The sequence below is a fragment of the Vibrio sp. 10N.286.48.C11 genome, assembly GCF_041469805.1.
Classification (GTDB): Bacteria; Pseudomonadota; Gammaproteobacteria; order Enterobacterales; family Vibrionaceae; genus Vibrio; species Vibrio crassostreae_C.
Window position 1 is genome coordinate 1 of the sequence record NZ_JBFRLK010000034.1, and the last position, 57,041, is coordinate 57,041.

Sequence of the window (57,041 nt, forward strand, 5' to 3'; positions counted from 1 at the left end):
TTAATTTTCCGGATTGGTATGAGTCTTATTATTCGTCTCAGAGTTTGTAGAGGCGCTTTACGTTGATCACGAGCTCTGATATTCCGACACTTATTATTAAGCTCTGCTCTCTCTAGCAGCGCTTGATTACGTAAGTTTATACTTGTGGCTATTGGTTCGTTGATTAACTTTTCCTGAGCGTCTTGAGAGCTCTATCTCCTACTAATTTGAACTGGCTGATAAAGATGCCTCGTTTCTAATAACAAGGTTTTGTTGGTCGGTAACTCTTGCTATCTCCCTCTACTTAATAGATTAATCTACAGGCAGTTACGTGAACTCCCCGGTTATAACGGTTTATAGTTGGAACGTTGATGGCTATTTAATTGTTAATTCAGCGTGACTTTAAGTGGGCATCTGTCTGCGGGTAAATATCTTTAAACGCCTTCTCTCAAGGTGATCTCCATTTACTCTTGAGCTTCTAGGTGTCACTTTTCTCTATGACTTCTCTCGAACCTCTTATAAGGACTTGTTTATAAGAATGGTAAAACTACGTACAGACACAACTAAAGTCGTTCTCCGTGTGTTTGAGAAGCCCAGTTGAGCAATTTCATGGTTAGTTGGTTTGTTAGCATTGGGAAGGTAAGGGTTCGATGAGTTTGGTTTATGGCTATTGTAGAAGTTATCTATGGATAAGTAACAGATACAAAAAAGCCGATGCTAGGCATCGGCTTAGTTTGAGACACTTTAAATTAAGCTGGTTGAACTAGAGCGAGCGCTTTACGAGAAACCTCGTGAGCTGCTTTCGTTAAGTTTTGCTTTTCTAGTGCGTCAGATAGGTATCCGTAATCTGAAACATTTGAACGAAGTGCTAGGGCTTTCTCAAAGTGGCTTTGTGCTTCCGCCCACTTCTGTTCTCTTAGGTAGAACTGAGCCAGCGCGCTGTGTGCTTCGGCATTACCACTGTCTTTACTGATTGCACGTTCTAGCATGACCACTACTGGGTGGTGATCGGCTAGGTTCAGCTCTGGAAGCAACATGTAGAGCTCATTTGAACCACTCTTCGCAATGTTCTCTTTGATCACTGTGAACGCTTCTGAGTCAGCTTTACGAGCGATCAGTTGCTTCACAAAGCAAGATACAAGGTGCGAACTTTGTTTCTGCTTTCTTGAAAGCTTGTTCCAATGACTGATTAAACCTTCGCTACCTTGCTGTTGTGCCACATCATGAAGTAATCCACATTGTGCTTTCTGTTCTAATTCACGTTGCTCATCAGCTGTTAGAAGCTTGTTCTTAACTAATTTAGGCGTTAATTCTAGCAATGGCTGCCATAACTTCAGTTGCAAGTAAGTGGCTTTTAACAGGCCAAGTACAGCAGTGTTATTAGGGTATGTGCCTTTTAGGGTAGAAAGTGTATCGAATGCAGCTTCGTAGTTTGACTCGCTGATTTGCTGTTTAGCTTTAGTTAGTTCAACCGCCAGTAGAGAGTCGTCCTGTTGACTAGCAAGCTCGATGTACTTATCACGCTCACTCGTATTACCTTGTTCGTGTGCCGCTTGAGAAGCGACTAAATAACAAAGTAGAGGCATGTCGTGATGATTAGCCCAGCGAGTTACTTTCTTCTCAGCGCCTTTCCAGTCACCTTCAAGTAGCTTGATAATGCCTTCATTGGTATAACGACGAGAGCGCTTCAGCTTACGAACACTGAACCAGTTCCAAGTAGTTGAGCTTGCGTACATAAGCTTTTTAAATAGGTACTCTAAGCCGAATAGAGCCGCTAGAAGAGCAATGACGAAGATAACCAGTGTTGTTACGCTCATCTCAATGGTCTTATTCGCAATTGAGATCAGAACGTAGCCTTGTTGACCAGAGAACTGAGTACCAACAATTAACCCAGCACCTAGAACGAGAAAAAGAAAAATCCAACGAATCATTATTTTTCCTCCGTGGTCATAACGGTGACTTCACGACGTAGGCGCTCACGTATCACATCTGACAACTCATTTTGAGACTCAAGCTTTACAGGGTATTTCACAGAAATGTTCTGTTCACTTAGCTGTTTAATCGCTTTCTCAAATTCAATCACTGAGTTGTTATCTTGATTTAGATAAGCTTTCGACCACTCGCTAGCGGTATTAAGAGCTGCGCTATAGAGTTCACCTTGTTCTTTGTAGACGGCGCGAATCGCGGTTTCTAATTTACCTTTGATGTTTTCACGCAGGTAGAAGTGCTGTTCTGGTGATAGTAGAGGGATAACTTCGCCATCACGACTACGGAAGGTAATGAAGTTTTCTGAGAAGTCTTTCATCGACGTCATCAGGTTGTTCTGCCAATCATTAATATCTTGCGATACCGCTTTTTTCTCAACAGCCGCAGCTTCTGGAAGAATCGCATTGGCAAGCGGCAGTGTATCGACTTGCTGTTGTAGACTTGTGATGCGTAGAACTAAGCCGTCACGATCGATCAGAGGAATGGTACGAAGTTTGGTAATGTCATTGGTCATTGATTGACGCAGTGACACTAAGCTCGGGTCATTCAGTGCTGCGATACGTTGATCGGCACTTTCCATTAATTTGGTTGCGCTAACGGCATCATGCTCTAGGAACAGTTTACGCCCTGCTAGTTTCACAAGGTAATCGGCTTCGGCAAGTAACCAGTCATTCGGGCGGCGACCTTTCACGTCAGCGACTGCTAACTGCAGGCTTTGAATGCTCTTCTGCTGTTGAGACTGTACGACCTGAGTTTTCTCCACCGCGTGTGAGGCTTCTTGGATAGTCTCTTGCTTGATGGTTTGTAGGTCTTTATTTACTGCAGATTGGGTATTTTGAAGTTGCGCTTGAAGAGCAGCGATTTGAGCCGAGTACTCCGCGCTCTTTTGCTGCATTTGAAATGCGATACCGCCACTGAAGATAATTGAAATAGCGATCGCAATAGCGCCTAGTTTGACACCGCGCTTACCTTGCTTTTCTGCTTTCTCTATTTGCTCTTTATGCTCAGCTTGAGGCTGCTCATTTTTAGCGGTATTTGAAGCAGAGGCATCAAGCTTCTGTTCAGGTTGTTTTGTCTCTGTAGAGTCAGCTTTTTCGTTTTCAACAACTACTGGCTGAGTATCTTGTTTCTTTTCAGGTTCAATATGCTCATTATTTTTTTTGCTTGTCATGCTTATTTCCTGTTTCTAGCTAGGGCCGGAGAGCAGCCAGTAATATTTGGTTCGTAGCACTGTGAGTATTGGTCACATTCGAGAAGCCGAGTTGTTGTGCTCGTTCTACAATGCGCTGGCTTGGGACAAATAGATGTCTTGTTGAAAGCCAAGCCAAATACTCATCAGGGGTAATTGAGCAGAGATACTCCAATTGTTCCTGACTAGTGATGACAACTTTGGACGTTTTTTTGTTTATCCATGTTTGATAGGTATTGTGGTCGCTAATAGGAATATATTCTCTACGGTAGGTCTCACAATAAGAGACTTGTGCACCTCGATTGAGTAGAGAATCCCTAATGAGCTCACGCCCACCATTGCCACGTAGTATCAAAATGGACTTATTTTCTACGCCATTAAGTTCAGTAAGTTTAAGAAGATGTTCACTATCACTAACTTGAGGATAGTTTACTTTTTGTTTACAGACTTTGCTTAAAACGTGCGCAGTTTTTTGACCAACGCCAAGATAAAGCGGCGAAGTAGGCCAAATGGATGAGGTTTTTGAAAGGATGCTTTGGGCAGCCGCCACGGCGTGGTGACTGACTGCAATAATGATATCGCTGTTATTAAGCTGGGTGCTTAAATCCGCAGAGTTGGGATTATCCACGATACGAATCAGCGGATGATGGATTGCTTGAACCCCTTCATCCGCTAGTTGTTGGCAAAGCGATTGTCCCTCTGAACCGGGACGAGTCACCAACACTGTCATGATTATTCTTGGTCAACGTAGAGCTTGGTTAAGATTTCTCTCGCGCCATCATCCAGCAATTGATTTGCCAGAGTCACGCCAAGTGCTTCTGCATCTTTGCGAGGGCCAGAGATCTCACCACGAACCATCTTAGAACCGTCCGGTTCACCAACTAATGCACGTAGCCAGATGTTTTCGCCATCTAATAATGAGTAGCTGCCGATAGGAACCTGACAGCCACCTTCTAGGGTAAGGTTCATTGCACGTTCGCACAGTACACGATCAGCCGTGTCTTTATGATTCAGTGGTTCAAGGAGTTTAATCAGATGCTCGTCATCAAGGCGACACTCAATACCAACAGCGCCTTGGCCAACAGCAGGGAGAGACTGCTCTGGTTCGATGAAGCTACGAATACGCTCTTCTAGCTCTAGACGTTTAAGACCTGCAGCAGCCAGTACGATCGCATCGTATTGACCATCATCGAGTTTACCTAGACGAGTACCAACGTTGCCGCGCAGCTCTTTGATGATGAGGTCAGGGCGGTATTCTAACAGTTGGCATTGGCGACGCAGACTGCACGTACCCACGACAGCACCTTGTGGGAGTTCGTCGATGTTGTTGTAAGTGTTTGATACGAAAGCGTCACGCGGATCTTCGCGCTCACAAATTGTTACCAGACCTAGACCTTCAGGGAAGTCGACAGGTACATCTTTCATTGAGTGAACCGCTAGGTCAGCACGACCTTCTAGCATGGCTACTTCAAGTTCTTTAACGAACAGTCCTTTACCACCCACTTTAGCAAGCGGAGTGTCTAGGATGATGTCACCTTTGGTCACCATAGTTACCAACTCAACCTCTAAACCAGGGTGAGCAGCTTGCAGTGCATCCCTTACAAAGTATGCCTGCCAAAGGGCAAGAGGGCTTTTTCTGGTCGCGATACGGATTGGTGCTGAATTTGTCATGGTGTTTCCGATATAGGTTCTGTAATAGCCTAATCCTACCATTATGAGGCGAGAATTCTTACTGTTTGATCATTCCATACTTTGATAGCTGAGAGATTTTCATGAGTTCACCAAAATAGTGTGATTAGTATCTCATTTGAAACATGGGCTATTATTAGAAATAGTCAATAAAGAGGACACTACGGCGCCGTGAGTTTAACTTTCTGTCATCAAGGAATTGACCAGTATGACGGGTTCCTTTGCTTTACCATTAAGGGTAAAAGTGTTAAATTGATCACGTTTTGTTGCTCCTTTCGTTCAGTAACTAAACAGAACTGCACTTAACCTCAAACCAAGGACTTACCTTGCAGGCTTACACTCAAACTTTGATTCAACGATTAGACAATCTAAATCAGCAGCGCATTGATCGTGCGTTGGCGTTGATGAATGTGCAAGGCCAGCGAGTATTCAACCTTATTCCCGCACTGCTTCACTTCAATCACCCGATGATGCCTGGTTATTATGACCAACAAGTTCCTTTTGGAATTCGTAGCTTCACGCTTAATGAATTCCAAAAGCAATTTGTCTCTGATACCGAATTAACGCTGGGTGGAAAACTCACCGAGACGGATGAACCTGCAATCCTTGGTTTGTACACCATGGGTAGTACTTCTTCTATTGGTCAAAGCACTTCAAGTGATCTTGATATTTGGGTGTGTGTTTCCCCTGATATGGATGGCGCCTCTCGCGATAGCCTAACCAACAAGTGTCTCTTGATTACTGATTGGGCTGAAACCTTAGGGGTTGAAGCGAACTTCTTCTTGATGGATGAAGAGCGTTTTCGTTCGAATCATTCAGAAGAGATGACAGGCGATAACTGTGGTTCTTCACAGCACTTATTACTGCTTGATGAGTTCTATCGCTCTGCGGTTCGTTTGGCTGGTCAACGTTTGTTGTGGCAAATCATTCCGCCAGAAATGGAAGAGTGTTACGACGAGTATGTTCAAGGCTTGTGTCAGGATGGTTACCTTGATTGCTCGCAGTGGATCGATTTCGGCAAGCTGAATCGTATTCCTGCTGAAGAGTACTTTGGTTCAAACCTGTGGCAGCTCTATAAGAGTATCGACTCACCGTATAAATCGGTTTTGAAGGCGATCCTGTTAGAAGCCTATTCATGGGAATACCCAAATACCCAACTGCTGAGTATTGATACCAAGCGTCGCTTCTTCGCGGATGAACCTGATCTGTATGGCATGGATAGCTACTATCTGATGCTTGAGAAGGTAACGCGCTATCTAGAACGCATTAACGACCACACTCGATTGGACTTGGTGAGACGCTGTTTCTACCTTAAGACCCACGAGAAGTTGTCACGAGATGCGGGCATTGGTTCTGTTGCGTGGCGTCGTGAAGCCTTAACTGAGATGACTAAATCTTGGAATTGGGGACATGAAACCATTGCTGAGCTTGATAACCGCCGTAACTGGAAGGTTGAGCAGGTTAAAGTGGTGCACCATGCACTGCTTGATGCCTTGATGCTGAGCTATCGTAATCTGATTCAATTTGCGCGTCGTAACGACATCACTTCGGCAATCAGTCCACAAGATATCAGCATCTTGGCACGTAAGCTTTACGCTGCGTTTGAGGTCTTGCCGGGCAAAGTGACGCTACTGAACCCGCAAATCTCTCCAGACCTGCACGAACCAGATTTGAGCTTCATCGAAGTTCGTCAGGGTCAGTCGAATAAAGCCGGTTGGTACTTGTATAAGCAGCCACTGGTTGCACACCGCATTCTTGGTCAGCCTTCTCTAGAGCACCATGAGTACTTGAGTAAGTTGGTAGCATGGTCGTTTTTTAATGGCTTGATTACCGAGTCGACACGTTTGCACTCTGTGGTACGTGACGCTCACATCGATATCGATAAGTTCTATCAAATGGTGAGCGACCTGCGTAATACGTTTTCTTTGCGTAAGCGTCGCCCAAGTATGCAAGCACTGGCGAGCCCGTGTGAGATAAGCCAGCTAGCGATGTTCATCAACTTTGAAAATGACCCGACGTCTGAATTAAGTGGTCGTGCATTAAAAGTGGACCTCAAGAACGCCGATATCTTCAGCTTTGGTGAGGAAGGTAAGAGCTTAGTCGGCAGTGTCGACTTAGTTTATCGTAACTCTTGGCATGAAGTACGTACGCTGCATTTCCAAGGTGATACGGCAATGCTGGATGCGCTGAAGACGGTACTTGGCAAAATGCACCAAGATGCTTTACCGCCAGAATCGGTTGATGTGTTCTGTTACAGCAAAAACCTGCGTGGTGTGATGCGTAACATGGTGTATCAACTGCTTGCTGAGTGTATCGATTTACGATTGAAACCGATTGAACCCGAGAAGCGCCGCCGCTTTAAGGCTATTCGTTTAGCTAATAAGATGTTTGGTCTGTTCTTCGAACGTCGTGGTGTGTCGGTACAGATGTTGGAAAACTCGGTCGATTTCTACCGTAGCATCTCAACCAATAAGCTCAAAGGCTCACCTTTACTGATGCTCGATAAAGAGCAAGAGTATCAACTGCCAGAAGTGGTGGATGGTTTTGCGAGCGAGGGTTTGATTCAGTTCTTCTTCGAAGATACCGACAAGGGCTTCAATATTTATGTATTGGACGAATCGAATCAAGTTGAGGTGTATCACCAATACAGCGGTGAAAAAGATGAGATGATCGCGAGCGTGAATTCTTTCTACACATCGGTAAAAGATGAGTCGAAGATGTCGTCTAAGTTGATTAACTTTAACCTACCTCAGTACTACCAAATCGTTCATCCTGAAGAAGGCAATTCTTACGTTGTGCCTTATCGTAACGATGCAACTCTAGCTTCTCGGAGCTCAAAGATAGTTAACATCTAGTCTTACTAAGACTGATTGATATTAAAAAAGGAGTGATTGATTCACTCCTTTTTAGTTTTGCTTACAAATGATTAGACCCAATCGATCGCTTCACCTGCGTGCTTCACGCATTCTTCTTTAACCATCTCAAACAGCTCCATGCCCGTCTTTGAACATGTCCACTTGTCGTCAACTAGCTTGAAGTGAAAGCCACCAGACTTAGACGCTAACCAGATTTCTTTCATTGGTTCTTGGCGGTTAATGATGATTTGGCTGCGGTTCTCAAACTCCAGCGTCATCACGTTACCAGTCACTTCGTAATCAATATCTGCCTCTGATTCATCGATAGCTTCTTCGATGTTTTGCATCTGTATATCGACCAGCTGATGAAATTCAGTCTCGTTCATCCTTTCTATCCTATTGCTTTTCCTGAGTGTGGTGCGATTATAGGGGGCATTGAGTTAATAATCACGATATGCAAAATGAAAAAATTAATTACTGCTCTATTTATGATGTCCGTTATTGGACTTTCTGGTTGTGGTCAAACGGGTCCTTTGTACGATCCTGATGAAGTTCAGCAAACCGAACAATCACAATAAGTGAAAACACGCAGAAATCGTTATTTATAAGGGATAAGAACTTTGGATTACTTCAACTATCAGGAAGATGGCCAGCTTTGGGCTGAGGACGTCGCACTTTCACAACTAGCAGAGCAATATGGTACACCGCTGTATGTATATTCTCGTGCAACATTAGAACGCCACTGGAATGCGTTTGATTCATCGGTTGGTGAGCATCCGCACTTGGTGTGTTATGCCGTTAAAGCTAACTCAAACCTTGGCGTGTTGAATACTTTGGCTCGTTTGGGCTCAGGTTTCGATATCGTTTCTGGCGGTGAGCTAGAGCGTGTAGTTGCTGCCGGTGGCGATCCAGCAAAAGTTGTATTCTCTGGTGTCGGCAAAACAGCCGCTGAAATGAAGCGTGCGCTTGAGTTGAACATTAAGTGTTTCAACGTAGAGTCTGAACCAGAACTAGAGCGATTGAATAAAGTAGCTGGTGAGCTTGGTGTTAAAGCGCCGATTTCACTGCGTATCAACCCAGACGTTGATGCCAACACTCACCCTTATATCTCTACGGGTCTGCGTGATAACAAGTTTGGTATCGCTTTCGACCGTGCTCCTGCTGTCTATGAGTTTGCAAAAACACTCGATAACTTGTCTATCCATGGTATTGATTGCCACATTGGTTCTCAGTTAACGGATATCGAACCTTTCATCGATGCAACCGATCGCCTGCTTGCGCTGATCGACCAGCTACGTGCTAACGGTATCAACATCAAACACCTTGATGTCGGTGGCGGCTTGGGTGTGGTTTATCGTGATGAATTACCACCACAGCCTTCTGACTACGCGAAAGCCTTATTGGCTCGCTTAGACAATCATTCTGATCTAGAGCTGATTTTCGAGCCTGGAAGAGCGATTGCTGCTAACGCTGGTGTATTATTAACGAAAGTCGAGTTCCTCAAGCCAACAGAGCACAAGAACTTTGCCATCATCGATGCAGCAATGAACGACCTAATGCGCCCAGCACTTTACCAAGCTTGGCAGGATATTGTTCCTGTGAGCCCTCGTCAGGGTGAAGCCGTGACTTACGATTTGGTTGGCCCAATTTGTGAGACAGGCGATTTCCTAGGTAAAGATCGTGACCTTGTGCTTGAAGAAGGTGATCTGCTAGCAGTTCGTTCAGCGGGCGCTTATGGCTTCGCGATGTCATCTAACTACAACACTCGTTCGCGTGCGGCTGAAGTGATGGTGGATGGCGATAAAACTCACTTGGTTCGTCAGCGTGAAGAGCTTACGAGTCTGTGGGAACTTGAAAACATTCTTCCGGAGTAATTTTAAGCGTTATGCACTTCCACTTTTCTAAAATGCATGGTTTGGGCAATGATTTCATGGTCGTGGACTGCATTACTCAAAATATTTTCTTTTCTCCAGATTTGATCCGTCGTTTGGCGGATCGTCACACTGGCGTGGGCTTTGATCAGCTACTTGTGGTTGAGGCTCCCTATGATCCAGAAACTGATTTCCATTACCGCATATTCAATGCAGATGGCAGTGAAGTGGAGCAGTGTGGCAATGGTGCGCGTTGTTTTGCACGATTCGTTCGCATGAAAGGCTTAACGAATAAGTACAGCATCAACGTCAGCACCAAGAAAGGTAAAATGGTTCTCAAGATTGAAGAGAATGACCTGATCACCGTGAACATGGGCATTCCTGAGTTCGAACCCGGCAAGATTCCATTCAAGGCCAAGCAGCCAGAGAAGACGTATATCCTAAGAACGGATGTACACACCTTATTCTGTGGTGCGGTAAGCATGGGTAACCCACATGTGGTTACCGTGGTTGATGACGTCGACACGGCTGATGTGGACACCTTAGGCCCACTACTTGAATCACATGAACGTTTCCCTGAGCGTGTTAATGCTGGCTTTATGCAGGTCGTTAACCGTGAAGAAGTTCGTCTACGTGTTTACGAACGCGGCGCGGGTGAAACTCAGGCATGTGGCAGCGGAGCGTGTGGCGCAGTTGCAGTGGGTATCACTCAAGGCTTACTGGCTGAGAATGTGAAGGTTCGTCTACCAGGCGGTGACTTACACATTAGCTGGCAAGGCCCGGGTAAACCTCTGTTTATGACCGGCCCTGCAACGCATGTGTTTGATGGTCAACTTTCTTGCTAATAACGACCCAAAACAAATATATTCATAAAAATAAAGGATAGGTTTTGTCTTACGTTGAAGCCGACGCACTCACCGCAGAAGTGGTCGCGGAATATTTACGTGATAACCCAGATTTTTTCCAAGACCGAAAAGATTTGGTTGATCGCCTTGCTATCAATAACGTTGAGCAGGGCGCTGTTTCTCTGGTTGAGGTTCAGCTTAAACGCCAACGTCATCGAATCGAAGAGCTTGAAGAAGAGATCACTGGCTTGATGTCGTTGGCAGCAAATAACGATAAAACCTTCTATGAGTTTATGGATCTGCAAGCGCAAGTGCTGAAATGCAGTGACCTCATGCAGGTGATAAAAGCCGTTGAACAAAAAGCGTTAGATCTTGGGCTTAAGGCTCATGTTCGTATTCTTTCGCAATCTGGCTTTTATCAGTTGAGTGCTGAGGGTTACTCTAAGTTTTCGCTTAACCATTTCAATGGCAAAGATGCTTATCTTGGACGCTTGAGAAAAGCCGACAGACACGATTTGTTTGGTGATTATCCAGTTCCAGAGCTAGGCTCTTATGTAGTACTACCGCTTGCTAAGCAGTCTCCATTGGGTTTGCTCGCCTTTTCTAGTGAAGATGGCGGACATTTCCAACCCCATATGGATACGCTCTTTTTACGCCATTTAGCACTTGTTGTCGCTCATTTGGCGGACACCTTACCTTGGCAGATAAATAATGAGCCTAGAGCCCAAAATACCTCTTCCTAACAGACTTCAAAAGCCACTTTCTCGCTTCTATGAATATCTCCGAAGCGAGAAGGGACTCAGCCTACACACCCAACGTAATTACAAACAACAACTTGAAACCATGGCCGGTCATTTAGTCACTCTAGGGTTAAAGGATTGGGGTCAAGTCGATGCGGCGTGGGTCAGACAACTGGCCAGTAAAGGCATGCGTGAGGGAATGAAAGCGAGCAGCATTGCAACGCGCTTATCGTCACTGCGCAGCTTCTTTGATTTCCTTGTGTTGCGTGGCGAAATGACCGCCAATCCAGCCAAAGGTGTCTCTGCACCTCGCAAACAACGCCCTTTGCCTAAAAACCTCGATGTTGATGAAGTGGGTCAACTGCTTGATGTGAATGAGGACGATCCATTGTCGATTCGTGATCGAGCGATGATGGAGGTGATGTATGGTGCTGGATTACGACTGGCAGAACTGGTCGGCATCAATCTGAAAGATGTGTTGGGTCGACAAGGCGAAATCCGAGTGATTGGTAAAGGCGACAAAGAACGCAAAGCGCCTTTTTCTGGTTTAGCTAAAGAGTGGGTCGATAAATGGCTCAAAGTTCGTGGTGAATTGGCTTCACCGGGTGAAACCGCGCTGTTTGTCTCTAAGCTCGGGACTCGTATCTCTCACCGCAGCGTGCAAAAGCGCATGGAAGAGTGGGGCAAGAAGCAATCTGTCGCGAGCCACATCAGCCCGCATAAACTGCGTCACTCCTTTGCAACGCATGTGCTGGAATCGAGCCAAAATCTTCGTGCTGTGCAAGAGTTGCTTGGCCATGAAAACATCTCGACGACCCAAGTGTATACCCACTTAGATTTCCAACACTTAGCACAAGCTTATGATCAGGCTCACCCGAGAGCTCGTAAGAAGAATAAAGATTAGATTAAAGGGTTTACTATGCGAATTTATCGAGGGTTAAAGCCCATCAAAGCCATGACCTTTGACTTGGATGACACCCTGTATGACAACTGGCCTGTGATCATGAAGGTTGAGAAAGAGATGGCACAGTGGCTTTATCAAAAGCACTCAGTGTCGGCTTCTTTATCGCTTGAAGAGTGGCAGGGCATTAAGCAGCAAGTCGCATCTGAAAACCCAGCTTTGAAACATGATGTCACCGTGTGGCGTGAAACTCAGATTAAGAGTGGTTTGCTGCAATTGGGTTACTCTCTGCAGCAAGCAGAGCAAGCGGCTCGAGAGGGCATTGAGCATGCCTTGTGGTTGCGTAATCAAGTCGATGTCCCTCAAGAAACGCATCGAGTGATGACTGAACTTAGCCAACGTATTCCTCTGGTTGCGATTACCAATGGCAATGTCGATCCACACAAAATTGGCTTAGGGCTGTACTTTCAATTAATCCTTAAAGCCGGCCCTGATGGCAGAGCAAAACCCTATCCAGATATGTTTGAAAAAGCTCAGCAACACCTAGGTTGTGACGCTGAGAATATTCTTCATGTTGGCGATCACCTCAAAACGGATGTCTATGGAGCCAAGCAAAATGGCTTCCAAGCGTGCTGGTTTAATGACACTGGTTCCAATTTATACCGCTCCCCGAAGGCGAGTGTGCTCCCTGATGTTGAAATAGACCAACTTAGCGATCTTATGCGACTAATTTAATGGCTCGGTAAGCTTATTGTGTCGCATTTATGCTATTGAATTGTTACATTAGTCGCCTATAAAAGCCTGATTAGGCTAGGATAATTGGCGACTACTTTTTATCGATTCATTTCAGTCATAGCAGTGGTTGCGGGTTGTTACTTCACTCGATTTTGAACAAGGGTTGGCATGCAAACATTTACATTTCTCGCAAATACTGAGGCGTTATTTAGAGCTCAATTTGATCAGCGAGAATGGTGTGACAGCAAACAGTACCTTATTCAAATTTTCTCAGCTCAATCTTCAGATCTAGCTCGTCAAATCGCGGGTGTTGCCCTCAATCGTTTAAATAATGCGACGCTAATTGGCCAGAGTGCTCGTCATGTTATCTGTGATAATTGCCTTGAAAGTGCATGCACCTTAGTCATCATCAGTGAGTTCAACGAAACCCATCTAACCTCTGCGGTCCAGCCTTTTTCCGGCAATCCAAATCAAGACAGCCAAGACTTAGCTTTTCAGCTGCGCCTTACAGAAGAAACCAAAACGGTCATCAGCTTGTGCGATCAGGTTGAAGGGCGTGATTATCCTATTTATAGCGCTTTTGAAAATTTGCCTTACGCCTTGCCGATAGCTGGTGGACTGTGCCATGAGAATGAATTTGGCCGTTGGGTTATGTATAACGAGCAAACCTACCAGCACGCCTGTGTTGCTGTGGCTCTGACTAACCCAAGATTGAAGGTTTGGTCGGACGCGTACTCTGAGTGGAACCCGATTGGGATGAAGCTACGAGTCACACACGCAATCGGAAATCGCTTATACGCATTGAACGACAAGCCGGCTATTGAAGTATTCAAACATTACCTTGCGGATGGCAAAGACCTTCCTTTTAGTCAACTGATGAGCTTTCCACTTTATCGAGAACTTGGCAGAAAGAAGGGTATCTCGACGCCGCTACGTATTAATGATGATGGCAGTATTGAGTTTGATAGCCCTTGGCATGTCGGTGAAGAGGCGCAGTTTTGTTATAACCACCCATCGCTCACTGCAGAAAAGGTGCACCACGGTGCCGAGATGCTAGCCATGCATCAGCCTGAATCGGTGATCATTTATAACTGCGTATCTCGACTTGAATTTATCGACAGTAAACTTGAGCTCAAGCCATTTGAAGGGATAGTGAATACATGTGGTGCCTACTGCATGGGGGAGCTATACCGTAATGAAGACCGCCAAGAGATACTGCACCACAGCTTGACTTATATCGCTATGCGCGAGTCTGACGAGATTAAAGAGTTTCATTGCGAAGACTTTCAGTGTGACTCAACCGTGTCGCCATTGCTTAACCTAGTCAGAAATGCAGTCGCTGATCTCGACAGTATGAATACTCAGATGGAAAAGAAACTCCATCAACAAGCGCGTCGCTTAACCGAAAGCTATCGCATTGACTCGCGTACTGGTTTGCCGAACCGTATCGTACTGAAAGAGCGCCTCAATACGATTCTGTTCAGTGAACATCTGCTGACCTTAAAGCTAACCAACTTCCATCAGGTTAACGAGAAGTATGGTTATCAAGTGGGGGATCAGCTGCTACTCGATCTGTCTAATCACTTTATCGAGCGATTACAGCTTCGTGTGGTTAAAGAGCCTCGCGTGAAGGTAGAGCTATTCAGTATTGGTGTTGGAGAGTGGGCGATTATCTTCAATGCTAGTGTTGGTAGTACGAAAATAAAAGAAGGTTTCGTTGAGTTCGCCGATGACATCGAACACATAAATTTTGAGCCATATGGTTTGGCTGATATTGATTACCTGTCAGTTTCTTTGTGTGGCGGCTTTGCTAGTCGTTGTGACTTCTTAACCGACAGTGGTGACCAGATCTTATTGAAAGCGATCGAAGCTCGACGCTATGGAGTACGTAACAATACCCACATCACCAATGCTAAAGACATTCAGGTGAGTGAAGAAGATCGCAAAGAGCAACTCGGTTGGCTGAGCTGTGTAAGTCGTGCGATTTTAGATCAGAACATCATCACTTATTCCCAGCCAATTGTGGAGTCGGCTACGCACGAAATGATTGGCCAAGAGTGCTTGGTCAGAATCATGGAGTCAGACGGTACCATTGTGCCACCAGGTAAGTTCTTACCTATCATTGCCGACACGCACCTTTACACTCGCCTCAGCCGACACATGATTAAGAACACTATTGGCTATATGGCGGATAAGCAAAGCCCATTTTCTATCAACCTATCCCCACAAGATTTGTTGAGCGATAAGACGCTCGAGGTCCTTGAGGCTGCGATCAGTGGTATGAACGATCCTACTCGACTTGGTTTAGAAGTTCTCGAGTCTGAACAGATTAAAGATTATGGCCGCATGATTGAGGTGTGTAATCACTTCCGTGCGCTTGGGGCGAGAATCATTGTTGATGACTTTGGCTCTGGTTACTCCAACATCGAGGAAATCATTAAGCTTGAGCCACAGATCATTAAGCTCGACGGTAGCTTGATTCGTAATATCGACAAAGATCAAAAACAAAGAAACATAGCCTCTCAGTTGATTCGTTTGTGCCAAGTGTTCAATGCCAAAACGGTCGCTGAATTTGTCCATAACCAACAGGTTTGTGAGATAGCAGAGCAAATGGGTGTCGATTATCTGCAGGGTTACTACTTCGGTGAGCCTAAGCGACTGTTTTAGCAGTTAAAGCTTCCCGCATTGTGTAACGACTGGCTATAAAAGTACTGCGCCGCCATTAATGACTGCTTTTTGGCGGAATGAATGATGTCTAACTAAGGTCACATTATTCATAACGCGATCGCAAGTATTCCGTGCAAGCCTTATCTATAATAAGCACAATAATAAATCATTAACGTAACGATTAATGTGAATATGCAGTCGACTTCTCTCCTGATACAAGACATTGAGCAAACCCAACGTGAATTGGAAAAGATAGATTTTCATCAACATGAAAGCCTACTGATTCAGGTGTTTTCGTCTTTCGAGAAAGGTTCTGTTTTGGCTGCCTGCCAAGTGATTCAATCGACTTTTCCCAATGCCAAATTGATTGGTTGCAGTGCTAACCACTACATTAGTCAAGGTGTCATCCTGCACCAAGGTCTTTATCTGATTGTTACCCGCTTTGACGCGACGTCTTACTCTTGTGGTGTTGTCGAATATAGCGAACAACCATTGCTCGATAGCCACGCTATGTGGCAACAGCTTGAGTGCAATGATAATACTCAAAGCATCATCTGTTTCGCAGACCGCTTGCAGATAAATAACCGAGATCTATTTTCAGCTTTTGAGCAGTCGATGTATTCATTACCGATCTGTGGCGGTGCATCGACCATCACAGATAATGGGCGATGGGTGATGTTAGACGGCATTTGCTATGAAAATGCCTATGTGATGTTGGCGCTGCACAGTGTTGAGCTCTCCATCGCTAAGGGTTACTACACTGAATGGAATCCGATAGGTCGAACTTTTCGAGTGACAGGTGCTCAAGAGAACCGGTTGTTGGAACTGGATGGGATGCCTGTTCGCGAACTCTACAATCGTTACCTCGCTGATGGCCTCGAAGTGCCTTTTGAGCAACTGCATAACTTTCCCTTGATGGTCGGTGACCCGAAAGAGCAAAACATTCACTTACCGCTCAAGGTAACGGAAAGTGGAGAGATAGAATTCAGCGGCCTGTTCCAAGTGGGCGATGAGGTCCGGTTTTGTTATGACCATCCATCACTGACCTTAGAGCAGATACGACTGGGCGTGCAGCAGATCGCCTCTCATAGGCCAGAACAGTTCTTCATTTATAACTGTACATCTCGTATCGACTTTATTGATGGCAACCAAGAGGTTGAGGTTTTCCAAAAATTGGCCGACAGCTATGGCGTTTACTGCATGGGAGAACTTTATCAAGAGAATGGCCAACAGCGAATCTTGCACCATAGCCTCACTTATCTTGCGCTTAGAGAAGGCGAGGGTAAGGCGGTATTGCCATTAGAGACGCAACCCGCGACCAACATATCCCCTCTGTTTTCATTGATCCGAAATGCACTGCTTGATGTCGATGACATGAACAACAGCATGGCGAGTAAGATTCAGCAGCAAGCCACTGCATTGACGGCAAGCTATCGAATTGATCACCGTACAGGTTTACCCAATCGAAGTGTGCTGCGTGAGAAACTGTCGAAGATGAGCAGTGATAGCCACTTACTAGCTTTGAAGGTCACGACCTTTGGTCAGATCAATGAGAAGTATGGTTATCGAGTAGGTGACAAGCTTCTGCATGATTTGAGTGAGTACTTTCAAAAGGCGCTGTGGCAGTTCTTTGATGAGGGCTGTCAGCTCTACAGTATCGGTATTGGTGAGTGGGCGGTGGTGTTTGATAGTTGGGCGAGCCAAGAACATATTCATCAGCGATTCTCGGAATTTGCCGATCAAACCGAGCATGTGAATTTTGAGCCTACCGGTTTACCCGATATTGATTACTTGTCGGTGTCTATCTGTGCGGGTATCGCCAGCCGTCGAGATTTCCCGACTACCTCTATTGATGACTTATTGTTGAAGGCGATTGATGCGAGGCGCAGCGCTGTCAGCCAGAACAAGCACCTAGTGAGCGCCAAGGCACTCATTCAATTGGAGAAGCATCGCCAAGAGCAACTTGGTTGGCTGTCGTGCGTGAGTCGCGCGGTGCTTAATCAGAATATTGTGGCGTGCTCTCAGCCCATAGTTTCAGCACACAGTCATCAGGTAGAGAGCTACGAGTGTTTGGTTCGAATTGAAGAGGACGGTCAGTTAATTGCACCGGGTAAGTTCTTGCCAATCATTGAAGGAACCCATCTCTATACACGCCTCAGTCGTCAGATGATAACGCGCACCTTCGATTTTATGAGTCAGCGAACCGATTCGTTCTCAATTAATTTAGCGCCACAAGATTTCAGCAATGAGAAAACCATTCTTCACCTTGAACAAGCGATCAAGAAAATCAGTCACCCACAGCGTATTGGCTTGGAGGTGTTAGAAACGGAACAAATTCAGGATTACGGTCGCTTGATTGAGGTGTGTAATCACTTCCGCGATCTTGGTGTGAATATTATTGTTGATGACTTTGGTTCGGGCTATTCGAACATTGATGAGATATTGAAGCTAGAACCACAGGTGATCAAGCTTGATGGCAGTTTGATTCGCAATATTGATAAAGATAAAAAGCAGCGCAAGATCGCTCAGCAGTTGGTGAGCTTATGCCAGATTCTGAATGCTAAGACGGTGGCGGAGTTCGTTCATAATGAGCAGGTGTGCCGTATTGCTGAAGACATGGGGGTCGATTACTTGCAAGGGTATTACTTTGGTCAACCTCAGCGTTTGTTTTGATGGAGCGAGCGTTTCACGTGAAACACTGGTTGGCTCAATAACGAAAATACGATGTAAAAAGGGTGAGCTTATGGCTCACCCTTTTTGTTTTTAGTGTCTGTCTCGTCCTGAAATGTGTTTTTACCTTCCCGCGCGCCTGCTTGGTCTATTTGAGGGCGTGGCCACACTTGTCGGCGTGGAACACTTTTAGATAATGCTGGTAGTAGTCATCAATGAGCTTGGCAGATTCACTTTCACCTAAAGATTTGAGTAACTCAATACCCACTTCACAAGTACACAAGTGGCCACTGTCTTGGTTGCGGCGCAAGGTGTATGAAGATTCGCTGGTAATATCGAGGTGAACTTGCGGAACGGCTTGTAACCACGAGCTCTTGTTAAGCATCTTCTTCGCTTCTTGCCATGTGCCATCCAAGATGATGAATAGCGGCTTACGGCTCTGGGCTTGGGTCATTACAGCTTGCTGGCACTCGACACTTTGATCACTTGGGAATAAAAGAAACGGTTGTCGTGTTTCATCGTCAAGCAGTGCGATGAGCTCCGCTGGTGGTGTTTTCCTTTGCCATACAATGGACTGACACTGATCAAGGGATTGCTGAAGCAGCTTCCCTGTATTGGTATCGCGTGACAGTTCATTCTCATGAGTGAGCAGTACAAGATCGATTTGGCTTGCGACACTAGGTATCAGGTGACAAATACATTGGTGAGTGAAGCTACAACCATGGCAAGCTTGTTGGTTACTCATGTTTACAACTTCACTCCACTTTGTGCGGGTGAGATACCATCAGCAAACAAAACCACGTCGCTGATATCAGCATCATCTGCAACTGGAGCGACACTTGGGTTTAGCGGGTAGCTGACACCAGAGTATGAAAGTGTGTGTTTCGCCGGTGTTGCACCGCCGCCACTGACATTGAAGATCAGATCCTGCCAGCCGTGGTTTTGCGATTTACCTAAGCGTATGTCGCCCTTAACCAGTGTCACTCGGCTATTGAAGCGCCAGTTATCTTGATGGTTTTCGAAAATTAGCAGTGTACAGCCACCAGAACCACACCAATCGAGTTGGGCGAACAGCTCTTCTTTACCGTCGCCGTTGAGGTCGTAGGTTAACCAGCGGTATTTAGTGTCGTCAGGTGAGTTGTTGTTGATCTTAAAGTATTCGCGGATCGCTTGGTCGACTTTTGGATCAAGCTGATCGCTGGAGTTCACCTGCTTTGCGGTTAGATCAACGTTAGTGGTGGTGTTTACTTGTGCTTGCGCACTCTTAGCTTCGAATAGCACCAGACCGCCATTGGCAATCGGATACACCACGTTGCCCACTTTCTCTTTTTCAGCGATTAGCTTGCCATTATCGAGTGTGAAGATGCGCTCGGAGATCAAATATTGTTGCTGGTGGCGAGTCATAACCACTTGTACCTGATTTTGGTTCAGTTGCTGCCAGAAGCCTTGTTCAACAATAGAAGGGTCTCCATTGCTGTATGAATAAGTCGTGATAGCACTGTGGTCATTGTTGAGTTCAAGGTTGATAGAGAACCCTGAGTTTTGCGTTGAGCTAGCGAAGTAGAGTCCGCTCCAGTCCAGCGTTGGATCTTGGTTAGAGACCGTCGCACAGCCATTGTAGTTACTGTCATTGAGGTTAAGCTTGGCATGCCATCCATAGATAGAATCGCTCATGCCGTCGCTACAGCTCTCTTTCGTAAGGTTGAGTTTGCCTTGCGCAGCTTTACCTTCTAATTGGTAGTCACGGCTGCTCGATGTGGTGCGGCTTGATTCAATATCGAGGGTCTGTGGCTGTTCGCCCATCTTGGTGTATTTCAGCTGGTCTTTATCGAAGGTTGCTGACCAGAAGGGTTCATTACCAAATACTCGTGTTGAGCGCAGCGGTTGGACGCAGCGATCTGGGTTCTCTGCGGTTAGGATGTTCACTTGGTCAACCACGAAACGCGCTGTGAAATCTGCGTTATAACCCGTTTGGCTCGGCACGGTTAGGTGACCAATCAGCTCGCCATATAAGGCTTGGTAAGGTCTCGTTGAGAGCCCTTGTGCTTCTAACGCTAACTCTGGAGATAAGTCTAACCAGTATTGTTGTTGGCTACCGCAAGGAGTGAAGGTTCGGCTTTCATGGCCAACCACCACCTGACCACGCATGATGAAGGTTTGCGGTTGAATGCTCAGTGGCTCATCCAAGTTTGCTGGGGGCTGTTCAGGTTGTTGCGGCGTATCAGGTGCCGTAACACAGCCTTGTAGAGCGAACGCGACTAGCCATGTCACTGGGTTTTTCATTACCTTCATGTTATATCTTCCTCGGAGCAACCGTTAATTGGATTTATTATGGCATATTGGTTATTTAAAACAGAACCCGACACCTTCTCTATTCAGACTCTTAGAGTACAAAAAACCTCTTGTTGGGAGGGTGTACGCAACTATCAGGCTCGAAACATGATGCGTGATGACGTCAAGCTTGGCGATCTGGTGATGATATACCACTCATCATGTAAAAAAGTTGGCGTAGCGGGGATCGCTAAAGTAACCAGAGAAGCCTACCCAGACCACTTTCAGTTCGACCCTGAGAGTGATTACTACGATCCTAAGTCTTCACCCGATAACCCACGCTGGATCATGGTGGATGTCGAGTTTGTGCGAGTGACTGAGCGCTTGATTCCTTTGGTTACGCTTAAAGCCATGCCTGAACTCTCCGAAATGCCCTTGGTGAAACGCGGTAATCGCTTATCGATCATGCCGGTTACCGAACAAGAGTGGCAGGCAATCTTAAGCAAAGAAGTGTTAGGTTCTCGATAGCGTTAGAGAGAGCTTTTTACGTAAGGTTCAAAAAAGGCTGCCAGTTGGCTGCCTTTTTATTTATTCAGATCTGTTCAACGAGCGAGATTAGAGCAGATGCTTTTCTAGGTAGTGAGCAACGGCATCGTCTGCGTTACTGCCAATCACTTCATTGTCAGGTAGTGCTTTCATCACTTTCTCATGTGATGTACCCATGATTAGACCTTTACCCGCCATAGCCAGCATTTCAGCGTCGTTCATGCCATCACCAAAGGCAACACAGTTATCCAGAGTCAGGTTTAGTGATTTTGCAACAGCGTCTAGAGCGTGGCCTTTAGAGACTTCAGCTGCCATCACTTCCAGACACCAAGGTGTAGAGAAGGCGATGTTCAGTTTGTCGCCAAAAGCATCTCTTAGCTTTTGTTCAAACGTGACGAGATATTCGTGGTCTTGTTCTGGATGTGTGAAGAAGACTTTCGCGATGCCTTCGCTTGGTGCGTTTTCAGCTTCAAAGCGCTTGTAGCTAAAGCCAGACTCACTGTGGAATTTAGCCAACATTTCATCTTCACGGTCTAGTAACCAATCTTCATTCTGGTACATGTGAATAAAGAGGTTTGGATCTTGGCGCACAATATCAATAACTGGCTGAACGAGTTCCTGAGGTACGTTCTGGCTATACATCAGTTGATCGTTTTGGTCATGCACGCGTGCACCGTTTGAAGTGATCATGTACGCCGGAATACCTGCTATCTGACGAATACCCGCCACATCGACGTGGTGACGACCCGTAGCGAAGATGAAGGTATAACCTTGGTCGTGTAATTTCTTAAGCGTTAGCTTGGTAAAGTCGCTTAGCTGATGGTTGGGAGCCAAAAGCGTACCATCTAAATCAGAAGCAACAATTTTCACGGAATCTTTTAGTGCAGGAATACTCATTTAACCCTCATTGCAAAATGCTTAACCAATATTGACGCTAGCCAGCGCTAGAATCGTTTTAACTACAATATCTCTAGGTAGAAATTGTATGCCAAATTCATGCAAGAAAAGAGGGCAAAGCTCACTTACTTCTCTTCCTCTTTAGCGCTTATTTTCTTGGTAGGTTGCTTAGCCTATTAGCTCTAGGCGAAAAACTGATTGATCGCATCCAGTGTTTGATTGCGATATTCATCCTGCTCAAACAACACCTCATGCCTAGAACCCTCAATCAACTTAAACTGACAATCAGAGTTGGTTTTCTTCAGCTTAGAGATGAACTTTACTTGAGCACTGTTACTGACAATCTTTTCATCCCCAGCTTGAATCAATAGCAGAGGGATCTTGATTTGACGAGTTTGTTGAATTGCTTGCTTGGCGGCCATTAACCCTTGCCACACCCAACGCGTGCTTGGTCCACCCACCTGCAAAGATGGAGACTCGTCATATAAGCGGCGGAACCACTGATAGCGAACCTTACTGTGGCTCAGTAAGTTGTTTTCAAAAGGCTTCGAATAATATGCTTGCTGGCCCGGCGCGTAAGTTGGCTTGGCATAAAAAGCGGTAAGCACTTGTCCAACGATCATCGCGATAGGTTTCAGGTACCACTCGGTATTGATACCAAACATCGGAGCGCACAGAGTCACCTTATCAAACGGGTGGTCTGGATGGGTTTGTAGGTAGCGAGTGGCTATGGTGCTGCCCATTGAGTGTGCGAGCAGGTAGCGATTGGAATACTTACTGAGATCAAAACTGGCAATGACGTCAGACATGTCAGATGCATAATCATCAAACTCATGAATGTGACCAATGTCAGAGTCTGTTACCATACGTTCAGACTGGCCTTGACCTCGGTGGTCAAATGAATAAACGTCATAGCCTTGTTGATAAAAATCATAAAAGATTTCTTGGTATTTTTGGCAGCATTCGATACGGCCATTTGAAATCACAATAGCTTTGCTGTGCTTTTCTGAGGTGAGGCTGCACCAGTACAGTTTCTTTTTACCAGACGATGTTAAATACCCCTCTTTTCTTTGTTGCCAAAGAGCGTTGATCGGGTGTTTAATCGCATGATCGAACTGAGGTTCTTGAGTGTAAGGGAAGGTGGCTTCGCTGTGGTTTTCCATGGGAAATTACCTGAACTGATGCGTGTGAGAGCTTTATTGCTACTAATGTTGTTAGATTAAAGAACTAGTAAGGAAATGCAAATGGATACTCATGTCTGGCTTGCTTATGTTGTCACAGCGATTTTGTTTAGCTTGGCTCCGGGCTCGGGTACCGTTAACTCAATCAGTAATGGGCTTAGCTATGGCACTAAAAAGTCACTCGCATCAATTGTTGGCTTACAGCTTGGTCTTGCGTTTCACATTATGCTGGTGGGCGCGGGTATCGGTGCACTCGTTGCTAAGTCTGCGTTGGCGTTCACCATCATTAAGTGGGTCGGCGTGGTGTACTTACTTTGGTTAGGTATTCAAAAGTGGCGTGATAGCTCGAGCCTAGTAGCATCTGAAGAAAGCTCTACTCTGTCGAGTGGCAAACTGCTGAGAAACGCTGTGCTTATCAACCTAACTAACCCGAAATCAATCGTGTTTTTGGTGGCTTTGTTTCCTCAGTTTATTGACCCTACACAACCTCAAGCACCTCAGTTATTAGTGCTAGGTGTGACGACAGTATTCATTGATAGCGTTGTTATGTTGGGTTACACCTCATTAGCGTCACAAATGGGACGTTTTATTCGCTCTGATCGCATAATGGGTAAGATAAATAAAATATTTGGTGGTATGTTCATGGGCTGCGGTGCTTTGCTAGCTGCCGCGAAAGCTTAGATTAAGCGACTGAGTTATAGTTAAACCAATCAGAGTTATCAAGAAATGACCGCTACATACGTTGCTCGACAACCTATCTTAAATCGCAAGAGGAATACACTCGGCTATGAGTTGTTATTTCGCGATGGAGAAAAGAATGCGTACCCAGCGCATATTGAGTCTAATCGAGCAACGTATCGTCTGATTGTTGAGAACTTCTTGTCTGTTGGTCTTAACCCTTCTATTCCATCTTCACGCTGCTTTATCAACTTCCCTTATCAAAGTTTGATTCGTCGACTGCCCTTAAGTTTGCCGAAAGATAAGGTGGTGGTAGAGATTCTGGAAACCTGTAAACCAACAGATGAATTGTTGGAAGCGGTTAAAGACCTTTACCAAGCGGGTTACATGATTGCCCTAGATGATTTTACTTCGACCCCAGAATGGGAACGTTTCCTTAAATACACGCATATCGTAAAGCTCGATATTATGCAGATGGGTTTGGATGAAGCGTGTGATTTGGTTAGGGCGCATCAAGGGAAAAAGTTTAGCTTTTTGGCGGAGCGCGTTGAGACCGAACAAGAATTCCAGCAAGCCAAAGAGGCTGGCTTTAAGTTTTTCCAAGGTTACTTTTTCAATAAACCGGAAATCATCAAGAGTAAATACATTAGCCCTGAGCAAGTGATTGCTATGGAGCTGTTTCAAGAAGTGTGTAAGCCCGATGTGGACTTTCAACGGGTGGAGAGCATTGTCGCGAAAGATGTGGCGCTCTCATATAAGCTGCTGCGTTTTGTGAATACTATGTCGCCGCGCCTTGAAGTGACCATCTCTTCTTTTCGTCAGGCTTTGGTGTATCTAGGTCAAGAGAAACTGAAAATGTTTGTGTCGTTAGCCGTCGCCTCTTATGTCTCTGATAAAAAGCCGAAAGAGCTGTATGGATTGTCCCTACAGCGTGCTCAGTTTTGTCAGCGTATGTCTCGCTATCAGGCATTTGAAGGGTATAGAGAACAGGCCTTTATGATTGGCTTATTCTCCTTGTTGGGTGCTCTGTTGGACTTGTCGTTAGAGAACTTAGTCGAGCAGTTGCCGCTGTGTAAAAGTATCAAGGTTGCTCTATTACGTAGGGAAGGGCCTTACGGTACTTTGCTTGCCCTTGAAGAGAGCTTTGAGCATGCGGATTGGCAGCAGATTGATGAGCACTGCGCTGATTTAGGGCTTAGCGTGGATCAGGTGAAAACTGAACTTACAGAAGCGCGTCGCTGGAGTCACACAGTGACCAACAAGCTGTAGTGTTGCTTTATTAAACTTTTATGACATTTAAAACGCACGCCTTGACGTGCGTTTTTTTACAACTAATATATGCGCATATCCATATATGAGTATGTAGTTATGCTTCCTCACCAATTTTTTAAATTACTGTCTGATGAAACGCGAGTGCGTTGCTTAATGTTGATTGTGCGCCAAGAGTGCCTTTCTGTTGGTGAGTTGACTCAGGCATTGCAAGAAAGTCAGCCAAAGGTTTCTCGCCACCTTGCGCAGCTGCGCTCAAACGGCATTTTGACTGACGTTCGCCAAGGGCAGTGGGTGTTTTACCGCCTGTCACAAGATTTACCGGGTTGGATGCTAAAGTTAATTGATGACCTTATCGCATCGAACTGTTTGAAAACTGAATACCAGCAAGACATTGAGCGTCTAGAGTCGATGAACTCACGCCCAGTATGTTGCGTTTAAGTCTTAATTTAAGTTTCACCACTAACTGAGAGAACACAAAATGACAGTTAAAGTAGGTATTAATGGTTTTGGTCGTATTGGCCGTCTAGCACTTCGCGCAGCATTCGATTGGGATGAGCTAGAATTTGTTCAAATTAACGATGTTGCTGGCGACACAACAACACTGGCCCACCTTCTAGAATTTGATTCAGTTCAAGGTCGCTTTCACCACGAAGTAACTGCAGAAGGCGATGAGATGATCATTAATGGCCAGCGCATCAAGACCACACAAGAGCGCGACATCGATGCGATCGACTGGTCTGGTTGTGATGTGGTTATCGAAGCGACAGGTGTTCACCGTAAGACCTCTTTCCTAAACAAATACCTAGAGCAGGGCGTGAAACGTGTTGTGGTATCGGCGCCAGTGAAAGAAGAAGGCATCGCAAACATCGTTGTTGGTGTGAATGACAATATCTTCGACCCTGCGGTACACAAAATCGTAACGGCAGCGTCTTGTACAACCAACTGTATCGCGCCAGTGGTTAAGGTGATCAACGAGAAGCTTGGTATCGAGAACGCAGCCTTCACCACTATTCACGATTTAACTAACACGCAAACTATTCTTGATGCGCCGCACAAAGACTTACGCCGCGCACGTGCATGTGGCATGAGTCTTATCCCAACAACGACGGGCAGCGCCAAAGCGATTGTTGAGATCTTCCCTGAGCTAGAAAACCGCATCAACGGCCACGCAGTTCGTGTACCGCTAGCGAACGCTTCTCTGACAGACATCATCTTCGAAGTGAAGCAAGACACCACGGCAGAAGAAGTTAACGCGATGCTGAAAGAAGCGTCTCAGAATGAACTAAAAGGCATTCTTGGCTTTGAAGAGCGTCCACTGGTTTCTATCGATTACAAAGGTGACCAACGCTCAACAATCGTGGATGCACTATCAACGATGTTGGTCGGTAAGCGCATGGTTAAGATCTACGCTTGGTACGATAACGAGATGGGTTACGCAACACGTACTGCTGAGCTGGTTCGTACCGTTGGCCTTGCTTAATAAGAATCTGGAGAAGATATAATGACACATCCAACTTGGGAACTAGAAGTAGAGACTGGCGCATTAGTTCTAACACCATGCCCTGGCACAAAAGAAGCAACGCTTGATGCATCACTGGCTCAGCTAAAAGAGCAAGGCGTTGAAGCTATCGTGACAGCACTTGATGACCATGAGCTTGCAAGCAAAGACGTGGCGGCACTTGGTGAAAAAACAAGTGCGTTAGGTATGCAATGGTTCCAGATCGAAATTGAAGACGACTGTGCACCGGGTGCTGGTTTTGCTGCGAAGTGGCAAGCAGCTAGCCCTGAGCTACATAACATCGTCGATAACGGCGGCAAGGTTGCAATGCATTGTATGGGCGGCTCTGGTCGCACTGGTTTGTTCGCAGCTCACCTACTGTTAGAAAAAGGCTGGGATTTGAGCAAGGTAGTTCAAGAGGTGCAGGCACTGCGTCCAGGTGCCTTCACTAAACCTATCCAGGTTGAATACATTAATGGCGTAGCGAATAGCTAATAGTCATCAGTGTTAGACAGGGAGCTTTTGGTATCTGGAGTGTTGAACTTATCATGATCCAAAAGCTCTTTTTGTTTAGATTGCAGAGATAGCGTTATGTTTTCAAATCTAAGTAAGAGCGTTCGCCAATACATGTTGGTGACTTTTAACTACTGGAACTTCACCATTACTGATGGTGCACTTCGCATGTTGGTGGTTCTGTATTTTTACGACCTTGGCTACAGTTCGTTAGAAATCGCCTCACTGTTCCTTTTCTATGAATTCTTTGGTGTGGTGACGAACCTAATCGGTGGCTGGTTAGGGGCACGTCTTGGCCTCAATAAGACCATGAATATCGGGTTAGGCATGCAAGTTGTCGCCTTGGGTATGCTCGCGGTGCCAACGGCAATGCTGACCATTCCTTGGGTCATGGCGGCGCAAGCCTTGTCTGGTATCGCTAAAGACCTCAATAAGATGAGTGCCAAGAGTTCGATTAAGACTCTGGTTCCTGATGAACAACAAGGCGCGCTTTATAAGTGGATTGCGATTCTGACCGGATCTAAGAATGCGCTTAAAGGGGCAGGCTTCTTTATTGGTGGTTTACTACTTTCAACGATTGGCTTCCAATACGCTGTGCTTGCGATGGCTGCCGTGTTGGCATTGGTCTTCGTTGGCAGTGTGTTGAGCTTAGAAGCGGACATGGGTAAAGCGAAAACTAAACCTAAGTTTAAACAGATCTTCTCTAAGTCTGAATCCATCAACATCCTATCCGCAGCACGTATGTTCCTGTTTGGCGCTCGTGATGTGTGGTTTGTGATTGCTTTGCCGATTTACCTAGGCAGCGTGTTTGGGTGGGATCACTCATGGGTGGGTGGCTTTTTAGCGGCTTGGACCATCGCATACGGCTTTGTGCAGGGCATTGCACCCAAGATTACTGGTAAAGCACAAGGCAAGGTGCCTGATGGACATGCAGCGCTATTATGGGCGGGGGCGTTGGCTATCGTGACTGCAGGTATTGCCTATGCGGTGCAAATTGGCTGGCAACCCGAGTTCGTTATTATCGGTGGCTTGATGGTGTTTGGTGCCATCTTTGCGGTGAATTCATCGCTGCACTCATACCTTATTGTGAGTTATGCGAAAGGTGATGGCGTTTCTCTTGATGTCGGTTTCTACTACATGGCAAACGCGATGGGCCGTTTGATTGGCACGATATTGTCGGGCTTGGTATTCCAAATGGCCGGTTTGTCTGCGTGTCTGTGGGTATCTTTTGCGTTCTTAGCGATAACGACGGTGATCTCTCTGCGTTTACCTAAAGTGCCGCAAATCTCAGCAGCATAAGCTTCAGCAGCACGAGCTAAATTCGTATGAGCTAAATTCGCGATAAGCCTCTCCTTTAACACTAAGCTGACTTGGTATTTATTCCAGTCAGCTTTTTTATTGCTATAGTAGAATGATTGAATATTAATCAGGCATTTACATGAAGCAGCGAATTCTCTTTTTTGATTTAGCACGATGTGTTGCGGCCATAGCAGTTATCGCGATTCATGTTTTGGCGCCTTATCGGAATGAATTAGGCACTATTCCTTTCGGTGAGTGGCTGACCGCCATTACGGTGAACGGTTTCAGTCGTTGGGCGGTGCCGGTGTTCATCTTGATTACTGGTGCACTGATGCTCAGTGATCAGCGCCCGTTTGACGCCAAATACTACCTCAAGCGTCGTCTGGGCAAGGTACTGATCCCTTTCATTGTCTGGTCGCTTTTCTATACCTATCTGTCGGGTTGGTCGGCAATGGGCTTTGATGCCGACGTCAGTTGGGATGTGCTACTTAATAGCTACCATCATTACACCTATTACCACCTTGGTTTCTTCTATTACTTCATCCCACTCTATTTTGTGATTCCGTTCTTGCAGATCATGGTTAGAAAGTACGGTGATAGATCGGTCTATGCCTTTACGGCGGTATGGTTGTTCACAACATTGCTGTTCTTACTGAAAATCGATGGCCCTTGGAGTCACGAATTGTGGTTGTACACCGGTTACTTACCATTGGGTTACTTGCTGTATAAGATTGTGCCACTTAACAAGATGACCGTTGGCGTGAGTGTGTTACTGGGTGGGCTAGCGTTACTAACCACGGTTTACATGGTGGTTGATGCAAGCTTGGTAGCAGAAGAGTACACGGTAGGGCGCTGGCTATCTTACAAAACGTTGAATACCGTATTAGCGGCGAGCATGGTGTTCATGGTATGCCGTTACTATGGTGAAGGCCTGTCTGAGAAGAGTAACCAAGTGGTTGGCTTTATCAGTAAGCACAGCTTAGGTATTTACCTGCTGCACCCGATTTTCTTGTGGCCGATGAAAGAGTTTGGTTGGTACCAAGGACATCCGGCATGGGTTATTCCATTATGGATTGTGATCAGCGGAGCTGGCGCATTATGGATGAGCTGGTTGGTGTCTAAGTCAGAGAAAACGCGTTGGTTATTGCCTTAGCGGTGATTGCTAAGGCTTTCTGATGGATTGCTTAGGGACGACAGTTGAAGCGGCTGACGTTTAGCGCTTCAACGCAAAGTGTAAGAACTTATCGCCTTGGTAGGTTAAGGTTCCTTTGTCGCCAGGGTTAAGGGCGTGGAAATAGTGGATGCCGACTTGGAATTCTCGCTTCGGACCAACCACACCACGTTGAACGTAAATCCAGTACTCTTGATCTTCTTGGCCCGGTTCTGCGTCAGGAAGGTCGATCGATTGTTTGTCTAACACCGTGACATTCACTTTCTTCTCTGGCGCATTTTCACCTTGCGAGTGTTTTCGATAGAAACCAATAAATACCCAAGCCGCTAGAGCAGCGAGAGCAAAGATGGCAAAAAAGAGTGAATTAGGCATATAACCTCCATGTAGTCGTGATGGTTATTCTAGTCTTTCAGGCAATAGGGATATGTGTTTAAAGCCGTTATTCGTGAACTGTTGTAAGCCAAGCTGATTATTTTTCGGCAGACATCACATTTAATGGTCAGTTTGGGATAAAGCATTGTTATTTATTGTCTCTTTCTCTCGTAAATAACAGTGATTTTGTATAAGAATAGGGAAATGCTCGACTAGAATTATAGTGTGGAGTGGGAGGGCTAAGATGACCGATATTGAAAAAGTGGTGACAAGAACTCGCAATATAGAGAAATTATTGAGGCTTCAATATCATGCCGAAGGCGAAGGATTGCATGAGCTTGTAACAAGCTGTGAAGAAAGGCTACCGCACGATATGGTGAGCAAGCTGCGCTATATCGCAACGTGTCGTAATAAGGTAGTCAATGAACATGAGGCTAAGTTGGAAGACCAACATAAGTTCATCATGATGTGTAACGACTGTGAGAAGGAGCTGACTCCACGTAGTGGTCGTTTTATCTGGCGAGTTGCGATCTTACTGATGATGGCAATGACTTTAGCTGCCGCAGGTTTCTATTATGCGAACTGGGATGTGCTAACACTGCATCTGTTTTCGAAGTGAAAAAATTGAACAAAAAAAGGGACGCTCATGGCGTCCCTTTTTTTATCTGTAACTTGCTTAGTACATCATCGGTAGTGTCATTAGACCTACAACTACCGCGATCATTACAAGTCCTTGTCTTTGCGAAGATGAAATCATAACACTACTCCTAAATTTGGTTGTCTCTCGCTATGTTTTAAAGAATAGCACTACTTATGGCCTTAGATCAAGAATTACTTTCGAAAGCTTTAAAAGTAGTAGAAAACTATGAGTTTTTGGCTTGTTTGGCAGTGTTTAACTGTGTTTTATGGTGTGTTCTTAATTTGTTCGTTGTGATTTATGTTTGTTCTAATTTGATTTAACTTGTTGTTTTGTAATGGTTGTTTTGTGTAATTTATATTGTTAAAGGTTGTTAAACTGTATTAATAGAGGTTGGTGGTGGCTAGGTTGGTTTTGGTTGGTTTTTTAAGTTTTCGGCTTGGTTTTTGTGGCGATTTTTACCGGAGGCTTGAAATAACCTGACAAAACTGGGCGTTAAAAAAGAAAACTGGCTACTTTACAAGTCTAGGCTTGGTTGGCGTTTTTATTTTCCTATTAATCTTGAGTTTGTTTATTTAAGTTATTGTTATTATTTACTTTAAATGTGGTTATTTTAATTTTTTAAGTGTGGTATTTTACGGAATTAGGCCGGTTTTGGTGGGGTCGATAGGTTAGAATTGGCCAAAATTCAAGTATGGCGACTCTAATGCCAGTTTGAATGGGTTTTATGATGATTCGTTCTAGTTTTAAACGAATGGCCATTGTCATGGTGGTAATTGTTACGACTTCAATCTAAAGAGACTCTTTTTAGTGGAAGCGTAATCAAGATCCAATTTTGAGGGGCTGAGGCTTTACATCAACACTCGTGTGCCTAGACTGGCGACGATTTAAAGCAATAGGGCAAGTGGTATGTGGAGTTGGTTAGCGGTTTCCTTATCTGGTATCGGAGCAATAGCAGGAACGAAACATGGACATATCGGTCAGGCCTTATCGTATAAGGTATTTACCTTTGTATTATTAGCGACAATTGCTTTAACTCAGTCGGTTGTGGCTGACTTTACCTATTGGATAGTTGCGGGGTTGGCTATCTCTGCGATCGCAGATGTGCTTCATACTCTCACTCAAAAACGCCCTCTGCATTTTGTCTGCTTCTTATTGGCTCAACTCTGTTACAGCAAAGCTTTTTGGTTACAGCTATCAGGTGAAATGGTTTGGTGGTTGTTCGCGCTGTTATTGGCAGCTTGCGTTGTTGCTTTCTTTTTACTGCTGCCACGCTTAGACAAACTCGTTTTTCCCGTGGTCATCATGGGCATTGTGCTTATTCAGTTAGCATGGGCTTCTGGTGAGGTTTGGCTGCTGGATCCTCAGTTATCACACGCGGTCGGTTTTGCTGGCTGTAGCGTGCTGCTCCTTTCGGCCTTAGCTTATGCGCTAAACAGTTACCGCAGCCCAATCAAGGGCGCTTACTTTTGGGTAACGGGCAGTTACTTTCTCGCACACGCATTCATCGTCGCATCGATTACTATTTAGGGTAGAGCTCTCTCAAGCCTGAGCTACATCAAAACGGCGTTGCTAAAACTCGGTACTCTACGTGTAATTCATTAAACATGAGATTGAGTTATGACGACTGAAATTCACGCACACAACGTTTTAAACCTGCTTAGTGAAAAGCCACTGACTCGCGAAGAGCTAACATTAGCGCTTGCTCAAACCTATGGCGAAGAAGCTCGCTTCCATACTTGTAAGCTCAATGGTCTGGATTTAGATAGCCTGTTGAAGTTTTTCTTGAAGATGGAAAAGGTTGTCGTTGTCGATGATAAGTTTTGCACTAACCGCGAACGTGTGTGTAATCACTAATTCTTAGTGGCTTGTTTTATTCGTGAATAAAGAGTGGGTGCATGTTTCGGCTCCACTCTTTTCATTACCTTTCAATCTGCTTTCGCTAATTTGCCTTCTTATAACATCCCCTTTTAAAAGCATCAGTTAACCCGCTTATCACTGCGTTCGAAAATCAATGTTGAGGCTGCTATACTCCGCGCACTTACGCTTTTCGAGACAAACTTATGGAAATTTTATCTGCAGCAACCATGCTGTTTCTTATTATGGACCCGCTTGGCAATCTACCAATCGTGCTCTCTATCCTTAAGCATATTGATCCGAAGCGTCGCCGTATTGTTCTTGTTCGTGAACTGATGTTTGCGCTGGTTATCCTGCTGTTGTTCTTGTTTGCTGGTCAAAGCATCATGAACTTCCTGCACGTGCAGCCTGAAACCTTGAGTATCTCTGGCGGTATTATTCTATTCATCATCGCGATTAAGATGATTTTCCCAAGTGCGGGTAGTATTACTGGCCTCGCGGCGGGTGAAGAACCGTTTATTGTGCCGATGGCGATCCCAATGATTGCTGGCCCTTCAGTGATTGCGGCATTGATTCTGTTGTCGACACAGCACCCTGACAATATGTTAGAGCTTTCAGGCGCAGTGATGCTGGCTTGGGGTGCTACCTTCTTTATTCTGATGTTTAATGGCTTCTTCCTGCGAGTGCTGGGAGAGAGAGGTCTTAAAGCCATCGAACGCTTGATGGGCTTGTTGTTGGTTATGCTGTCGACGCAAATGTTCCTCGATGGTGTGAAAGGCTACATGGGCTAACATCAATATCATTGCTGAATAAAAAAACGCCGCTTAAATGAGCGGCGTTTTTGTCTCTACTGTTTCTGTCATGATGTTTTCTGTAGCTAAGCGTTTTATATCTGGACTTAAGCTCGATTACATCATGTGTTTGCGTCGGATATCGAGTAAGGCGAAGACACCGAAAATCAATATTGACCACTTCTCCCAACGTGACATCTCGATCTTATCGCCGAATGCACCGATGAAAATCAGCATCTGCAGGCCGTGCATGAAGAACAAGAATGCGGTCATGATATAAAGCGCAATCGCAGCATTACCCGGAAACGGGTAGAAAATATTTACGATTAAGATAAACCAAACAAAGGCGATGGCTGCTTTTGCTAGTGGAAGCAAGAACTTCATTCAATAACTCCTATTCTTCAGTGATTCGATTGAACAGTCGGTAGCTTGACTGTCCGGTGGTCTTGTCGCGATGCAATTCCCAGTTCTCTGGCATAGCTTCGAGTTTCAGTTCTTTCTCTGTCTCGACGTAAATGATGGCATTGTCTGCAAGCCAACCATTACTCTCAAGCAGTTGTACTGTTTCTGCCAGTAAGCCTTGACGAAATGGTGGATCAAGGAAAACCATATCGTAAGGAGTGCCTGGTTTCTTAAGGAAAGAGATAGCATCTGTATTCACGACATTGATGTTGTCTGCCTTGAGCTCTTTCGCGTTATCAGAAAGCTGTTTGGCTGCCTTTTGATTCATTTCGAGCAGTGTCACCATTTTTGCTTGGCGAGAAGCTGCTTCAAAACCTAGACCGCCAGAGCCGGCAAATACATCCAAGCAAGTTGAATGTGGGATATCTTGAGCTACCCAGTTAAAGAGTGTTTCTTTTACTCGGTCAATGGTTGGGCGTAATCCTTCTAAATCATGAACAGGCAGCTTTCTACCTCTCCATGAGCCACTAATAATTCGAACAAAGCCTCCAGATGGCTTTTTTTGTGATGTGTTTTGCTGGCGACGTCTTACCATAGATTTTTTGACCGCTAATAAAGTGATACTATACCGAGCCCAATTTAAGTGGGTTCGTGTATTAAATAAATTTGCAATGACAAAGTGTATCAAGCTAAAAGCAAACTTATCACTGCTTTGTCATTTTTCTTTACTATTCGTTTGTACAAGCTTGTATTGTATAACAATAGCAAAGAGTCGACGTGTATTAAGTCAATACAGCTAATTAGTAGATCTAGGAAACTCCTCTGATGACGGAAAAAAAGAAGCGCGGATTATTATCGTGGCTTGGTTTTGGTGAAGAAGAACAAAGCCCAAAAACTCAGAATGAAGCGAACGTAGAAAGCGTTGAAGATCAAACTGAAGTTGAATCACAAGTTGAGGCTGAACAGGTCACGCTTGAAGCTGAACAATCTAAGCCAACTGAACCTGAGCAAGCGCTTGAAGAAGCTCAACAAGAGCAGCAACCTGTCGCAGCAGAAGCAGAAGCAGAAGCAGAAGCAGAAGCAGAAGCAGAAGCAGAAGCAGAACAGGAAGAAGTGGCGGCTCCTCAAGCTAAGGTTGAAGAAGTTCAAGAGAAGCCAACAGAAAGCTTCTTTGCTCGCCTTAAGCGCAGCCTAAGCCGCACTAAAGCAAACATCGGTGCGGGTTTCTTTGGTCTGTTCAAAGGCAAGCAAATCGATGAAGACCTGTTTGAAGAGCTAGAAGAGCAACTTCTGATCGCTGACGTGGGTATGAATACCACGGTTAAGATCATTGAAAACCTGACAGAAAAAGCATCTCGCAATGACCTAAAAGACGGTGAAGCGCTTTATGGTCTGCTCAAAGAAGAGATGGCAGACATCTTAAGCCAAGTGGAACAGCCACTGGTTGTTGATACCACTAAAACACCTTACGTTATCTTAATGGTGGGTGTGAACGGTGTAGGTAAGACAACTACGATCGGTAAGCTGGCGAAACAATTCCAAAATGAAGGCAAGAAAGTGATGCTAGCTGCGGGTGATACCTTCCGTGCTGCAGCCGTTGAACAGCTTCAGGTTTGGGGTCAGCGTAACGATGTGCCAGTTATCGCTCAACACACTGGTGCGGACAGTGCGTCTGTTATCTACGATGCGATTGAAGCAGCGAAGGCTCGTGGTGTTGATGTTGTGATTGCTGATACAGCCGGTCGTTTGCAGAACAAGAGCAACCTGATGGAAGAGCTACGCAAGATCGTTCGTGTAATGAAGAAGATTGATGACTCTGCGCCACACGAAATCATGCTAACGCTCGATGCAGGTACAGGTCAGAACGCTATCAGCCAAGCGAAGTTGTTCAGTGAAGTGGCTCCAGTTACGGGTATTACACTGACTAAGCTAGATGGTACGGCGAAAGGTGGTGTAATTTTCTCAATTGCTGACCAGTTCCAGATTCCAATCCGCTACATTGGTGTGGGTGAAGGTATTGATGACCTGCGTCCATTTGAATCTAAAGACTTCATTGAAGCACTATTTAGCCGCGAAGAGTAACGCGAGTAGCAAAGTGGTTTATCCTTAATCTGCTACCGTTTTTAAATTTGATATTAGTGATCGTAAGAGGAATTTTCGGTGATCAAATTTCAGCAAGTGAGTAAAGCCTACCGAGGTGGAAGACAAGCGCTCCAAAAAGTGGACTTTCACCTGAAACGTGGAGAGATGGCTTTTTTGGGTGGGCACTCTGGGGCTGGTAAAAGTACCTTGCTGAAGTTGATCTGCGCGATAGAGCGTCCAACTGATGGACGTGTCTGGTTCAACGATCACGATATCACTCGTATCCCAGCCAAAGACATTCCTTTCTTACGCCGTAATATTGGGATTGTTTTTCAAGACCATCGCCTGCTGATGGACCGTTCGATTTTCGATAACGTCGCTCTGCCTATGCGTATTGAATCTATTTCTGAAAACGAAATAAAACGCCGAGTCAGTGCTGCGTTGGATAAAACCGGTTTATTAGATAAAGCCCGTTGTTTGCCAAGCCAACTTTCTGGTGGTGAACAACAACGCGTGGGTATTGCTCGCGCCGTGGTTAACCGTCCAACTCTACTTTTAGCCGATGAGCCTACCGGTAATCTAGACCCTGAATTATCTAACCGTGTGTTGCGATTATTTGAAGAATTCAACCGCGCAGGTGTGACGATCATCCTAGCGACGCATGATATCGGGTTAGTGAACACTCGCCCTCAGTACCGCCATCTTGAATTAAACCAAGGGTTTTTGAGTGAGGTTGAAGACTATGGCCGCGAATAAGCGCATCAAAAAACCTCAATCTAATCGAGCAGCAAACCGCGCTTCAAGCGACGGCTTCTTTGTTGTTCACTGGAAACAAGCCAAGTCATCGTTCTCGCAAATGTGGCAGCGCCCGTTAGGCAACTTACTGACCCTTGCGGTGATCTCTATGGCGTTGGCGATGCCAGCTTGTTTGTACCTATTAGGTAAAAATGTAGGGGAAGTGGCGCAAGATGTCACTAGCCCGTCACAAATAAGTGCTTATGTAGAGGATGGTATTCCTGAGCCACGAGTAATGGTGCTTAAGGATGAAATCGAAAGTTGGGATCAAGTTGAGCTGGTGGAGTACATTTCTCCGCAGCAAGGGCTTGCAGACCTCAGCCAGTATTCTGGTTTTGAAGACGCCTTAACCATCCTCGACGATTATTCACTGCCAGGTGTGCTGGTGATTACGCCAAGCGTGCACAGCGATACCCTAATCAAAGAACTGGCAGGCACAGTTAAACAACAAGAATTAGTCACCGATGTTCGCCTAGACGAAGATTGGTTAGCGCGATTAGATGCGATCAAAGCATTAGCGGCTGTCATCGTGATTACCTTAACGGTATTGATGTTGGGCGCGGTATTTCTGATTATCGGCAATACACTACGATTTAATGTGTTGGCACATAAAGAAGAGATTCAAACCATGAAGCTGATTGGTGCGACCGACAGCTACATTCTTCGACCATACCTTTATGCTGGGATGTGGTTTGGCGTTTTAGGTTCGATTAGCGCTTGGGTAATGACGGCATTGATTACCGTATTGCTGAACAGCGCGGTGGATGACTTGGCTCAGCTATACGACAGCCACTTCCGTTTAATTGGCCTGAATTGGGATGAATCTTTACTGCTTTTGATCGTCGGAACTCTGCTTGGTAGTGTGGCTGCAAAGCTTTCTGCACAGCGTCACCTAAAAGAAATTGAACCAGTTTAGGTGAATAGAGTCATATTTAGACGAAAAATAGGCACTTCTTAACCAGTTTTTGCCTTGTATAGACGAATTGATTATGCATAATTACTTCCCCCTCCTTGAAACCTGTTCATTTTAGGTTCAAGATTGTAGGGTTTTAATAGATGTATTACTCCAGATCAGAGATTGATGAGGAACCGAATGGCAAACCAAGCGTATCAAATGGCTTTAGTCACACAAGATAGTTTAGATAGCTATATCCGCTCAGCGAACAGCTACCCTATGCTGACTCCTGAAGAGGAACGTGGACTTGCAGAGCGATTACATTACAAAGGTGAGATCGACGCTGCGAAAGGCTTGATCCTTTCCCACCTAAGATTCGTGGTGCACGTTGCAAGAGGCTACTCTGGCTACGGGCTACCAATGGCTGATCTCGTCCAAGAAGGTAACATCGGCTTGATGAAGGCTGTTAAGCGCTTCAATCCAGAAGTTGGTGTTCGTCTCGTCTCGTTTGCTGTTCACTGGATCAAAGCTGAAATCCATGAATACGTTCTACGTAACTGGCGTATCGTTAAAATTGCGACCACTAAGGCACAGCGTAAACTGTTCTTTAACCTTCGTAAGTCTAAAAAGCGTTTGGGTTGGTTCAATAACGGTGAAGTTGAGACGGTTGCTCGTGAACTGGGTGTTGAGCCTTCAGAAGTTCGTGAGATGGAATCTCGCTTAGCAGCACAAGATGCGACGTTTGAAGCGCCTATGGACGATGACGATGGCGGTTCTGCTTACACTGCTCCAGTTTACTACCTAGAAGACAAGGCGTCAGACGTTGCTGAGACGGTTGAAGCGGCTAACTGGGAGTCACACACCAATAATCGCCTAGGGCTAGCACTAGCAAGCTTAGACGAGCGTAGCCAACACATTGTTCGCTCACGTTGGTTAGACGACAACAAGGCAACCCTGCAAGACTTAGCGGATACCTACAGTATCTCAGCTGAGCGTGTTCGCCAGTTAGAAAAGAATGCGATGAAGAAATTGAAACAAGCCGTTGGTGATTTCTAATAGCATCTAGTTTCTATTAGCTTCTACTTTCTAGTAGAGCTAACAAATAGCTGAATTTTGAAAAGGCCGAGATCGAGAGATCTCGGCCTTTTTGTTTTGGATCGATTTCTCAACTTTTGCGATCGAAATTTGCAAAATGATTTTGTGGATAACTCTGTGAGAAGTTTATTCGTCAGCTATCTAAAAGCAGTGTGTAGTAAGGCTTTGACGGGGTTTTTCGAGTGGGGATATGTTTCAGTTAACCCACAGTTAGATCAGGATCATTACTACATGTTGTGGATCTATTTTTGAAAAGACACTTTATTCACGCAATTCACAGATTTATCCACAAATGGTGTAAAAGTGATCGCTGGTGGATAACCTTATTAAGTGGATGTGAATGTTAGCCTTGGGATAGGTTACAATGGCAGCAAAGTAAATCAGTATAAAAAGAGAAAGTCATGGACCAGTTTAAACATATCGATGTTAAAGGCGCTCAAGCCCTCATCGAACAAGGCGAAGCTCGACTTGTCGATATACGTGACCCGCAGTCTTTTGCGGTTGCCCACCCAAAAACAGCCTACCACCTGACTAACGATACGATGGTGTCATTGATGGATGAGGTTGAGTTCGAACAACCTATCTTAGTGATGTGCTACCACGGCATCAGTAGCCAAGGTGCGGCACAATATTTAGTGAACCAAGGCTTTGAAGAGGTATATAGTGTTGATGGTGGTTTCGAAGCTTGGCATCGTGCTGAACTTCCAGTGATCGCAGGTTAATGACTTTCATCACCTGAACCGCCTCAAGCATCCCTCATAGAATGAATAGGAAGTAACAATGATTAGATTGATGGTGTTAGACAATCCACGTCTTGCTCAAGCATTTATTGATTATATGGCCTCTCGTCAGATCCCTATTCAGATGTCTCCAGAGGGAGAAGGGCGTTTTGCTCTTTGGCTTCTTGATGGCCAATTTCAGGTTGAAACCGAAGCTGAGCTGAATCGTTTTCTGGCTGAGCCCAATCATAAGCGCTATCAAGCTGCATCTTGGGACATGGCAGAGACCAGAAAGAGCAACTTCCATTACCACACGCCAAGCTTCATGGGCATGATCAAAGCCAAAGCAGGCCCAGTGACACTAAGCCTGATGTTGGTGTGTGTGGTGATTTTTGCGCTGCAACAGATCGGTTTTGGCCAAGCTATTTTCAATGCCCTACATTTCCCAGCGGTGGATGGACAGCAATGGCAGCTGTGGCGTTGGTTGAGTCATGCCGTTCTACATTTCTCTGTTATGCACATCGCATTTAATATTTTGTGGTGGTGGCAGCTAGGTGGAGACATTGAGAAGAAACTTGGCAGCCTCAAGCTACTTCAGATCTTTGCTGTCTCTTCTGCGCTTTCAGGTGCTGGGCAGTATTGGGTTGAAGGGGCGAACTTCGGTGGTTTGTCTGGTGTTGTGTATGCCTTGGTTGGTTACTTATGGGTGGTTGGTGCGAAGGCGCCACAACTTGGTTTAGGTATCCCAAGACAGATTGTCGGCTTTATGTTGGTGTGGTTGGTGCTTGGGTACATGCAGCCATTTATGGCTATCGCCAATACGGCGCATTTAGCTGGTCTAGCCGCTGGTGTGATTATTGGCTTTATCGATGCGATGAAAGCACCAAGCTCGGCAAGAAGCTAATTCATATCTTCTAATGAGTAGCCAAACGATAGAGACAAAAAAAGCGGCCAGATGAGCCGCTTTTTTATTGGGATTCGTTTTACATCATTACTGATAAAGGTATTTGGTAAACAGTAAGTCAGCAATCAGGGTTTTACCTGTCTCTGGAAGCAAAATCTTGTTGAGGTGTTCAACTAAGGATTTTCTTAAGTCTTCACGGCCAGATAGAGATTTAATGGTTTCTTCGTTTTGTTTGCCAAGCAATTCAATCACCGCATCGCGAATCAGTGGTTGGTGATGCTCAATAGCGGCCAAGTCGCTACTATTTGCCACCATGATGTCGAGGCGAACCTGAATGTAGCCCAGTTTTTTACCTTTAGTGTAAAAATTGGTGGTCAGGTCTGGCTCTAGCGTGAAGTAGGCGAGTTTAGCTGCCGACTCCTCTTCCGCGAAACTTGATGCTGAAAAGAGTAGGGTAATCGCAAGAAATATTTGGGCTACATAACGTTTGTGCATATTTGTGACTTTTCTTTAGTTTATTCGCGATATTCGAAACGCATTAGTCTTGTTACAATGAGCGGTCTAAATCTAAATACGTTTACAATTCGAAGAACGCTTTAATTTTGTTCGAAAGTTGAAGCTTTATTGTACGTGTAAAGTCACCTATTGAATACTAGTATGAATCAGCCAATATCGCTGTATCTTAATTCGTTAATGAATGTAGATTGGCAAAGTACAGAAACATTTGATTTTCCTAATGAAACCACCAAAGAGTGGCTGATGGAGCAAGGTTCTCTTTCCCGCAAGTTGGGGAAGTGCTGTCAGCACCTGTCTGTTGAGTTGCTTCATAATCAAGTTGTAGAACGCTCAATGCTGCAACAAGACGAGGAACATCTTTTATCATCGTTTGATTGCTTACTGCGTAAAGTGATTTTAAAGGGTGATGACGAACCGTGGGTGTTAGGTCGAACCTTGATTCCCCGAGTCACATTAGAAGATCATCAGCACTCAGACCTTTCTCAACAAGGTAATGTCCCGCTTGGATTGACCGTTTTCAGTGCTGAGAACGTGGAGCGAGATGCGCTGCAAGTCGGTTGGGTTATCGCAGGCGATGAGCGATTACTCGCGCGTCGTTCTCGATTATGGATGAACCATAAACCGATGCTTGTGGCAGAACTGTTTTTACCAACATCACCCATTTACTCTAAGGAGAGTGTGTAAATGCTTGCCACCAAAGCGAAGGCGTATTGGCAATTAACGCGAATGAATCGCCCGATTGGTACCCTATTACTCCTTTGGCCGACCTTGTGGTCACTGATTATCGCCGCACAAGGTATGCCTGATTTTGATGTCTTGGTTGTTTTTGTACTCGGCGTGGTGTTGATGCGTTCAGCTGGCTGTGTGATCAATGACTTTGCGGACCGTAAAGTAGATGGTCATGTTAAACGTACCAAGCAGCGTCCATTACCCTCAGGTTTGGTTTCCAGTAAGGAAGCGATTCTGCTCTTTTTAGTGCTAGCCGTAGTTTCATTCTTGCTGGTACTCACCATGAATCCACTGACCATTAAGCTCTCATTTATTGGTGTGGGTCTGGCGTTCATTTACCCTTTCATGAAGCGTTTTACGCATCTTCCACAGTTGTTTCTTGGCTTAGCGTTTAGTTGGGCGATACCAATGGCTTGGGCGGCACAAACCAATGAACTGCCAAGCATTGTGTGGTTTGTCTTCGTGATTAACGCGTTGTGGACGATTGCTTACGACACGCAATATGCGATGGTTGACCGAGATGATGACTTGAAGATTGGTATTAAATCGACGGCTATTTTATTTGGTCGCTTCGATAAACTGATTGTTGGCTCTTTGCAACTCGTCACCCTAGCGATGCTGATTGCGTTAGGCATGCATTACCAACTAGGAGATACCTTCTATTGGGCACTGTTGGTAGCGGGAAGCTTATTTGTGTATCAACAACACCTGATGCGCCACCGTGATCGAGACCTTTGTTTCCAAGCCTTTCTAAACAACAACTATGTTGGAATGGCAGTGACAGCGGGCTTGTTCATTACCTTCTGGTAAGCATCCGCTTTTCGAGTTAACGAATGCTAAAGAAAAAGGCACCCATTGGGTGCCTTTTTTGATCGCGTTTGGCCTCGCTATTCAAGAGACACCAAGCTGATGATTACTCCGCTTGGTGGATACTCTCTTGAATCGTCAAACGTACTTCAGGGTAAAGCATTGAGTAGAGAAGCTTAGCGAATTGCTGAGTCTTGTCTAAATCACAGTTACCATCGTTATCCAGATATTGCTGTTGTTTCAGAGTTGCGAACATCGACGCAAACACGCCTTTATCGAAGAACTCTGGTGCATTGATGCCTTGCAGACGACCAAGTCGCTGTGCAATGTCTTGGCTCTTCTGTTCAAGATCGGATTTATCCAGATCAGGGTTCTCTGCTAACAGGTTCAAAGCAATAGAGTAGCGTTGTAGCGTTTCTGAAATCGTACGACCTAACAGCATCAGTGCTTGGCTGTTTGATTGGTTGATGGTGACTTCATTATCAGAAACCACAAGCATACCTTGGTTAACCAGCTCTTCAATGATGTTAGAAACCACGCCTTCAAGCTTGTCTTCGTCGTAGCTTAGGAACAGCTCTTTCTTCAAGAACGGGTAGATAGCAGCAACGTTCTCTTGGATCGCGTCAATTGATAAACCGCGTTGACGAATAGTCATCTGTGCAATTAACGATGGCAGAGCAAACAAGTGAATGATGTTGTTTCGGTAGTAGGTCATCAGAATTGACTGGTGACGGTCTAGCGAAATGATGTCGCCCATTGAGTCTGATTCAATCAAGAACTTGTTCAGTGATTCAGCATGTTTTACTAAATCTTCAGCGCTGTCTTTTGGCACAGTGAACGTTGCCGAATATGGAACATTCTTAAGCAGAGACAGGTAGCAATTAATCTGAGAAACCAAAGAGTCACGAGACAATGCGCGCTGTCTTGAAGCCAATAGTGCCGTTGCACAAAGGGTCAGGGCATTGGTCGCTGCCGCATCGTTAATGTGCGTCATCATTTTGGTCGCCAAGTCATTAACCACCGGGTTCATCCATTGTGGTTTGCTAGTGCCCATTGGGTCGATGTCTTTGGTCCACTCAGGTGAGTGTTCATTCAGGTATTGGTTCAGTTGAATTGGCTCACCGAAGTTCACGTAGCCTTTACCAAAGTTACGCAGCTTACGAATGGTACGAATCACTAAGCTCGCGTTTTCTTTCTCTTTACGCTTACCACGAAGTTCTTTTGCGTAAGTCGCCACTTCCATCACGTGCTCGTAGCCGATGTACACAGGAACCAAAGTCACCGGGCGATTCATGCCGCGCAGCATCGCTTGAATAGTCATCGCCAACATGCCGGTCTTCGCTTGCAATAAACGACCTGTACGAGAACGCCCACCTTCACTGAAGTACTCTACTGAGTAACCTTTAGCGAACAACTCCGCTAGGTATTCACGGAAAATCGTCGAGTACAGCTTGTTGCCTTTGAAGCTACGGCGAATAAAGAACGCACCACCATGACGGAAAATAGGACCGGCAGGGAAGAAGTTCAGGTTGATACCCGCAGCGATGTGCGGCGGCACCATGCCTTCATGATAAAGCACATAAGAAAGCAGTAAGTAGTCCATGTGGCTACGGTGACAAGGCACGTAAACAATCTCGTGACCATCTTGAGCCAACTTACGAACCGTTGAAGCGTTGCTGATATGCAGGCCTTGGTACAACTTATTCCACAGCCAACCAAGAATCTTCTCACCACGCTTGATCAGCGAGTAAGAGAAGTTCGCAGCAATCTCGTCCATAATGTCTTGAGCTTCTTTGCTCGCTTTCTCGATCGAGATGTTCTTTGCTTGTGCTTCGTCTTCAATCGCTTTTTTGATCGCTTCTGATTTTAACAGGCGATCAAACAGAGCTTGGCGGCTTGGCAGGTTAGGGCCTGATGCTGCAAGCTTTTGGCGAGAGAAGTGAATACGTGCCACGCGCGCCAGTTTGTGCGCGATGGTGCTGTCGGTGCCGTGTGAGTTGGCCATGTAACGCAGAGAAACCACAGGACTAAAGCGAACCAAGCAGTCACGACCGGCTAGCAATACCGCTTTTGATTTCTCTAAGCCGTTCATTGCCTGTAGGTAAGGCTTCTGGTTATTCTCTTTACCAGGTTTGCGCCCCCACAAAACGGTAGCAGGGATAACTTGAACATCGAGTTCAGAGTCGTCGGCGTGCAGTGAAAGCAATTCAGAGAACACTTCAATTGAAGAGCTTGGTACATAATTATCGTCTTGCAGCAGAGTTTTGCGAGAAGAGATGAAAACGTAGCGTTGCAGTGATTTGCCGTTGATTTCAAGCTTGCTCAACGGATCAGGTAGGCCTAATTCAAGTGCATGTTTTTGCAATGTAAGAATGTCGACACTTGAGCGAAACGGTAAGGCGTATACAATCGGTTTGCTCAAATCAATGTTCAAATCCTCAACAGGGTTTGAAGGAATTGATGTGCCCTTTACCAATACGGATAAAGGTAGCTTCATTAATGAACGTGAAAAAGATTGTCCAGAAGACATATAGGTTCACTGCCTCAATAGTTATTTCAATGTGCTGAAGCGTATCTCTATTTCTCTGATAAAAAGGATAAATCCTATGAGTGAAATAGGGATAAGCCTAGGCGTAAATTTAATCGATGCAAGAATACCAGAAACTGGTCTAACCTTTTAATGGAAATAGTCATATTGCCGTTAAGTTTGTGGAAAATCATTCATCGACTGATTGAGTATAGGGTTAAAAATGACCAAAAAATCAAACACCGGATTCAAACGCATCATCAAAGCAGCAGGCTTTTCATGGCAAGGCATTACGAGTTCGTTTAAAAATGAGGCTGCATTTCGACAGGAAGTGTTCATGGCGGTCGTGCTTATTCCGTTGGCATTTTACCTAGATGTAAGCCAAGTTGAACGAATCTTAATGATCTCATCGGTGGTATTGGTGATGGTTGTCGAGCTAATCAATACCGCGATTGAAGCGGTTGTCGACCGAATCGGCAGTGAACATCATGAGCTTTCTGGGATGGCTAAAGATGTCGGTTCGGCAGCAGTTTTCATCTGTTTGGCACTCGCAGGTTATGTGTGGCTAGAGATCCTGTTTTTGTAATTTGCTAAAAATGAACTAAAAACAACCAATTGCTTTGCTTTTGTTCAGTTACTGGATATACTCACAGTCAACTGTATAAAAAGACAGGTGAATCATGAAGCCGTTAACGCCCCGCCAACAACAAGTCTTTGACCTTATCAAAGGTAAGATCGAAGATTCCGGTATGCCACCGACACGTGCAGAAATCGCGCGTGAACTAGGCTTCCGTTCTGCTAATGCTGCAGAAGAACATTTGAAAGCTCTTGCTCGTAAAGAAGCGATTGAGATTATCCCGGGTGCGTCTCGCGGTATTCGTATTTTGCTTGAAGATGCAGCAAACGAAGAGCAAGGTTTACCATTAATCGGTCAGGTTGCCGCTGGTGAGCCTATCTTGGCTCAAGAGCATGTAGAAATGCATTACCAAGTTGATCCAGGCATGTTTAAACCACAAGCTGACTTCTTACTTCGTGTAAATGGCGAAAGTATGAAAGACATCGGTATTATGGATGGTGATTTATTAGCTGTTCATAAAACACAAGATGTACGCGATGGTCAGGTTGTAGTGGCTCGTGTCGATGATGATGTAACGGTAAAACGCCTAGAACGTAAAGGTTCAACGGTTCTGTTACATGCTGAAAATGAAGAGTTTTCTCCAATCCATGTCGATCTAGAATCTCAACACTTGTCTATTGAAGGGCTTGCGGTTGGTATTATTCGCAACACCGACTGGATGTAGTCAGTACAAACAGCTTATTGATATTTATTCTCAATAACTTGTCATTGTAATTGATATTCATTATCATCTTCTTTGTCGAGATACAAGGAAGATGATGATGCCAAACCCAACCAAACCTCAAATGAAGCCGCTTACTCGTAAGCCGCGCTCCTCTGTTCAAAAGGCTTCTTCTGAACAAGGGTCTGTACATCAAGAATTACAAGTTCCGACCAACCTCGTTCAACATCTTTGGTTTCGTAGTCGTGAAAGCCTAGCCGATGATGGTCTCGTTTATGACCCCATCGCAGCTCAAGCCTGCAAGCGTTGCCAGCTCGCACCTGAATGTCTTACTGGCGAGCTAGACCAACAACAACTTCTCTACGCAACACTGACTCAACTTTGTGACTCTCAAGTTCAGCAATTTCTATCTCACAACCCAGATGCTTGGATCATCAATGTTGGAGCAGGGCTCGATACCCGCTTCTACCGTTTAGATAATGGACGCTGCCATTGGGTTGAGCTGGATGTCACGGAAAACCTTGTGTGGCGCCAACGTCTGTTCCACAAAAATGAACGCTATCGTTTGGAGTGTGGTTCTGTCGATGACCTGACTTGGTTGGATGAACTCAATATTCCAGAACAAGCCTCGGTGATGGTGGTGTGTGAACATGCTCTGCTGGATTGCAATGAACAGCAGACGGCGAACTTCATTCAGTCTTTGAGTCGCTACTTTACTCATGCACATGCGTGTTTAGTCTTAGCTGGAGATAAAAGCTCAAGTACGTTGGGGCAAAAACTTGGTTCAGGAAAGTATGCGCATGGCCTATCTTCTCCAATAGACAGTGTTCTCAATTGGTTGCCATGGGCACAATGGGTAAAAGCGTTTTCTCCACTAGACCAAAAATGCAACCGTTGGAAATTGTGGCAGCGACTTCTTTGTAAGATCTCTCAGGTCAAAAAGCGTTTAACGCCGCAGTTAGTGCTCGTTAAGTGGTAATCCTAGGTGTTTTGTATTTCGAGTAACTGAGTACATAGCCGGTATAAGTAAAATTCCACAACATAGTGAAAGCCCACCCACTAGGTTAAACTATCGCCTCTAATCTAAGAGGTGATCGTGAAGTTATTTAATCCCCAAACTATTTTTCAAACGCTATCCAATCAGGCGATGCATAAAAAAGTGCTGTTGCTCGCGATCCCGATGGTTCTCTCTAATATTACTGTTCCACTGTTGGGCTTAGTCGATGCGGCGGTTATCGGTCACCTAGAGCACTCTTGGTATTTAGGTGGTGTGGCGCTGGGCGGCACAATGATCAGCGTGACCTTTTGGTTGCTTGGTTTCCTGCGTATGTCGACAACAGGGCTAGCTGCACAATCTTATGGTGCGAATGATGGCAAGCAACTAGGCTTAGTTTTTGTGCAAGGCGTGACCATGGCCTTAGGGTTTGCTGGTGTCTTTTTACTTTTACACAGTTTAGTCGCCGATTTAGTTTTCTCATTGAGTAGCGCCAGTGATCAAGTTAAGCACTATGGTCAGCAATATTTCTCAATCCGCGCTTGGAGTGCACCTGCCGCGCTGACTAACTTTGTGATTCTAGGTTGGCTGCTCGGGACTCAAAACGCCAAAGCGCCAATGTGGATGGTGATCATCACCAATATCACCAATATCGTTTTGGATATCGTTTTTGTTATCGGCTTAGGGTGGCAAGTGGAAGGTGCTGCATTGGCATCTGTAATGGCTGATTATGCCGGTCTAACATTTGGCCTAATTTGTGTTTACCGAATCTGGGCGAAGAAGCAGTTACCATCGACATGGGATCTGCTTAAGAAAACCAGCCAAGGTTTGAGTCGTTTCGTGAAATTGAATCGCGATATCTTTCTTCGTTCATTATGCCTACAAGCGACTTTCACTTTCATGACCTTCCAAGGTGCAAGCTTTGGCGATGATGTTGTTGCGGCCAATGCCGTGTTGATGAGTTTCTTGATGATCATCTCTTATGGGATGGATGGCTTTGCCTACGCAATGGAAGCGATGGTCGGTAAGGCGATAGGCGCGAAAGACAAAGATGAGCTGAACCAGTCATTGATTGGAACTTTCTTCTGGAGCTTCAATATTTGTTTGGTACTGACCATAGTGTTCGCACTCGTTGGCTCGAGCTTAATCAATATGATCACCACAATCCCAGACGTGAAGAGTCAAGCCGAGGTGTATTTACCGTGGTTAATCGCAATGCCATTGGTGTCTATGTGGTGCTTCTTGTTGGATGGTATTTTTGTTGGAGCAACTAAGGGCAAGGATATGCGCAATAGTATGTTTGTTGCGACCTGCAGTTTCTTCGCGATTTTCTATTTAGCATCAGGTTTAGAGAACCATGCACTGTGGTTAGCGATGCTGAGCTTTATGGCAATGCGCGGAATTGGTCTTGGTGTGTTGTTTGTTTCTCAGTGGAAGAAAGGGGAGTTTCTCGCTTAGCTCGAGGGCTCTGTTTGTGGAGAGTAAATGAGGCTGTACAGGTAAAGGGGTATTTAGAACATCATGATCTAATTACTATCAATACTCTAACATTCAATATCTTAAATAAAAACAGCAAGCGCATGGCTTGCTGTTTTATGCATTTGGCCTATGGGTGGTCAAATACTCCTATTGGTTCTATATCTAGAATAAACGGTTAAGCCCGTTGAGTGCTGCAACACGATAAGCTTCCGCCATCGTTGGATAGTTAAAGGTCGTATTCACAAAGTACTCGATGGTATTTGCTTCACCTTTCTGCTCCATGATCGCTTGTCCGATATGGATGATTTCAGCGGCACGCTCACCAAACACGTGGATACCTAAAATCTCTTTGGTTTCGCGATGGAACAGGATCTTCAAGCTACCAATATCTTTACCCGCAATTTGAGCACGAGCTAGGTGTTTGAAAGAAGAACGTCCTACTTCATACGGTACTTTAGCTGCGGTAAGTTCTTGCTCGGTTTTACCAACAGAGCTGATCTCCGGAATGGTGTAGATGCCGGTTGGAATGTCTTCGATAAGGTGGCGTTCAGCTTCACCCTTCACAATTGCCTGAGCCACAAATCGACCTTGGTCATAAGCCGCGCTTGCTAGGCTAGGGTAGCCAATCACATCACCGACAGCGTAAACATGGTCAACATTGGTTTGGTAATTGGTATTTACTGAGACTTGCCCACGCGAGTCCGCTTCTAAGCCAACAGCACCAAGGTTCAGTTTATCGGTATTACCCGTTCGGCCATTGGCATACAGTAGGCAATCAGCGCGCATCTTTTTACCTGACTCTAGGTGAATGATCACGCCATCATCAGTGCCTTCAATTTTCTCAAAGGTTTCATCGTTGCGAATCACGACACCGCTGTTCCAGAAGTGATAAGAAAGTGCATCTGAGGTTTCATTGTCTAGGAATGACAACAGACGGTCACGAGTATTGATAAGATCGGTTTTTACACCCAAACCGCGGAAAATCGACGCGTATTCACAACCAATAACGCCAGCACCATAGATGATGATGTGTTGCGGGTCGTGTTTAAGAGAAAGAATCGAGTCACTGTCGTAGATACGTTCATGCAGGAAGTCGACGTTATCTGGTTGGTAAGGGCGAGAGCCTGTCGCGATAACAAATTTGTCTGCACTGTAATGTTCTTCAGTGCCATCGCTTTGCATTACCGAGACAGTGTTGGTATCGATAAAACGTGCAGTACCAAAGACCAACGTGCACTGGTTGCGGTCGTAGAAGCCTTGGCGTAATCGAGTCTGCTTGTCGATAACCGATTTGGCATGCCCCAAAATGTTAGAAAACGTTGAGTGTATGCTTTTGTTGTTCTGACAAAACAGCGGATTACTGTTGAATTCGATAATACGACTTACGGCATGACGCAGTGCCTTTGAAGGAATGGTTCCCCAGTGAGTACAACCACCACCAACGCTGCTCTCTTTCTCAATGATTGCAACGTTCAACCCGGCTTTGGTTAATCCCATCGCTGCCCCTTCTCCTCCGGGGCCACTACCAATTACGATTACATCAAAGTGGTTGGAGTGCGGCATAGATATCTTCCTTGTTATATTTGAGTAACATTGCTTTAGCGAGATTTTAACTGATTCTGTTCTTGGGTACATGAAAAGGGCATCAGAGAGTCGGTGGGATCACGCAGTGTTATCGAAAAAATAATATTTGGTATGTCGTATGTCTCCAAATGACAGTGTGGATATTGAAATTTTTTCTTCGAACGTATTTACTTCGGTACGTGAACAAAGAGGTATGTTTAGTGTCTTATATAACCAGAGTGCCTTATATAAATAAGTGATTCGCGTTATATTGAATAGAGTATTAGACATGCCTGTTTAGGCTGTAAAAGAAGAAATTGATAAAGTATGAAACCAATGGGCATTCGCGCACAGCAAAAAGAAAAAACTCGTCGCAGCTTAATCGATGCAGCATTTAGCCAACTCAGCGCCGATCGTAGTTTTTCCAATCTAAGCTTGAGAGAAGTCGCTCGTGAGGCTGGAATAGCACCGACTTCCTTTTATCGTCACTTCAAAGACATGGATGAGCTTGGCTTAACCATGGTTGATGAAGGTGGCTTACTGCTGCGCCAGTTAATGCGTCAAGCTAGGCAACGCATAGTAAAAGAAGGCAGTGTGATTCGTACATCGGTTGAAACCTTTATGGAATTCATTGAAAGCAGCCCTAACGTATTCAGACTGTTATTGCGAGAGCGCTCAGGAACTTCATTTGAGTTTCGTGCAGCGGTAGCTCGTGAGATACAGCACTTCTCTGCTGAGTTAACCGAATATTTGATAACGACTGGCATGACACGAGACGAAGCTTTTACTCAAGCTGAAGCCTCCGTTATCTTGGTCTTCAACTCAGGGGCAGAAGCATTAGATTTAGATCGACGTCAGCGAGATGAACTGGCTGAACGCTTGATCATGCAATTGCGAATGATGGCCAAAGGGGCTTTTTGGTATCGTAAAGAACGTGAACGTAACCGATTAAAAGGCGGGATTGAATAATGTCGAATGAAAATAATACTGTAAACCGTGGTTCAGAAAGAAAGACACTCGTACTTGCTGTTATTGCCGGTGTGTGTGGTGATGCTCTGTTATCTTGGGTAACAATGAGCGAAGTGGGCTTCTCTATTTTCCCACTGATTGCTTTAGTCTTGGCTGTACAAGCACTTTACCAAGAGTACCTAACTAACCCAGTATCTGAAGATATTCCACTAGTAGGTTTGGCTTGTTTCTTTGTAGGTGCATTTGGCCACTCGGCTTTTGTGAAGGCACAACACCCTGATGCTGGCTCAAACTTCTTTGCGATTATTGTCGCGATGTTGCTTCTTGCATGGGTAGGTAAGAAACTCGGCTTTATCGGCAAAACTGCTTAAGCTGATTTAGAAATTAAAAAAACGAGCCAATGGGCTCGTTTTTTTGTATCTGCTGTTTGGCTTAGACCTGAAAGCGATACTTACGCTTTACGCTCTAGGAATACGCCAGCTTCCATGTGGTGCGTGTAAGGGAACTGGTCAAACAGAGCAAAACGAGTGATGTCGTGCGTTTCGCTTAGGATGTCTAGGTTCTCTTTCAATGTTTCAGGGTTACAAGAGATGTACATGATACGCTCGTAGCCTTGAACCATCTTACAAGTATCAACATCCATACCTGAACGCGGTGGATCAACAAAGATAGTGTTGCAGTTGTAGCTCTTAAGATCGATGTTCGCTTGCTGTAGACGACGGAACTCACGCTTGCCTTCCATTGCTACAGTAAAATCTTCTGCAGACATACGGATGATCTGAACATTTTCAATGTTGTTCGCAGCGATGTTGTATTGCGCAGATTCTACTGACGGTTTCGCCAGTTCAGTTGCCAGTACACGCTCGAAGTTTTGTGCTAGCGCTAATGAGAAGTTACCGTTACCACAGTAAAGCTCAAGTAAGTCGCCTTTGCTGTCTTGAGTACAATCGACAGCCCATTCCAACATTTTCTCTGCCACTTTGCCGTTGGGTTGAGTAAAGCTGTTCTCTACTTGTTGGTAGATGTAGCTATCACCATTCACATCTAGCTTTTCAATTACGTAGTCGCGGTCCAGTACGATTTTCATCTTACGCGCACGGCCAATCAGGTTTAGGTTAAAACCTTCATCGTTTAATTGCTGCTTAAGTGCTTTAGCATCTTGAATCCACTGTTCACCTAATTGACGGTGGTAAAGCAATGACACCAAAATTTCGCCGCTTAACGTAGAAAGGAAGTCTACTTGGAATAGCTTGTGGCGCAGAGAGTGGTTGTCCTTCATTGCATCTGTTAATAGAGGCATTAGGTCATTGATAAGACGGCTAGCTGCAGGGAACTGGTCTACGCGGTATTTTTCTTTAGTCTCTTGATTGAACATGACGTAATACATATCGTCACCTTCATGCCACACGCGGAACTCAGCACGCATGCGGTAGTGTTGTTCTGGAGATTCATACACTTCCAGTTCAGGCACATCATATTCTGAGAACATTTCTGTAAGACGCTCTGTCTTTTCTGCCAGTTGTTCTTGGTAGCGTTGCGGGTTTACATCTAAATTCGCCATGGTTATGCCTTTTGCTGTCGTGCTTTTAAATCAAGAGCGCAGATTTTATTCAATCACAGGCGCTTGTCCAGTGTTGAGCGCCATTCAATGTAAATCGACCATGAAAACTATAGCTTATAACTATCTTAGACTAGACAAATGATTCAGAGGTCAATACTATCTCCGGCAAGCTGGTGCCATTTAGATGTATAGATGGCTGAAGAGGGAATCTGGTGTGAATCCAGAACTGACGCGCAGCGGTAAAAGAGAACGAGTATTCATCAGACACTGCAAATAGCTTTTTGTGGGAAGTCGAATATCAGGTAACCATAAGGTTGTGCTCTTGAGTCCGAATACCTGCCAGCGGCTAAACCATGACATGTGGTTTGGTAGGACTTTACGCGATTTAGGATCACAACATGAACAAATCCCTTTTAGCGGTTGCTGTAGCATCGCTGCTTTCACCTATCTCCAATTTACACGCCCAACAAGCATCTGCCGACGAAACCATGGTGGTTACGGCTAACCGTTTTGAGCAAAGCACGGAAAGTGTTGTCGCTCAAGTTGAAGTAGTAACACGCCAAGATATCGATCGAATTCAAGCTAAGTCTCTAACAGATGTGTTTAGACGATTGACGGGTATTCAGGTTTCACAAAATGGAGGCCGAGGACAGCAAGCCTCGATCTTTGTTCGTGGTGCTAACTCTGATCAAGTGCTTGTTCTCATTGATGGTATTCGTTTTGCGCGAGCTGCAAAGGGTGGTGTCGATTTTAGCCAGTTACCAATTACATTCGTTGACCGAGTGGAATACGTTCGAGGAGCTCGTGCCGCTATGTATGGCTCAGAAGCTATCGGCGGTGTTATCAACATTATTACTGTTGCAAACTCTGACAATGAAAAAACGGCAGTTAGTGCAGGTTTAGGAAGCTTAGATTACCAAGAGCTGAGCTTTGTTAGTGGTACTAAGGTCGGTGAAAATGGTCACTTGAACGTATCTGTTGGTTACGATTCCGATGAGGGATACAACGTTCATCCATTACCAGGTGTTAATGATGGTGATCGCCATGGTTTTGAATCACGCAATGCTCTAATTGGTTATGTTCATAATTTTGATCAGCAATGGAGTGGCTTCGCGAATTTCCGTATGTTTGAAACCATTTCTCAGTACGATGGTTCATTTGGTACAGACCATTCTTACAAAGAAGCTGAAGTTCAAAATTCGACCTTTGCTACTGGTGTTAAATATAGTGGCAGTGAACTTAAGTCTGATTTCTTAGTTAACTATCAGAATCAAGATAACTGGAACTACGAACAGTCTTTAGGCAAGAACTCAGCGTCAGCAACATCTGATGAGCTTGAACAGCTAAATGTTCAATGGGTGAATTCATACAAACTAACGTCGTCACTGACTCTTAGTGGTGGTGTAGATTGGCGTGATGAGGCTTATATTGTTAAGCCTTCGAATACTGAATACGACAGAACGAATGTTGCGTACTTCGCTGCATTAAACGCAGATGCGGATAAAGTGTTCGGAGAACTGAGTCTTCGTGTTGATGACAATGAGCAGTTTGGTACAGAAACTACTTACAACACAGGGTTAGGCTATCGTTATGCTGAGTGGCTTGTTGTAAAAGCAGCTTATGGCACATCCTTCAAAGCACCTAACTTGTATCAACTATATAGCTACTACGGTAATGCACAGTTAGAAGCTGAAAAGGCAGATTCATTTGAACTGACTTTTGGTGGCTTAATCAAGGATGTTGATTGGTCGATTACTGGCTATGACACGAACGTCGAAGACTTAATTGATTACAACTACGCGACAAGTAAGTACTACAATACCGATGGCGAAAGCCAATTACGTGGTGTGGAAATGGTCGTTGGATTTGATACTAGCTTTATTAACCACCAAGTGAGCGCTAATTTCCAAGACCCAGAAGATCAATCTGGTGAGCAACTGATACGCCGAGCTAAGAAGATTTACAAGTATAATGCAGTGGCTAGTTTCGATGATGTTGATGTTTCATTAGGTTTCCAATATGTAGGTGAGAGACCGGACTTCTCTGAAGATCTCGCAGCGTATAGCTTGTTTGATGTTTCAGTGAACTACTATGCGAATGAAAACCTTACTTTAAATGGTCGAGTGGATAACTTAACTGACGAAGAGTACGAGACTGCTGGTGGATACCCATCACCAGAGCGTACATATTACGTGAATGCTACTTACCAATTCTAATTATCACCTAAACCGCCTTCGGGCGGTTTTTTCTTATTGGGTATATCAATGAAAAAGAAAGTCGTCATAAGTTGGTCGTCAGGCAAAGACTCTACATTAACCCTAGAACGTCTACTTGAAAGCACCGAGTATGAAGTTGTTGCTCTCTATACTACGTATGTTGGTGATGAGGTTCCTTTCCAAGTCACGTCAATCGAGGTTGTCGGAATGCAGGCAACATTGTTCGGCTTGCCATTAATAACGATTGAGCTGCCGGAAGTCTTCCCAAGTAACGAGATCTATCAAAGTACGATTGTTACGGCGCTTAAAGGATCGGGTTTATCTATTGATGCCGTGGCATTCGGCGATATGTTTTGCAATGGTATTGCTGACTACCGAAGAAGTTATATAGAACCTGCGGGCTGGGAGTGTGTATTTCCTCTACTGGGAGAGAGTAGCCAAACTCTGGCTCAAGAAATCATAAATAGAGGAATCGAAACCTTTCTCGTCACAGTTGATAGCGATGCATTAGACATGAGCTATTGCGGGAAAGAATACACGCCTGAACTAATAGACAGTTTGCCAAGTCACGTCGACCCTTGTGGAGAAGATGGTGAGTTCCATACCTTAGTCACGTCAGCGCCATGCTTTAAAGGTAAGCTTAAGATAGAGCTAGAAAATGTAGAGCAGGGTGAGCGCTTTGGGCATCAACGCTACCGAGCTTGCATTATGTAGAGTGATGATTGGCGAAAACTAGGTGAAGGGGTATCATTGCTGCGGAACTTATTACAGGTAATGGTTGTGTCGGAAAGCATACAAAAAAACATATTGGTCTTTGATTCTGGAGTTGGCGGTCTGTCTGTATATAAAGAGATAAGCCAGTTACTACCCAATCACAACTATATCTATGTATTCGATAACGAGGCTTACCCTTATGGTGAGCTCGATCAGCAAGTCCTCATTCAGCGAGTCCAAAGTATCGTCGCCAGTTTTGTGGCGAGTCACGCTATTGATATCGTGGTGATAGCTTGTAATACGGCCAGTACGATAGTCCTGCCGACACTTCGCGCTAATAACCTTATCCCTATTGTCGGCGTAGTCCCGGCAATCAAACCTGCTTCGTTACTGGCTAATAAAGCGGTTGGCCTTATTGCGACTCCCGCGACGATTACTCGTGAATACACACACGAGCTCATCAAAAACTTCTCGAGTAATAAAAGAGTAGAGCTGTTGGGTTCTACTCGGCTGGTGGATATGGCCGAAGATAAAATCAGAGGCGAGGAGATTAGCCTTGAAGAGTTACAGCAAATCCTTCAGCCGATGATCAACACAATTGATGTGGCTGTATTAGGATGTACTCATTTCCCATTGATCAAATCAGAGATTCAACAAGTACTAGGTGAAAGTGTAGTGCTGATAGATTCTGGTAAAGCGATAGCTAAGCGGGTTCAAGATTTGTTGGGTTTGGAAAGCGTTAATAAAGAAGGGGGAGTACGTGAAGTTTTTTGTAGTGCACTTCCTAAAAAAGAAAGTGCACTAAATAGTATGTTAAAGCAGTTAGGGTTTAGCTCAGTTCAGATTCGTCCGCTTCAGGATGTTTAGGATCATTTGCAACACGTACTTTTAAAGTGCGTTGCATGTAATCTTTATCGTTAAGTGCAGAGATTGCATGATTCACATCATTACTTGCCATAACAACAAATCCAAAGCCTCTTCTTTTACCAGTACGTTTGTCTTTCATTAAACGTACTGCAAATACTTCACCATGCTCTGAGAATAATTCACGTACATGTGATTCGTTCGCTTTGTATGGAAGGTTACCCACATAAAGTGTTTTGGTTGAAGCCTTAGGTTCTGAATCTGATTTTGAGTCGGTGCTTGAAAAGTTAACAACAAAAGCGGAAGCCAAGACACCAAGGATAAAGGTAATTGCAGGCGATATATCTACCTGAGAGAAAACAATGCCGCCTAATACAGCCAGTGCGACAATTAACAACATCGATTTTTTTGAGTTCATATCGGAATACTACATATTAATAAACGAAATAGACGCATCTACCATTAACAAAATAGACACATGAATCTTACGTTCATGGCTTCCATTTTTCCAATGTATTGCTGTGATACGTCTCAAATGTTTAGTTTTTATTCGAAAAATGCGGATCTGGTGGCTTTTTAGGCGAACAAAACTTTTATTTCAAAAAGCCCTTGTGCTCCATCTCAATCTCTCTATAATGCCGCCTCACCGACACGGAGTGAGACGAAAGTCACACAGCGAAATCGGTAGAGAAAAAGAGTTTGAAAATAACCCTTGACTCTCAAAGTGGTGCAGGTATAGTACGCACCCCTAGCGACTGAGATGTGAATCACAAAACGCTAGCGCTCTTTAACAATTTAAACC

General features: G+C 44.9%; 55 protein-coding genes and 1 riboswitch. Of the genes, 38 read left to right on the forward strand and 17 right to left on the reverse strand.

Going from position 1 to position 57,041, the window contains the following annotated elements:
* Positions 1-728 precede the first annotated feature (728 nt).
* Genes AB4209_RS09580 through hemC form a run of 4 tightly spaced genes read right to left on the reverse strand, consistent with a single transcriptional unit; the run spans position 729 to position 4,825 of the window.
* On the reverse strand, positions 729-1,910 hold the full coding sequence (locus AB4209_RS09580; protein WP_017063752.1) for a heme biosynthesis protein HemY: 1,182 nt from the start codon (positions 1,908-1,910) through the stop codon (positions 729-731).
* Positions 1,910-3,136: a uroporphyrinogen-III C-methyltransferase gene (locus AB4209_RS09585; protein WP_065584265.1), complete on the reverse strand. Its 1,227-nt coding sequence runs from the start codon at positions 3,134-3,136 to the stop codon at positions 1,910-1,912. The genes AB4209_RS09580 and AB4209_RS09585 overlap by 1 nt, the downstream gene beginning before the upstream one ends.
* Before the next feature lie 19 nt (positions 3,137-3,155).
* A complete protein-coding gene (locus AB4209_RS09590; RefSeq protein WP_017061007.1) occupies positions 3,156-3,884 on the reverse strand; it encodes a uroporphyrinogen-III synthase in 729 nt (242 codons plus the stop codon).
* 2 nt (positions 3,885-3,886) lie between these two features.
* Entirely contained in the window at positions 3,887-4,825 is a 939-nt protein-coding gene (gene hemC / locus AB4209_RS09595) for a hydroxymethylbilane synthase (protein WP_372055687.1), read from the reverse strand.
* Positions 4,826-5,169: 344 nt separating this feature from the next.
* Here hemC and AB4209_RS09600 point away from each other — a divergent pair, with 344 nt between their 5' ends.
* Positions 5,170-7,698 carry a class I adenylate cyclase gene (locus AB4209_RS09600; RefSeq protein ID WP_017066755.1) on the forward strand — a complete coding sequence of 843 codons (2,529 nt, stop codon included), beginning with the start codon at positions 5,170-5,172 and terminating at the stop codon, positions 7,696-7,698.
* A 71-nt stretch (positions 7,699-7,769) separates the two neighbouring features.
* Here AB4209_RS09600 and cyaY read toward each other — a convergent pair whose 3' ends face one another.
* Positions 7,770-8,084 (reverse strand): iron donor protein CyaY, encoded by a 315-nt coding sequence (cyaY, locus tag AB4209_RS09605; protein ID WP_017061010.1) that lies wholly within the window; start codon positions 8,082-8,084, stop codon positions 7,770-7,772.
* Positions 8,085-8,159: 75 nt separating this feature from the next.
* On the opposite strand from cyaY, the gene lptM reads away from it, so the two are divergent.
* From lptM to AB4209_RS09645, 8 genes are all read left to right on the forward strand, one after another.
* Positions 8,160-8,276, forward strand: a complete 117-nt coding sequence (gene lptM / locus AB4209_RS22555; protein WP_017068592.1) for an LPS translocon maturation chaperone LptM — start codon at positions 8,160-8,162, stop codon at positions 8,274-8,276.
* A gap of 42 nt (positions 8,277-8,318) precedes the next feature.
* Entirely contained in the window at positions 8,319-9,572 is a 1,254-nt protein-coding gene (gene lysA / locus AB4209_RS09615; protein ID WP_017061012.1) for a diaminopimelate decarboxylase, read from the forward strand.
* 11 nt (positions 9,573-9,583) lie between these two features.
* A complete protein-coding gene (dapF, locus tag AB4209_RS09620) occupies positions 9,584-10,414 on the forward strand; it encodes a diaminopimelate epimerase (protein ID WP_017061013.1) in 831 nt (276 codons plus the stop codon).
* Positions 10,415-10,458: 44 nt separating this feature from the next.
* Positions 10,459-11,157, forward strand: a complete 699-nt coding sequence (locus AB4209_RS09625; RefSeq protein WP_372055689.1) for a DUF484 family protein — start codon at positions 10,459-10,461, stop codon at positions 11,155-11,157.
* A complete protein-coding gene (gene xerC / locus AB4209_RS09630; protein ID WP_372055691.1) occupies positions 11,126-12,058 on the forward strand; it encodes a tyrosine recombinase XerC in 933 nt (310 codons plus the stop codon). The genes AB4209_RS09625 and xerC overlap by 32 nt, the downstream gene beginning before the upstream one ends.
* Before the next feature lie 15 nt (positions 12,059-12,073).
* Positions 12,074-12,790, forward strand: coding sequence for a 5-amino-6-(5-phospho-D-ribitylamino)uracil phosphatase YigB (gene yigB / locus AB4209_RS09635; RefSeq protein WP_371725446.1), 717 nt, complete (start codon positions 12,074-12,076; stop codon positions 12,788-12,790).
* A 168-nt stretch (positions 12,791-12,958) separates the two neighbouring features.
* On the forward strand, positions 12,959-15,457 hold the full coding sequence (locus tag AB4209_RS09640; RefSeq protein ID WP_372055693.1) for an EAL domain-containing protein: 2,499 nt from the start codon (positions 12,959-12,961) through the stop codon (positions 15,455-15,457).
* A 192-nt stretch (positions 15,458-15,649) separates the two neighbouring features.
* Positions 15,650-18,130, forward strand: coding sequence for an EAL domain-containing protein (locus AB4209_RS09645; protein WP_017063759.1), 2,481 nt, complete (start codon positions 15,650-15,652; stop codon positions 18,128-18,130).
* 145 nt (positions 18,131-18,275) lie between these two features.
* On the opposite strand, the gene AB4209_RS09650 is transcribed toward AB4209_RS09645, so the two are convergent.
* Positions 18,276-18,872 carry a tRNA-uridine aminocarboxypropyltransferase gene (locus AB4209_RS09650; protein WP_017061019.1) on the reverse strand — a complete coding sequence of 199 codons (597 nt, stop codon included), beginning with the start codon at positions 18,870-18,872 and terminating at the stop codon, positions 18,276-18,278.
* 2 nt (positions 18,873-18,874) lie between these two features.
* Positions 18,875-20,419: a COG3650 family protein gene (locus AB4209_RS09655; protein WP_372055695.1), complete on the reverse strand. Its 1,545-nt coding sequence runs from the start codon at positions 20,417-20,419 to the stop codon at positions 18,875-18,877.
* Positions 20,420-20,458: 39 nt separating this feature from the next.
* On the opposite strand from AB4209_RS09655, the gene AB4209_RS09660 reads away from it, so the two are divergent.
* A complete protein-coding gene (locus tag AB4209_RS09660; RefSeq protein WP_017061021.1) occupies positions 20,459-20,926 on the forward strand; it encodes an EVE domain-containing protein in 468 nt (155 codons plus the stop codon).
* Positions 20,927-21,013: 87 nt separating this feature from the next.
* Here the strand turns inward: AB4209_RS09660 and AB4209_RS09665 are convergent, their stop codons facing one another.
* On the reverse strand, positions 21,014-21,841 hold the full coding sequence (locus AB4209_RS09665) for a Cof-type HAD-IIB family hydrolase (RefSeq protein ID WP_017061022.1): 828 nt from the start codon (positions 21,839-21,841) through the stop codon (positions 21,014-21,016).
* Positions 21,842-22,023: 182 nt separating this feature from the next.
* Positions 22,024-23,004 (reverse strand): alpha/beta fold hydrolase, encoded by a 981-nt coding sequence (locus tag AB4209_RS09670; protein WP_229648281.1) that lies wholly within the window; start codon positions 23,002-23,004, stop codon positions 22,024-22,026.
* Between the two features lie 81 nt (positions 23,005-23,085).
* Here AB4209_RS09670 and rhtB point away from each other — a divergent pair, with 81 nt between their 5' ends.
* The 7 genes from rhtB (at position 23,086) to AB4209_RS09705 (ending at position 29,435) form a co-directional block, all read left to right on the forward strand.
* A complete protein-coding gene (gene rhtB, locus AB4209_RS09675) occupies positions 23,086-23,703 on the forward strand; it encodes a homoserine/homoserine lactone efflux protein (protein ID WP_017061024.1) in 618 nt (205 codons plus the stop codon).
* Between the two features lie 45 nt (positions 23,704-23,748).
* Positions 23,749-24,969, forward strand: a complete 1,221-nt coding sequence (locus tag AB4209_RS09680) for an EAL and HDOD domain-containing protein (protein ID WP_136974439.1) — start codon at positions 23,749-23,751, stop codon at positions 24,967-24,969.
* Between the two features lie 99 nt (positions 24,970-25,068).
* On the forward strand, positions 25,069-25,410 hold the full coding sequence (locus AB4209_RS09685; RefSeq protein WP_372055697.1) for a metalloregulator ArsR/SmtB family transcription factor: 342 nt from the start codon (positions 25,069-25,071) through the stop codon (positions 25,408-25,410).
* Positions 25,411-25,450: 40 nt separating this feature from the next.
* A complete protein-coding gene (locus tag AB4209_RS09690) occupies positions 25,451-26,452 on the forward strand; it encodes an ArsJ-associated glyceraldehyde-3-phosphate dehydrogenase (RefSeq protein WP_017061027.1) in 1,002 nt (333 codons plus the stop codon).
* A 21-nt stretch (positions 26,453-26,473) separates the two neighbouring features.
* On the forward strand, positions 26,474-26,965 hold the full coding sequence (locus AB4209_RS09695) for a cyclin-dependent kinase inhibitor 3 family protein (RefSeq protein WP_372055699.1): 492 nt from the start codon (positions 26,474-26,476) through the stop codon (positions 26,963-26,965).
* 96 nt (positions 26,966-27,061) lie between these two features.
* Positions 27,062-28,282, forward strand: a complete 1,221-nt coding sequence (gene arsJ, locus AB4209_RS09700; RefSeq protein ID WP_029235159.1) for an organoarsenical effux MFS transporter ArsJ — start codon at positions 27,062-27,064, stop codon at positions 28,280-28,282.
* A gap of 139 nt (positions 28,283-28,421) precedes the next feature.
* Positions 28,422-29,435 (forward strand): acyltransferase, encoded by a 1,014-nt coding sequence (locus AB4209_RS09705; RefSeq protein ID WP_102488288.1) that lies wholly within the window; start codon positions 28,422-28,424, stop codon positions 29,433-29,435.
* A gap of 60 nt (positions 29,436-29,495) precedes the next feature.
* Here AB4209_RS09705 and AB4209_RS09710 read toward each other — a convergent pair whose 3' ends face one another.
* The gene (locus tag AB4209_RS09710) at positions 29,496-29,825 is read right to left on the reverse strand and encodes a DUF2500 domain-containing protein (RefSeq protein ID WP_017061032.1); all 330 of its coding nucleotides are present in this window, start codon (positions 29,823-29,825) and stop codon (positions 29,496-29,498) included.
* Positions 29,826-30,069: 244 nt separating this feature from the next.
* Here AB4209_RS09710 and AB4209_RS09715 point away from each other — a divergent pair, with 244 nt between their 5' ends.
* The 4 genes from AB4209_RS09715 to AB4209_RS09730 all read left to right on the forward strand — a co-directional run bounded on the left by AB4209_RS09715 (position 30,070) and on the right by AB4209_RS09730 (position 33,110).
* Positions 30,070-30,444 (forward strand): hypothetical protein, encoded by a 375-nt coding sequence (locus AB4209_RS09715; RefSeq protein WP_004736595.1) that lies wholly within the window; start codon positions 30,070-30,072, stop codon positions 30,442-30,444.
* A 927-nt stretch (positions 30,445-31,371) separates the two neighbouring features.
* Complete coding sequence (locus AB4209_RS09720) at positions 31,372-31,992, forward strand: lysoplasmalogenase (RefSeq protein ID WP_017061033.1); 621 nt, start codon at positions 31,372-31,374, stop codon at positions 31,990-31,992.
* 90 nt (positions 31,993-32,082) lie between these two features.
* On the forward strand, positions 32,083-32,319 hold the full coding sequence (locus tag AB4209_RS09725) for a YecH family metal-binding protein (RefSeq protein ID WP_372055701.1): 237 nt from the start codon (positions 32,083-32,085) through the stop codon (positions 32,317-32,319).
* Between the two features lie 206 nt (positions 32,320-32,525).
* Positions 32,526-33,110 carry a YhgN family NAAT transporter gene (locus AB4209_RS09730; RefSeq protein WP_017063768.1) on the forward strand — a complete coding sequence of 195 codons (585 nt, stop codon included), beginning with the start codon at positions 32,526-32,528 and terminating at the stop codon, positions 33,108-33,110.
* 117 nt (positions 33,111-33,227) lie between these two features.
* Here AB4209_RS09730 and AB4209_RS09735 read toward each other — a convergent pair whose 3' ends face one another.
* Positions 33,228-33,494: a DUF1145 domain-containing protein gene (locus AB4209_RS09735; RefSeq protein WP_016784000.1), complete on the reverse strand. Its 267-nt coding sequence runs from the start codon at positions 33,492-33,494 to the stop codon at positions 33,228-33,230.
* 10 nt (positions 33,495-33,504) lie between these two features.
* The gene (rsmD, locus tag AB4209_RS09740) at positions 33,505-34,107 is read right to left on the reverse strand and encodes a 16S rRNA (guanine(966)-N(2))-methyltransferase RsmD (RefSeq protein ID WP_017066764.1); all 603 of its coding nucleotides are present in this window, start codon (positions 34,105-34,107) and stop codon (positions 33,505-33,507) included.
* Between the two features lie 230 nt (positions 34,108-34,337).
* Here rsmD and ftsY point away from each other — a divergent pair, with 230 nt between their 5' ends.
* From ftsY to glpG, 6 genes are all read left to right on the forward strand, one after another.
* On the forward strand, positions 34,338-35,594 hold the full coding sequence (ftsY, locus tag AB4209_RS09745) for a signal recognition particle-docking protein FtsY (RefSeq protein WP_372055703.1): 1,257 nt from the start codon (positions 34,338-34,340) through the stop codon (positions 35,592-35,594).
* 78 nt (positions 35,595-35,672) lie between these two features.
* Entirely contained in the window at positions 35,673-36,350 is a 678-nt protein-coding gene (ftsE, locus tag AB4209_RS09750; protein ID WP_004736585.1) for a cell division ATP-binding protein FtsE, read from the forward strand.
* Positions 36,337-37,305, forward strand: a complete 969-nt coding sequence (ftsX, locus tag AB4209_RS09755; protein WP_372055705.1) for a permease-like cell division protein FtsX — start codon at positions 36,337-36,339, stop codon at positions 37,303-37,305. The genes ftsE and ftsX overlap by 14 nt, the downstream gene beginning before the upstream one ends.
* 177 nt (positions 37,306-37,482) lie before the next feature.
* Positions 37,483-38,340, forward strand: coding sequence for an RNA polymerase sigma factor RpoH (gene rpoH, locus AB4209_RS09760; protein ID WP_017055518.1), 858 nt, complete (start codon positions 37,483-37,485; stop codon positions 38,338-38,340).
* A 440-nt stretch (positions 38,341-38,780) separates the two neighbouring features.
* Complete coding sequence (glpE, locus tag AB4209_RS09765; RefSeq protein ID WP_059022259.1) at positions 38,781-39,101, forward strand: thiosulfate sulfurtransferase GlpE; 321 nt, start codon at positions 38,781-38,783, stop codon at positions 39,099-39,101.
* 58 nt (positions 39,102-39,159) lie between these two features.
* On the forward strand, positions 39,160-40,002 hold the full coding sequence (gene glpG / locus AB4209_RS09770) for a rhomboid family intramembrane serine protease GlpG (protein ID WP_017063770.1): 843 nt from the start codon (positions 39,160-39,162) through the stop codon (positions 40,000-40,002).
* An 87-nt stretch (positions 40,003-40,089) separates the two neighbouring features.
* On the opposite strand, the gene AB4209_RS09775 is transcribed toward glpG, so the two are convergent.
* Complete coding sequence (locus AB4209_RS09775; protein ID WP_017063771.1) at positions 40,090-40,497, reverse strand: flagellar basal body-associated protein FliL; 408 nt, start codon at positions 40,495-40,497, stop codon at positions 40,090-40,092.
* Positions 40,498-40,659: 162 nt separating this feature from the next.
* Here AB4209_RS09775 and AB4209_RS09780 point away from each other — a divergent pair, with 162 nt between their 5' ends.
* A complete protein-coding gene (locus AB4209_RS09780; protein ID WP_164091128.1) occupies positions 40,660-41,202 on the forward strand; it encodes a chorismate lyase in 543 nt (180 codons plus the stop codon).
* The gene (gene ubiA / locus AB4209_RS09785; RefSeq protein ID WP_017061043.1) at positions 41,203-42,057 is read left to right on the forward strand and encodes a 4-hydroxybenzoate octaprenyltransferase; all 855 of its coding nucleotides are present in this window, start codon (positions 41,203-41,205) and stop codon (positions 42,055-42,057) included.
* Between the two features lie 103 nt (positions 42,058-42,160).
* Here the strand turns inward: ubiA and plsB are convergent, their stop codons facing one another.
* Positions 42,161-44,584, reverse strand: coding sequence for a glycerol-3-phosphate 1-O-acyltransferase PlsB (gene plsB / locus AB4209_RS09790; RefSeq protein WP_372055707.1), 2,424 nt, complete (start codon positions 44,582-44,584; stop codon positions 42,161-42,163).
* A gap of 220 nt (positions 44,585-44,804) precedes the next feature.
* On the opposite strand from plsB, the gene AB4209_RS09795 reads away from it, so the two are divergent.
* From AB4209_RS09795 to dinF, 4 genes are all read left to right on the forward strand, one after another.
* Positions 44,805-45,167, forward strand: a complete 363-nt coding sequence (locus AB4209_RS09795; RefSeq protein ID WP_017061045.1) for a diacylglycerol kinase — start codon at positions 44,805-44,807, stop codon at positions 45,165-45,167.
* 94 nt (positions 45,168-45,261) lie between these two features.
* A complete protein-coding gene (lexA, locus tag AB4209_RS09800) occupies positions 45,262-45,882 on the forward strand; it encodes a transcriptional repressor LexA (protein ID WP_019820514.1) in 621 nt (206 codons plus the stop codon).
* A gap of 97 nt (positions 45,883-45,979) precedes the next feature.
* Positions 45,980-46,858: a class I SAM-dependent methyltransferase gene (locus AB4209_RS09805; RefSeq protein ID WP_372055709.1), complete on the forward strand. Its 879-nt coding sequence runs from the start codon at positions 45,980-45,982 to the stop codon at positions 46,856-46,858.
* A gap of 117 nt (positions 46,859-46,975) precedes the next feature.
* On the forward strand, positions 46,976-48,331 hold the full coding sequence (gene dinF, locus AB4209_RS09810; RefSeq protein WP_372055711.1) for an MATE family efflux transporter DinF: 1,356 nt from the start codon (positions 46,976-46,978) through the stop codon (positions 48,329-48,331).
* Between the two features lie 183 nt (positions 48,332-48,514).
* On the opposite strand, the gene sthA is transcribed toward dinF, so the two are convergent.
* Entirely contained in the window at positions 48,515-49,915 is a 1,401-nt protein-coding gene (sthA, locus tag AB4209_RS09815) for a Si-specific NAD(P)(+) transhydrogenase (protein ID WP_017061048.1), read from the reverse strand.
* A 327-nt stretch (positions 49,916-50,242) separates the two neighbouring features.
* On the opposite strand from sthA, the gene fabR reads away from it, so the two are divergent.
* Together fabR and AB4209_RS09825 are read left to right on the forward strand one after the other, a co-directional pair.
* On the forward strand, positions 50,243-50,884 hold the full coding sequence (gene fabR, locus AB4209_RS09820) for an HTH-type transcriptional repressor FabR (protein WP_010438693.1): 642 nt from the start codon (positions 50,243-50,245) through the stop codon (positions 50,882-50,884).
* Positions 50,884-51,255: a YijD family membrane protein gene (locus tag AB4209_RS09825; protein ID WP_017061049.1), complete on the forward strand. Its 372-nt coding sequence runs from the start codon at positions 50,884-50,886 to the stop codon at positions 51,253-51,255. The genes fabR and AB4209_RS09825 overlap by 1 nt, the downstream gene beginning before the upstream one ends.
* An 80-nt stretch (positions 51,256-51,335) precedes the next feature.
* On the opposite strand, the gene trmA is transcribed toward AB4209_RS09825, so the two are convergent.
* The gene (gene trmA, locus AB4209_RS09830) at positions 51,336-52,445 is read right to left on the reverse strand and encodes a tRNA (uridine(54)-C5)-methyltransferase TrmA (RefSeq protein WP_017061050.1); all 1,110 of its coding nucleotides are present in this window, start codon (positions 52,443-52,445) and stop codon (positions 51,336-51,338) included.
* A 154-nt stretch (positions 52,446-52,599) separates the two neighbouring features.
* Positions 52,600-52,804, forward strand: a riboswitch (cobalamin riboswitch).
* A gap of 39 nt (positions 52,805-52,843) precedes the next feature.
* Here trmA and btuB point away from each other — a divergent pair.
* Genes btuB through murI form a run of 3 tightly spaced genes read left to right on the forward strand, consistent with a single transcriptional unit; the run spans position 52,844 to position 56,242 of the window.
* A complete protein-coding gene (btuB, locus tag AB4209_RS09835) occupies positions 52,844-54,661 on the forward strand; it encodes a TonB-dependent vitamin B12 receptor (RefSeq protein WP_017070283.1) in 1,818 nt (605 codons plus the stop codon).
* A gap of 48 nt (positions 54,662-54,709) precedes the next feature.
* Complete coding sequence (locus AB4209_RS09840; protein WP_017061052.1) at positions 54,710-55,375, forward strand: ATPase; 666 nt, start codon at positions 54,710-54,712, stop codon at positions 55,373-55,375.
* Positions 55,376-55,435: 60 nt separating this feature from the next.
* On the forward strand, positions 55,436-56,242 hold the full coding sequence (gene murI / locus AB4209_RS09845; protein ID WP_372055713.1) for a glutamate racemase: 807 nt from the start codon (positions 55,436-55,438) through the stop codon (positions 56,240-56,242).
* Here the strand turns inward: murI and AB4209_RS09850 are convergent.
* Complete coding sequence (locus AB4209_RS09850) at positions 56,205-56,657, reverse strand: RNA-binding protein (protein ID WP_017061054.1); 453 nt, start codon at positions 56,655-56,657, stop codon at positions 56,205-56,207. The genes murI and AB4209_RS09850 overlap by 38 nt on opposite strands.
* Positions 56,658-57,041: the final 384 nt, after the last annotated feature.

What these genes read in the sequence shown, in the direction of transcription:
- plsB (WP_372055707.1), bottom strand. Translation starts at nt 44,584, where the DNA reads ATGTCTTCTGGACAATCTTTTTCACGTTCATTAATGAAGCTACCTTTA.
- AB4209_RS09725 (WP_372055701.1), top strand. Translation starts at nt 32,083, where the DNA reads ATGACGACTGAAATTCACGCACACAACGTTTTAAACCTGCTTAGTGAA.
- AB4209_RS09590 (WP_017061007.1), bottom strand. Translation starts at nt 3,884, where the DNA reads ATGACAGTGTTGGTGACTCGTCCCGGTTCAGAGGGACAATCGCTTTGC.
- AB4209_RS09665 (WP_017061022.1), bottom strand. Translation starts at nt 21,841, where the DNA reads ATGAGTATTCCTGCACTAAAAGATTCCGTGAAAATTGTTGCTTCTGAT.
- ftsX (WP_372055705.1), top strand. Translation starts at nt 36,337, where the DNA reads ATGGCCGCGAATAAGCGCATCAAAAAACCTCAATCTAATCGAGCAGCA.
- AB4209_RS09715 (WP_004736595.1), top strand. Translation starts at nt 30,070, where the DNA reads ATGACCGATATTGAAAAAGTGGTGACAAGAACTCGCAATATAGAGAAA.
- AB4209_RS09705 (WP_102488288.1), top strand. Translation starts at nt 28,422, where the DNA reads ATGAAGCAGCGAATTCTCTTTTTTGATTTAGCACGATGTGTTGCGGCC.
- AB4209_RS09640 (WP_372055693.1), top strand. Translation starts at nt 12,959, where the DNA reads ATGCAAACATTTACATTTCTCGCAAATACTGAGGCGTTATTTAGAGCT.
- AB4209_RS09840 (WP_017061052.1), top strand. Translation starts at nt 54,710, where the DNA reads ATGAAAAAGAAAGTCGTCATAAGTTGGTCGTCAGGCAAAGACTCTACA.
- AB4209_RS09850 (WP_017061054.1), bottom strand. Translation starts at nt 56,657, where the DNA reads ATGAACTCAAAAAAATCGATGTTGTTAATTGTCGCACTGGCTGTATTA.
- fabR (WP_010438693.1), top strand. Translation starts at nt 50,243, where the DNA reads ATGAAACCAATGGGCATTCGCGCACAGCAAAAAGAAAAAACTCGTCGC.
- dapF (WP_017061013.1), top strand. Translation starts at nt 9,584, where the DNA reads ATGCACTTCCACTTTTCTAAAATGCATGGTTTGGGCAATGATTTCATG.
- AB4209_RS09695 (WP_372055699.1), top strand. Translation starts at nt 26,474, where the DNA reads ATGACACATCCAACTTGGGAACTAGAAGTAGAGACTGGCGCATTAGTT.
- arsJ (WP_029235159.1), top strand. Translation starts at nt 27,062, where the DNA reads ATGTTTTCAAATCTAAGTAAGAGCGTTCGCCAATACATGTTGGTGACT.
- AB4209_RS09735 (WP_016784000.1), bottom strand. Translation starts at nt 33,494, where the DNA reads ATGAAGTTCTTGCTTCCACTAGCAAAAGCAGCCATCGCCTTTGTTTGG.
- AB4209_RS09585 (WP_065584265.1), bottom strand. Translation starts at nt 3,136, where the DNA reads ATGACAAGCAAAAAAAATAATGAGCATATTGAACCTGAAAAGAAACAA.
- ftsY (WP_372055703.1), top strand. Translation starts at nt 34,338, where the DNA reads ATGACGGAAAAAAAGAAGCGCGGATTATTATCGTGGCTTGGTTTTGGT.
- AB4209_RS09780 (WP_164091128.1), top strand. Translation starts at nt 40,660, where the DNA reads ATGAATCAGCCAATATCGCTGTATCTTAATTCGTTAATGAATGTAGAT.
- lexA (WP_019820514.1), top strand. Translation starts at nt 45,262, where the DNA reads ATGAAGCCGTTAACGCCCCGCCAACAACAAGTCTTTGACCTTATCAAA.
- rsmD (WP_017066764.1), bottom strand. Translation starts at nt 34,107, where the DNA reads ATGGTAAGACGTCGCCAGCAAAACACATCACAAAAAAAGCCATCTGGA.
- AB4209_RS09685 (WP_372055697.1), top strand. Translation starts at nt 25,069, where the DNA reads ATGCTTCCTCACCAATTTTTTAAATTACTGTCTGATGAAACGCGAGTG.
- AB4209_RS09690 (WP_017061027.1), top strand. Translation starts at nt 25,451, where the DNA reads ATGACAGTTAAAGTAGGTATTAATGGTTTTGGTCGTATTGGCCGTCTA.
- AB4209_RS09650 (WP_017061019.1), bottom strand. Translation starts at nt 18,872, where the DNA reads ATGAGTAACCAACAAGCTTGCCATGGTTGTAGCTTCACTCACCAATGT.
- murI (WP_372055713.1), top strand. Translation starts at nt 55,436, where the DNA reads ATGGTTGTGTCGGAAAGCATACAAAAAAACATATTGGTCTTTGATTCT.
- AB4209_RS09670 (WP_229648281.1), bottom strand. Translation starts at nt 23,004, where the DNA reads ATGGAAAACCACAGCGAAGCCACCTTCCCTTACACTCAAGAACCTCAG.
- xerC (WP_372055691.1), top strand. Translation starts at nt 11,126, where the DNA reads ATGAGCCTAGAGCCCAAAATACCTCTTCCTAACAGACTTCAAAAGCCA.
- glpG (WP_017063770.1), top strand. Translation starts at nt 39,160, where the DNA reads ATGATTAGATTGATGGTGTTAGACAATCCACGTCTTGCTCAAGCATTT.
- trmA (WP_017061050.1), bottom strand. Translation starts at nt 52,445, where the DNA reads ATGGCGAATTTAGATGTAAACCCGCAACGCTACCAAGAACAACTGGCA.
- sthA (WP_017061048.1), bottom strand. Translation starts at nt 49,915, where the DNA reads ATGCCGCACTCCAACCACTTTGATGTAATCGTAATTGGTAGTGGCCCC.
- AB4209_RS09710 (WP_017061032.1), bottom strand. Translation starts at nt 29,825, where the DNA reads ATGCCTAATTCACTCTTTTTTGCCATCTTTGCTCTCGCTGCTCTAGCG.
- glpE (WP_059022259.1), top strand. Translation starts at nt 38,781, where the DNA reads ATGGACCAGTTTAAACATATCGATGTTAAAGGCGCTCAAGCCCTCATC.
- ubiA (WP_017061043.1), top strand. Translation starts at nt 41,203, where the DNA reads ATGCTTGCCACCAAAGCGAAGGCGTATTGGCAATTAACGCGAATGAAT.
- btuB (WP_017070283.1), top strand. Translation starts at nt 52,844, where the DNA reads ATGAACAAATCCCTTTTAGCGGTTGCTGTAGCATCGCTGCTTTCACCT.
- AB4209_RS09805 (WP_372055709.1), top strand. Translation starts at nt 45,980, where the DNA reads ATGCCAAACCCAACCAAACCTCAAATGAAGCCGCTTACTCGTAAGCCG.
- hemC (WP_372055687.1), bottom strand. Translation starts at nt 4,825, where the DNA reads ATGACAAATTCAGCACCAATCCGTATCGCGACCAGAAAAAGCCCTCTT.
- AB4209_RS09645 (WP_017063759.1), top strand. Translation starts at nt 15,650, where the DNA reads ATGCAGTCGACTTCTCTCCTGATACAAGACATTGAGCAAACCCAACGT.
- AB4209_RS09775 (WP_017063771.1), bottom strand. Translation starts at nt 40,497, where the DNA reads ATGCACAAACGTTATGTAGCCCAAATATTTCTTGCGATTACCCTACTC.
- AB4209_RS09825 (WP_017061049.1), top strand. Translation starts at nt 50,884, where the DNA reads ATGTCGAATGAAAATAATACTGTAAACCGTGGTTCAGAAAGAAAGACA.
- yigB (WP_371725446.1), top strand. Translation starts at nt 12,074, where the DNA reads ATGCGAATTTATCGAGGGTTAAAGCCCATCAAAGCCATGACCTTTGAC.
- rhtB (WP_017061024.1), top strand. Translation starts at nt 23,086, where the DNA reads ATGGATACTCATGTCTGGCTTGCTTATGTTGTCACAGCGATTTTGTTT.
- AB4209_RS09580 (WP_017063752.1), bottom strand. Translation starts at nt 1,910, where the DNA reads ATGATTCGTTGGATTTTTCTTTTTCTCGTTCTAGGTGCTGGGTTAATT.
- AB4209_RS09795 (WP_017061045.1), top strand. Translation starts at nt 44,805, where the DNA reads ATGACCAAAAAATCAAACACCGGATTCAAACGCATCATCAAAGCAGCA.
- AB4209_RS09655 (WP_372055695.1), bottom strand. Translation starts at nt 20,419, where the DNA reads ATGAAGGTAATGAAAAACCCAGTGACATGGCTAGTCGCGTTCGCTCTA.
- cyaY (WP_017061010.1), bottom strand. Translation starts at nt 8,084, where the DNA reads ATGAACGAGACTGAATTTCATCAGCTGGTCGATATACAGATGCAAAAC.
- AB4209_RS09720 (WP_017061033.1), top strand. Translation starts at nt 31,372, where the DNA reads ATGTGGAGTTGGTTAGCGGTTTCCTTATCTGGTATCGGAGCAATAGCA.
- AB4209_RS09660 (WP_017061021.1), top strand. Translation starts at nt 20,459, where the DNA reads ATGGCATATTGGTTATTTAAAACAGAACCCGACACCTTCTCTATTCAG.
- rpoH (WP_017055518.1), top strand. Translation starts at nt 37,483, where the DNA reads ATGGCAAACCAAGCGTATCAAATGGCTTTAGTCACACAAGATAGTTTA.
- lptM (WP_017068592.1), top strand. Translation starts at nt 8,160, where the DNA reads ATGAAAAAATTAATTACTGCTCTATTTATGATGTCCGTTATTGGACTT.
- AB4209_RS09730 (WP_017063768.1), top strand. Translation starts at nt 32,526, where the DNA reads ATGGAAATTTTATCTGCAGCAACCATGCTGTTTCTTATTATGGACCCG.
- AB4209_RS09680 (WP_136974439.1), top strand. Translation starts at nt 23,749, where the DNA reads ATGACCGCTACATACGTTGCTCGACAACCTATCTTAAATCGCAAGAGG.